The following is a 56,824-nucleotide window of genomic DNA, read 5'->3' as shown; positions in this document are numbered from 1 at the left end:
TCCATATCATTGCGGGTATATTGTAGCTCCGCTAAGCGGCGCAAAAAGGCGCGCTGATCAATCAGCTCACCGCGGGTGAAATGGAGGCGCATTTTAAGGTACTGGTCAGGGTCACCGAGGCCATAAATCGCCGAGACTGACACCACAATCAGCGCGTCGCGGCGTTCTAGCAGTGCCTTGGTGGCCGAAAGCCGCATCTGCTCGATATGGTCGTTTATCGAGGCATCTTTCTCGATAAAGGTATCCGAGGAAGGCACATAGGCTTCCGGCTGGTAGTAGTCGTAGTAGGAGACGAAATACTCTACGGCGTTATCCGGGAAGAATGCCTTGAATTCGCCGTAAAGCTGGGCCGCAAGCGTCTTGTTCGGCGCCATCACAATGGTAGGACGCTGCTGCTGTTCCACCACATTGGCCATGGTGAAGGTTTTACCCGACCCGGTCACGCCAAGCAGCGTTTGGTGAGCAAGCCCAGATTCCAGGCCACTAATCAGCCCTTTAATAGCAGCAGGCTGGTCGCCAGCGGGCTGAAATTTTGACTGCAATCGAAAGGCTTTGCTCATCGGTGCTCCTATAAAAGATATAATTTAAACTAACCGGGTGGCGATCTCGACCGTAGACTGGGTCATCAGGCGTTGAATGGGGCAGCGGTGGCTAATATCTTCCAGCCGGGCGCGCTGCTCCGGGTCTTCAATACCGTGCAGCGTTAATGCCACGTCTAGCTTGTAGATGCCCTTTTTTTCCTGGCTATCGTCACGCTGCACCGTGACAGTAATACCCTCGAGCGGCCACTCTTTACGCTTGGCGTACATCTGCACAGTAATCGCCTTGCAGGTACCCAGAGCAATATCGAAATAGTCGTGGGGATCAGGGGCACTGCCCTCGCCACCTACTATCGGTGGCACATCAGCGTATAGATCTTCCAAGCCATTGACTTCAACTCGCTGCCTAAAGACATGGTTGCGTTCACTGATCACGGTAATCGGTGGGTGCATTAGGATACCTTTACGCCTAGCTTGAGTTTTTCAATGGCATTAATCAGCGTTTCGCGCCTTGCCCGGCCGTCTACATCGGCGCCATGGCGCCCCACTTCGGCACTATCAACGCCATCAAGCATCATCAGCGCCGTGGTGATTTTGTTGACCTGATCGACCGATTTAACACCTTGGAATGTTAACGACTGCTGCGCCATAGCGTTTCCCTGCCTGTTGACCTGTGCAAAACTGATACAAGAGAAAGAGTCTAGCACGCTAATGGTGCCTTGCAATCAGCGCTGACCGCCCACACCTAATAGTACTAACGTTACTTTTGACTCTTACGTACTGAATACATCACTACCGAACGCTTTCCCACTTTTTCAGGAGTTTTTATGGCGACCGTTACCGCTAGCACCCCCGCCCTTGGCAGCGTCCGCCTTAATCATTTAGCCGCGCTGGATGTGAAGGGGGCGGATGCCGAAAAGTTCCTTCAGGGCCAGACCAGCGCTCAGGTCAGCTTGGCCGATGGACACTTCGCGCCGCTCACCTGTTTTTGTACGCCTAAGGGGCGGATGTTAGCCAACGCTCAACTGATGCGCTTGGGGGATGAGCATTTTCGTTTGCTACTGAGCGTTACCCTACTTGACAGTTTAGCCAGCCATCTTAAAAAATTCGCCGCCTTCTATAAGACTGAGTTGGTCTCGCTGCCCGATCTTATCGTCGTGGGTTCAAGCGATGATGCCCAATCGATTGCGGATCAATTTGCTTTATCACTACCTGATCAAGTGGGTACCCACAGTAACAACGATCAAGCCTGCGTACTCCGCTACCCCGGTGAGACACCGCGCTGGCTGTTGTGTTTCGATCACGATACCCCGGCATCGGTTAAGGATGATGCAGTGAGCCGCAACGCTTGGCAGCTTGAGGATATTCGTAGCGGCCTGGCGTGGCTTACCGATGCCCAGCAGGATCATTTCCTGCCCCAGATGCTTAACTGGGAAGCGCTGGGTGGCATTAGCTTTAAAAAAGGCTGCTATACCGGTCAGGAAGTTGTTGCCCGGGCACACTTTCGTGGCCAAGTGAAAAAGCGCCTGATGCACATCAGTGTAGAAACCACATCGCTGCCCGAGGTGGGCGCCAGCATCGTTAATTGTGACGATAAATCAGTGGGTGAAGTGGTAGCCAGCGCGACGACCCCGCAAGGCGACATCGAGCTGCTAGCGGTCATGAGCACCAAAGTGGCCGAAGCAATGACGCCGCTGTTTTTAGCTGGGACGCCAGCCACCCTGCTTCTATTACCTTATGCGATTGAGCGCGTTGATCCCGAGCAGCTGGCGGTTAGCCTCAACGGCTAAGGCTTACGTTTTAGGATAAGCCAAACAACGTTGCAGCGGTTTCACTGCTCTGGGCCGCAACATGTTCCACTGTTTGTCCACGCAGAGTGGCCACAATGTCACACACCTCGGCCACTCGGCACGGCTCGTTCCGCCCCCCCTGATAGCCGCTAAGCGGCATGTCGGGGCTGTCGGTTTCCAGCACAAAGGCCTCGTCAGGCAGCGCCGCAGCGGTTCGCCGTAGCCGCTTGGCTCGCTCATAGGTGACGGCGCCACCCAACCCCAGTTTGAATCCCAAGTCGAGAAACTTCGTTGCTTGCTCAATGGAGCCTGAGAAGGCATGAATCAGCCCCGCCTTGGGCAGCGCCAACTGGCGAAGGCGCTTAGCGACCTTGTCGTTGGCGTGGACGCAGTGCACCACCACCGGCAGCGCATGCTGTTTGGCTAGCTTCAATTGGGCATCAAAGTAGTGCCACTGGGCTTCAAGGGTGTCGGTAAAGCGACCATCGATACCGCACTCGCCCACGGCCACCACCTTAGGGTGCTCACTGAGCAGGTTGTCCAGCGCGGCAATATCCGCCTCTTGATGCTGATCCATAAAGTAAGGGTGTAAGCCCAGGCATACCGAGGTGTCCGCTCGTGCGCCAAGCGCCAGCACCTGCTGCCAGCGGGAACGGGTGGTGCCCGGCACCACAAAGTGCGCCACACCCACTGCCTTGGCGCTCTCAAATACCTCAGTTCGATCCTTATCAAACTGGGCAAAGTCGAGATGGCAGTGGGCATCAACCAGCATGGGGCCTACCTATAAACGTTAGTGCTCGCGGGTTGGCTGGAAGCGAATGTCCGGCCAGCGCTCCTGGGTCATCTGTAAGTTAACCCGGGTAGGCGCGATATAGGTGAGGTAACCACCGCCATCAATTGCCAGGTTAGTACTGGCTTTACGCTTAAACTCTTCGAGTTTTTTAGCATCTTCACAGTAGACCCAGCGGGCGGTCTGAACGTTGACCCCTTCGTACAAGCAGTCGACCTTGTACTCCTCTTTCAAGCGGTGGGCGACCACATCGAACTGCAGGGTACCCACTGCGCCGAGAATCAGGTCGTTGTTGTCCATGGGCATAAAGACCTGGGTAGCGCCCTCTTCGGAAAGCTGCTGCAAGCCCTTTTGTAGCGCCTTCATTTTCAGCGGGTCTTTCAGCCGCACGCGCTTAAAGAGTTCAGGCGCAAAGTGGGGGATGCCGGTAAAGCGCATATCCTCACCCACGGTAAAAGTATCGCCGATCTGGATCGTACCGTGATTGTGCAGGCCGATAATATCGCCGGGCCAGGCCTCTTCTACCTGGGAACGGTCGGAGGCCATAAAGGTCAACGCATCGGCAATCTTAACGTCCTTGCCGATACGTACATGGCGCATCTTCATGTTCTTTTCGTACTTGCCTGAACAGACCCGCAAAAAAGCGATGCGGTCGCGGTGATTGGGATCCATGTTGGCCTGGATTTTAAACACGAAACCGGTGAAGCGCTCATCGTCAGACGTAACTACCCGCGTATCGGTTTCGTGGGCCTGGGGTGGCGGCGCGTACTCGACAAAACCGTCGAGCATTTCACGCACGCCAAAGTTGCCCATGGCGGTTCCGAAATAGACCGGTGAAAGCTCACCACGACGATAGGCGTCTAGATCAAACTCATGGGAGGCACCGCGCACCAGCTCGACTTCCATACGCAGCTCTTCGGCCTGATCTTCTCCCAGCACGGCATCCACTTCAGGGCTATCCAAGCCCTCAATGCGCCTATCATCAGGGATTCGGCTGCCCTGGCCCTGGGTATAAAGATGAATCACGTCGTTATAGAGGTGATAAACGCCCTTGAAGTGACGCCCCATGCCAATCGGCCAGGTCATCGGCGCACATTGAATGTTTAGGACGGTCTCGACTTCATCCATCACCTCAATGGGGTCGCGGATATCGCGGTCCATTTTGTTGATAAAGGTGAGGATCGGCGTGGTACGCAGACGACACACTTCCATCAACTTAATGGTCCGATCCTCAACGCCTTTGGCGCCGTCGATGACCATCAAGGCTGAGTCAACTGCCGTAAGCGTACGGTAGGTATCTTCAGAGAAGTCTTCGTGACCGGGCGTGTCCAGCAGGTTAACGATGCGCCCCCCGTAGGGGAACTGCATCACCGAGGTCGTTACCGAGATCCCCCGCTCCTGCTCCATCTTCATCCAGTCCGAGGTAGCGTGGCGATCGTTACGCTTGCTCTTTACCGAACCGGCTAACTGAATGGCATTACCAAACAGCAGCATCTTTTCGGTGATCGTGGTTTTACCAGCATCAGGGTGCGAAATAATAGCGAATGTCCTGCGAAGCTCGGCTTCACGGGCTAATTGAGTCTCTTTCATTGTGCCTCTTCAAATATAGGTACTCAGCGCAGCACTCAATTAGTAGTTCTCGACCAACTAGCCGCCGCGCGTTGAGCAATGTCCATTGCGGCAATTGTAACGCCTGGGAGCGGCTTTTGTCGCGGGTGGCGTCAAACGCGGACCCTGAAAGAAAGACCAAAAAAAACGCTGACCAGGTCAGCGTTTTTTATTTAAGGCACCCATAGCTTATTCAGCATAGGATTTATTAAGCGTAGGTATTTACCTGCGTGCCTACATTGCCCTCTTTCGCCAAGTCTGGCTGAGCGCCAGTGTCAGCGGAGGCCATTATTTCCGTTACTTGATCAGCTTGCGTATCCAAAGCTTCTTTGAACACCTGCATTTGAGCCTGTTCAGCGGTTTGCGCCTGGTTCATATACAGCGATGCGCTTACTGAACTACTGATACCAACATCCATATTTCCACCTCATGGCGTGCGAATGTACCTACAAATTAGCAAAGCATTAGGTCACACGCAAAAAAATCATCATTACTACGTGTGCTTACACCTGACGCTCTCTAATACTATCGGCTTAATCATCCTGATCATTAATGAATATAGCGCTAGTTAGAACCTATCAGCGCGAAAGGGCGCCATATCAATGGCGGTAGGTTGCCCTTCCATCATATCCGCCAGCAGATGGCCTGTAGCAGGCCCTAAGGTAAATCCTTGGTGGCCATGGCCAAAGGCCAGCCATAGCCCTGGGTGCCGCGGCGCAGGCCCAATTACCGGCTTCATATCGGGCAAACAGGGCCGTGCGCCCTTCCAAGCGGCGTCATCGCAGCGCTCGCCTAGCGGGAATACGCTGCGCGCGACTTTCTCAGCTGCTGCTAATTGATTAACATCCGCAGGCGCATCCAAGCGGTCCAATTCGGCACCTGTGGTCAAACGAACGCCAGCGTTCATCGGCGCCAGCAGATAGCCGACCTCGGCATCCATAACCCAAAAATTGAGCTTTGCCGACGCCTGAGGTACGTAGTGCATGTGATAGCCACGCTTAACAAAGGTAGGAAAGTGATAGCCAAGCTCTTTTAGCCAGCTTCCCGCCCATGGACCTAGCGCCACCACGACCTCATCTACTTCTAATGTTTCGGAGGCGGTATTAACCTGCCAGCGCTCCCCCACCTGCTTAACTGACTTAATATCCGCCTGCAAAATGCGTCCGTCGTCGTTGCTAAACGCCTCCGCGTAAGCCGCAACCAGCGCACCGGGATCAGCAACGGTCCAGGGATCCAGCCAGTGAATCGCACCGATAATGGTATCGCTCAGGGAAGGCTCTTTATCCACAAGAGCCGCCCTATCCAACTGCGCGAACTCCACGCCATAAAGACGCCGCGCTTCTTCAGCCTCTTTTATCCGCGCCGCCAGCTTTTCAGGAGTGCGATAAAGCTCAAGCCACCCCTGCCTGCGCACCAGGTGCTCGGCGCCTGCGGCATCAATCATCGGGCCGTGGGTTTTTAGCGAAAGCTGAATAAGTGAGGCGTATTCCGGGACAATTTTCTGGTAAGCCTTCGGCGCCGAGTTCATCCAGTAGCGCAATAACGGGGAGGCAGCGTTAACCATCCCCGCCGTGCGATAACGAATATCTACCCGGCGATTAGGTAAGACGCTAAGTAGCGTTTTGACGTCGCGGGGAAAAGGGTACGGCCTAACCGCTTCACGCTGAATGATACCCGCATTGCCAAACGAGGTTTCACGGCCAGGCTGAAGGCGGTCCACCAGGGTGACCTCATGCCCCCGCTGGCGCAGATGCCAGGCAATGCTGACACCCACCATGCCTGCTCCCAAAACTACCGTTTGACGCGCCATTTTGATGCACTCCCTTTCACGGATTTAGAACCACATTTGAAGATCGATAACCATTTGAAAAATATCACCAATTCATCCGCATTTATATAGTCGTAAACGCTATTTTTACATCAATAAACAGCAATTAACACTGCTATAAGCGTCAAAAACGATGACTTCACTATTAGCGGCATAACAATTGCTTAGTTTCTATTAGGAAACCTAAATGGCATTCAGCTAGCGCCGCCGTAACGGTTTCTTCTCCTACCGCGCAAATCCAATAAAGCACCAAAAAGAAGCGCATGTGCACCAAAAGTTGCTAAGGAAAACATCATGCCTGCCACGCTAGATTTGCATAGCTCGCTGCTCGACACACTCTGGGTGCTATGGGCCGCTGCTCTGGTATTTGTGATGCAAGCTGGCTTTCTCTGCCTAGAGGCGGGTACTACGCGCACCAAGAACGCTATCAACGTCGCTATGAAAAACGTAGCGGACTTTGCCATTGCCGTCAGTGTTTTTTGGTTAGTCGGCTTTGGCATCATGTTTGGCGACGCCCACCACGGCTTAATCGGTACGACGCTGTTTGGTTGGCAGCTAGAAGCTTCCAGTAGCTGGGTGATTACCGTTTTTATTTTCCAGGCAATGTTTTGTGCTACCGCCGCGACCATTGTGTCGGGCTCGGTGGCAGAACGCATGCCCTTTTTAGCCTACACATGGACGGCTCTCTGGATCGCCCTACTGATCTACCCGGTATTTGGCCATTGGGCATGGGGCGGGCTTTTGGGCGGCGCAAAGGGCTGGCTAGGGTCGCTTGGGTTTGTCGATTTTGCGGGCTCGACGGTGGTGCATAGCGTGGGCGGCTGGGTAGCGCTGGCAGCCGTACTCTGTATTGGCCCACGCACTGGGCGCTTCACCCATGGCAAACCACCTACCGCCTTTCCCTCTGGCAACCTCCCCCTCGCCATGCTCGGCGCGCTGTTTATGATTTTAGGCTGGTTTGGTTTTAACGGCGGCAGCACCCTGGCGGTTACCGCGCAAATACCCGGCATAATAGCCAATACTGTTTTGGGCGCCGTTGGCGGCATTCTTTCGGGCATGTTAATGGGCCTAAGAACGCGGCGCTACGCGGACGTGATGTATGCGATTAATGGCGCCATTGCGGGCTTGGTTGCCGTCACCGCCAGCGCTCACGTGATCTCTTTATCGGCGGCATTTGGGCTGGGTGCAGTTAGCGGCGTCCTGATGGTGCTGACCAGTGAATGGCTGCTAAGCAAGCATATTGATGATGCCGTCAGCGCCATACCCTCACACCTCGTAGCGGGCATATGGGGGACGCTAGCCCTGCCTTGGGTGGCTGACTTAACGCTGCTGGATAGCGGCCTGTCTCGAGCAGCTCAGTTTGGCGCCCAGCTGCTGGGCGTTGTGGTATGCGGTGTCTGGAGCTTTGGCAGCGCCTGGCTGCTGTTTCGTATTACCCGGCGCTTCTTACCCATTCGCGTCTCACCTGAAGCAGAAAAGATGGGCCTTAACCTCGCCGAACATGGCGCTAAGAATGAGTTGAACCAACTGCTTGAGCATATGCGTCAGCATGAACAGCAGGGCGATATGCGCCAGCGAATTGACGCCGACCCGTTCACCGAAGTGGGCGAAATAGCGGCGAGCTATAATCGCGTCACCGCCGCCCTTGAACGCGCCGTTGGGCATACCCGCGTCATGCTGCGCAATCTGCGCGACGGTGTGATTACCTGGCAGGCAGACGGCACCCTGACAAGCCTCAACCCCGGCGCTGAGCAACTCTTTGAGGTAGAGGCCTTACAACTTATTGGCCAACCTGTTACGCAGCTATTGCCGGGGCGCTCCCTTATTCCTGGGGAGCGCCATGAAATCAAACGACGCTCTACAGATATGCAGGTGCGCTATCTGGAAATACAGGTGAGCGAGGGTGCCAGCGGCTCCGCATCAGAACGCTCGGGCATGGTGCGCGATATCACCGAGCGTAAACAGTTACAAGAGCAGCTAAACCGCGAGCGGGATCTAGCCCGCACCACGCTGGCCTCTATCGGGGATGGCGTGATTACCTGCGACGCCAGTGGCAACGTGACGTTTATCAATACCGAGGCTACGCGTTTAACTGGATGGACACCCGAAGAGGCCATGGATAAGCCCATCTATCTGGTGTACCAATTACGCGAAGAAGCCAGCGGTGAGCCGCTAAGCAATCCAGCCAGGCAAGTGCTCACCCAACTAACCTCGGTACACTCCACCGAACACTGCCTGCTGGTTAATCGTGAGCACGCGCGCACTCCCATCCAACACAGCGCCTCACCGATACGTTCACGCAGCGGCATTACCCTCGGCGCAGTGGTCGTTTTTCAGGATGTCAGCCTCACTCGCCAACTGACCGAACAGCTCAGCTATCAGGTCAGCCACGATAACCTAACCGACCTGCTCAATCGCCGCGCCTTCGAATCAGCGCTCACCGCGCTACTCAACCGCGACGATGGTCAACATGTGCTGTGCTACCTGGATCTTGATCAATTCAAAATCGTCAATGACAGCTGCGGCCATCTCGCGGGAGACGAACTGCTGCGCCAGGTCGCGTTAAAATTAAAAGGCCACGTGCGCAGCAGCGATATCGCCGCACGCCTGGGTGGCGATGAATTTGCTTTGTTGCTACCTGATTGCACTTTAGAGCGCGCTTTGACAATTGCAGAAGCGCTGCGCTGCGATATCGAACAGTACCGTTTTGCCTGGCAGGGACACACCTTTGGTATCGGTGTGAGCATTGGCTTGGTTGAATTAAACCCTGCTCAGCCCATGCAGTTGAGCCAGGCACTCCACGCTTCTGATGCAGCGTGCTACGTCGCAAAAGAGACCGGCCGTAATCGCATCCACTGCTATCAGCCTGACGATCATTCGTTACTGGAAAAGCACGGCGAACTTCAGTGGGCACAACGCCTGCAAAATGGCTTGGATAACGACGCTTTCCGCCTTTTCGCCCAACCCATTACAGCCGTTTGTGCCGACAGCCCTGGCTACCGCGAAATTCTGCTCCGCCTCGAAGAGCAGGGAGAGGTCATCGCGCCGGGTAGCTTTCTCCCCGCCGCTGAGCGATATCACTTTATGGTGCGTATTGACCGCTGGGTTATCCGTAACACCCTGGCCTGGCTAGGGGATCAAAACCGCCACGCAGCACTGCCGTCACATAGCCTGTGGGGTATCAATCTTTCGGGCGATTCGCTTTCTGATGCTGATTTTTGCCAGGACCTTATTAGCCAAGTTGCCAAGGCAGAGCTACCCCACGGCACGCTGTGTTTTGAAATTACCGAAAGCACCGCTATTGCCCAACTCTCCAATGTCAGTGAATTAATTGTCACCCTGAAAGAGTATGGCTGCCGCTTTGCACTGGATGACTTTGGCACCGGCGTCTCCTCTTTTAGCTACCTAAAGCAGTTGCCCGTCGATTATCTAAAAATTGACGGTAGCTTTATCCGCAATGTGCATCAGGACCCCATTGACCGGGCAATGGTTGAGGCGATTCATGCCGTTGGCAAGGCGTTGGCGATTCAGACAATTGCTGAATTTGTGGAGACCCAAGCAACGCTGGACACGCTGCACCAAATGGGCATCGACTACGCACAGGGGAATTTACTCGGCAGACCTGAACCACTCACCCATATGGCGAACCACCGCATTAAGGTGATGCCACGCTAGCGGCAGGGAAATCTAAATGCCAGAAACGCAAAAAAACCCAAGATGGGCATCGTCTCTAAGAGAAGGAAGGCAGTCACTAAAATAGGCTAGGATAAATACTGGAGGATATACCGGCTAATGGGGTGGATGATGGGACTTGAACCCACGACCACCGGAGTCACAATCCGGGGCTCTACCACTGAGCTACACCCACCACAACCTAAAACTGGAAACGCAAATATTGTCACTGGGGTGGATGATGGGATTTGAACCCACGACCACCGGAGTCACAATCCGGGGCTCTACCCCTGAGCTACACCCACCATAGACAAACTTGCGAAACATGCTTGAAGAGATGATTCTGACAGGTTGTTACCACTGAATTAGGTGGCACGCCCAGCAGGAATCGAACCCGCAACCTACGGCTTAGAAGGCCGTTGCTCTATCCGGTTGAGCTATGGGCGCACATAAAGAATTCGGAAGAAACGAATACTGATGAGCACTAGACCACAACCAAAGCTTGGAAAAGCAAACTGCTACCTTTCGCGCTAGTTAAGTGTGGTCGGGATGGAGGGATTCGAACCCCCGACATCCTGCTCCCAAAGCAGGCGCGCTACCAGACTGCGCTACATCCCGATTTCTCACTCTAGACGCTACCGCATGGCCCGTCTCAAGCGAGGCATATATTACTATTTTTAATTTTAAAGTCAACCATTAAAGTGATTGTTAGTGAAGGCGCTTTGCCTGGATGCCCCAGCGTGCGAAAATTAGCATCTCTACGCGCTGCTGTATGAGCGCTTGGTACCAGTTTTTGTCTGAAGTGTTAGCGAACGCCGCTAGCTTTCAGACATGGCTCTTAAGACCTAGCCTTAGCTCTTTTAACATCCACAGGGATTCCATTACATGACCGCCCAACTAATCGATGGCAAAGCCATCGCTGCTACTGTCCGCCAACAGGTTGCCGAAAAGATCGCTGCACGCCGTCAAGCCGGCGGGCGGGCACCGGGACTAGCCGTGGTTGTGGTCGGGGACGATCCCGCCTCTCAAGTGTATGTCAGTAACAAGCACCGCGCCTGCGAACAGGCAGGTATTCTTTCCTTTCAGCATGCCCTGCCCGCCACGACCTCACAGCATGAGCTGGAAGCCCTGGTTGACCAGCTCAACAGCGATCCTGCCGTGGATGGCATCTTGGTTCAATTGCCGCTGCCCAAGCACCTGGATGCAGAGCCTATTTTAGAGCGTATTCTTCCTGGCAAAGACGTCGATGGCTTTCACCCTTACAACATTGGCCGTCTAGCGCAGCGTATGCCCGCCCTACGCCCTTGCACGCCGAAAGGCATCATGACCCTGCTGGCACAGAGCGATATTGCGCTACGTGGCTTAGACGCTACCGTCGTAGGCGCCTCTAACATCGTAGGCCGCCCCATGGCGCTGGAACTGATGCTGGCAGGCTGTACCACTACCGTCTGTCACCGCTTTACCCAAAATCTTGAAGCCCACGTAGGCCGCGCCGATATTTTGATTGTGGCTGTCGGTAAGCCCGGCATCGTCAAAAGTGAGTGGATTAAGCCGGGCGCTATCGTGATCGACGTGGGTATCAATCGCCAAGAAGATGGCACGCTAAAAGGCGACCTCGACTTTGCTGCTGCTGCCGAACGCGCCAGCTTTATCACCCCGGTACCGGGTGGTGTGGGGCCGATGACGGTGGCAACGCTGCTGGAAAATACCCTGGAAGCCGCTGAGCAGCACGATTTAGCCCAACAGGCATAGCCAATTCCGGCATTATCAAATCATTTATCTAGGAGCATGGCGCAGTGAAGCGTATTGGTATTATTGGCGCAATGGCGCAGGAAGTGAGCACCCTGGTGGGTCAGTTGGACGCCCCCCAACGCTATGAGCACGCCGGTTTTGTCTTTCATACCGGCATGCGTTACGGCCTCGAAGTCATTGTGCTGCAGTCAGGGATTGGCAAAGTCAATGCCGCGGTGGGCACGGCTATTCTATTAGAGCGCCACCAGCCCGACGCTATTATCAACACCGGTTCAGCCGGAGGCTTTGCCACCGATTTAAACATTGGCGATGTAATTATTTCAGATGAAGTGCGTCACCATGACGTTGACGCCGTGGTGTTTGGGTATGAAATAGGCCAAGTGCCAGGGATGCCCGCCGCCTATTTAGCCGACACAGCGCTGCGAGAAGTCGCGCGTAACGCCATCGCCTCGTTAGGCGAAGTCCAAGTGCGCGAAGGCTTGATTGCCACTGGCGACGCCTTTATGTCCGACCCTGCCCGGGTAGACGCGACCCGCGCCCTGTTCCCCAGCATGCTGGCGGTAGAGATGGAGGGCGCCGCCATTGCCCAAACGTGCCACCTCTACCAGTGCCCTTTCGTGGTTATCCGCGCGCTCTCTGACATTCCCGGCAGTGGCGACAACCACCTCTCCTTCGATGAGTTTCTGGAGGTGGCTGCTGACCACTCGTCACGCATGGTGGATCAAATGCTAAAGCAGCTCGGTAACGTCTAACAGGGCGCTAAACGCTTGATGCCGTCGACGGTTAAAGCGTCGACGGCAGCCATCTCCCTAAGACTTAATCGCCCAGCCCAGCGACTCCCCCGCCAGTAGGGGAATAATTGTTTCCCCCTGGGCGTAAGCGTAGCTTTCCGGCAACGTCCACGCGCGGCGCTCCAGCGTAATGGTGTCGGGATTAGGCGATAGCCCATAAAAGCGCGGCCCATTAAGACTGGCAAAGGCTTCCAGCTTATCCAAAGCATCCATTTCATCGAAAGCGGCGGTGTAAAGCTCAATGGCCGCGGGAGCGGTATAGGCACCGGCACAACCGCAGCTTGACTCTTTAGCACCCTGGGAGTGGGGCGCGCTATCGGTGCCCAAAAAGAATTTGTGGCTGCCGCTGGTGGCTGCTTTTAGCAGCGCCTGGCGATGCTGCTCACGCTTTAGAATCGGCAGACAGTAGTAGTGAGGACGAATACCCCCTACCAGCATCTTGTTACGGTTAAACAGCAAGTGATGGGCGGTAATGGTGGCGGCCACGTTATCCGGTGCCTGGGCAACAAACTCAGCGGCCTGCTGGGTGGTAATATGCTCACACACTACTTTCAGCGTCGGGTGACGCTCCAACAACGGTTTCATCACGGTTTCAATAAACACCGCTTCGCGATCAAAAATATCGATCTCGGCATGGGTGACCTCACCGTGCACCAAGAGAGGCATACCGACCTTAGCCATCATCTTGATAGTGGCGTCACAATGCGCCAAATCGGTTACCCCAGAGTCAGAATTAGTGGTTGCCCCAGCAGGATAAAGCTTCACCGCTTTAACAATGCCACTTTGCGCCGCACGCTCAATCTCTTCGGGTGGTGTTGTATCGGTCAGATAGAGCACCATTAAGGGTTCGAAGGCACTGCCCGCGGGCAAGGCTGCGAGAATCCGCTGTCGGTATTCAAGCGCCTGGGCCGTCGTGGTAATCGGCGGAGTGAGATTGGGCATAATGATCGCCCGCCCCATCTGCGCAGCGGTATGGCCGACGACTGCTTTTAGCGCCTCACCATCGCGCAAGTGAAGGTGCCAATCGTCGGGGCGGGTCAGTGTCACAGTGTCCACGGCAAGTCCTGTAGTGGTGTTAAATCGGGTAAAATGCAGTGCGCACAGTATACGCAATTGTGCGAGGGGATAAATCCGCTACTCATGCGTCCACACCTATGCCCAAGTGTCGTATCATTACGGCGCTGTTCTAAGACCCAGGTCACACCACTAGTTTTTGACGCTAAGGATTCGGTTGTTTATGCAGAACGTGCGGCGCTATGCGGACATTATTGCCAGCCTGGAAGGATTGATGTGGCTAAGCCTCGCTTGGTCGATTTCGCTCTCCGTTCATATCGGCAGTACCGAACCCACTCTCGCCAGTTTACTGGTGATTGGTGCTTTGGTGGTTTTCTGCTGGGCTCATCGGCCCTTGCGTTATTTGCTGCGCCGCTACCATATCCGCAAACGTCGCACCGATATGTGGATCCACACCCTGGCTTTGCCGCTGCTGCTGGCGATGTTCTTCCACATAATGATTGACGCTTTACTGGGTGGTGCTTGGTTACCACCTAAAATGTTGCTGTTCAATATTTTGGCGTCTGCAGGCTGGACAACCTACGTCATGACCCTCTTAATTAAATTTGTCATTCATGGCTTTAAAGCCAAGAAGAAGCAAGCCTAACATGCCGACCGCCCTCCCCCTTCCGCTGTCTACGCCTAACCGCAACTTGGTGCGGCTAACGATTGTGCGCGGCATCACCTGGACTGGTTTTTTACTGGCCATTGTGGTCGGCGTTGAACTACTTGCTTTCGACTTGCCAGTGACGGCCGTGGTGAGTGTGGTCATTTCCATGGGCGTACTCAATATCGCCACCTGGTGGCGCCTGGGCCGCCCCCGCGCGGTGACGCATCTTGAGTACTTGTTACACTTACTAGCCGACATTACCGGCTTGACGCTGCTGTTCTACTTCTCGGGTGGCTCTACCAACCCCTTTATTACCTACTATCTGGTGCCGGTTACCATCGCTGCCGCCACACTGCCCTGGCGCCATGCCTGGATCATTGCCGCCTGCTCCATGGCGGGTTACACCTTTTTAATGTTTTCCTATCACCCCATCCCTCAGCTGGGCCATATCAACAGTGACAGCCCCCTAAGCCTGCATATATTAGGCATGTGGCTTAACTTTGGTCTCTCTGCGGGCCTGGTGACGTTCTTTATTTATAAAATGGCGCACGCGCTGCGTAGCCGTGATCAAGCGCTCTCCCGCACGAGGGAAGCCGCCCTACGTAATGAGCAAGTGCTAGCGGTGGCTACACAAGCCGCAGGCACCGCCCATGAACTGGGCACCCCATTGTCTACTATGGCTGTCCTTCTCAAAGAAATGCAGGCTGACGCCCCCGCCGATTCGGTGCTTGATCAGGACATTAACTTATTGCGCCAGCAGGTAGACGTATGCAAATCACGCCTGCAAAATTTGGTTTCTAACGCTGATCGGCGACGCATGGCCGAACCCGAGGTACTCGACGCGGAAGTGTGGCTAGCAGGCGTTGCGCAGCGCTGGCTGGTGCTTCGCCCGGATGTGAGCCATCAATTCGATGTGGCGGAGAAGCGCGGCAGGCCCTGGCTTGCTGTCGACGCCACCCTCGACCAAGCGTTGACCAATTTGCTCAACAACGCCGCTGACGCCAACCCAGAGCACATTGCTATTCGCTTAGACTGGCAGGGGGAGAGCGTGGTGATCGATATTAGAGATCACGGCCCAGGCGTTGCCATGTCAATTGCCGATCAGTTGGGTGAGACGTTTATTTCGACTAAAAGCAAGGGCATGGGTATCGGCTTGTTTTTAACCCATGCCACCATCAATCGCTTTGGTGGCGGTGTTAGCCTGTATAATCACCCGGAAGGGGGTACGCTAACAGAAGTTACGCTGCCTCGCTGCGCGGCACCCAATTAGACGCGCCCGCCCCAAGCACCGCCAGTAAGGATTGAGGACAACATGCAAACGCGAGAGCAACGCCTGCTGATCATTGATGACGATGAAATGTTTTGCCATGTGCTGAATCGTGCCCTAACGCGCCGTGGTTACGACGTCATCGTTGCCCACGATGCAGAGCAGGCTCTGACCCTGGCAGCGCAGTATTCACCTGCCATGGCGACCCTTGATTTAAAGCTGGAAAACAGCTCAGGCTTAAAGCTGCTTCCCGAGCTGCTTGCCACCGTACCCCAGTGTCGCATTGTGGTGCTAACGGGCTACTCAAGCATTGCCACAGCCGTTGAGGCAATGAAACTTGGCGCGGTTAATTACTTGTGTAAACCGGTGGATGCCGATGATGTTTTAATCGCTTTTGAGCGCCAAACTGGCGACCCGGATATTGAGCTCGCTGACAACCCGCCCTCGATTAACCGCATCACCTGGGAGCATATTCAGAAAGTGCTGCAGGAGCATGATGGCAATATATCTGCCACCGCACGGGCGCTGGGCATGCACCGCCGCACCCTTCAGCGCAAATTACAAAAACGCCCCGTACGTCGTTAAAGCCTGAAAAAAGCCATCTCGCCAACCACACAAGGTCATTGGCGAGGCCAGGCTGATGACTTAATGTGCCGTCCAGCCTAAATCGATATTAAAGCTCGATCCGGTCACGGCGCCGGCAGCGTCAGATGCCAGGTAAGCGACTAACTGCGCCACTTCTTCAGGCTCGATCAAGCGCTTGATCGCCGCCTGTTTGAGCATGACCTTTTCGATCACTTCCTGCTCATCCATACCGTGCAATTTAGCTTGGTCGGCGATTTGGTTGTCCACCAGCGGGGTTTTAACATAGGCAGGACACACGGCATTAGCAGTAATGCCTTGCTCACCGCCCTCCAGCGCCGCCGTTTTGGTCAAACCGATCATACCGTGCTTGGCACTGATATACGCCGCTTTACCCGGCGAAGCCACTTGGGCATGTATCGAGGCCACGTTAACAACTCGCCCCCAGCCTTTTTCACGCATATGCGGCCATGCCGCCTGGGTCAGCAAGAAAGGCGCCGTCAGCATCAGATCGATGATTTGACGCCACTTCTCTTCAGGGAAGGTCTCGATTGAAGCAACATGCTGAATCCCAGCATTATTGACCAAGATATCTACGCCGCCAAAACGCTTAACCGCATCGGCCACCGCCGCACGGCAGGCATCAGGGTCGGTTAGGTCAGCTTCAAAAAAAGCCGCTCCGGCTTTTTCTGCGATCGCCTTACCCGCCGGATTAAAGTCGACGGCGAGCACTTGATGGCCCAGTTCGCAAAAGTGCTTAACCACGGCGGCACCGATGCCACTGCTGGTACCGGTGACTAGCGCAACTCGCGGCGTTGTAACGGCTTGGGAAGTCATAGGCCATTCCTTTTTCACTACGTAGATGGAAGGTACTGTCTGTAGAAACCCTGTCAGTATAGCTGCCTACACTTAGGCGTTGAGCTCTTTGGCAGGTTGCATTAAACGCGCCATCATTTGCTGTGCCAGCCTTGCAGCCTCCTGCATGCTCTCAAGTTCGCCCAAATCATGCAAAATGGCGCGCTTATAGAGCTTATAACCGCCTGGCAAACGCTCTAGGGATACTTTATAGGCACCTGACGGTAGCGAGAGCGTTAGCGTATCCGCCAAAGGCTCAGTAAGCAGCGATTGATCAGGTAACAAGACTAACCACAGCTCACAAGGCGTAATCAACGCCCCCACCCTATGCTCAGCGCCATGATGCTGAAAGCATAGCGCATCAACCCCTAAACGCGGGTTCCAGCCACTCCTTTGTTTAATGGCGGGTAAGTGGACATCGCGGTACGCCTTCGCCAGTGCAGTAAGGAAAGTGTATTCGTCAGTGGTAAGCATTTGCATAGACTTGTTCGTTTTTCCAGATGATAACGGGCATTAATGGTTCATGTAGCGAGCTGCTATTGGCGAAACGTGCTCTGCTCAGCCACAATGGGCGCAAATTTATCGCTTAGCCAACGGCTATTTTCCACTCAGTTACTGCCCACTTGGTAACTTAATCTGCTTATCGTAAAGGAGCGCCAGCTATGTTTGTGGTTATTTTTGGTCGAATGTCATGCCCCTTCTGTGTGCGTGCAAAACAACTTGCCGAGCACTTGGAAAAAGTCGGCAAAATTGAGGGTTATCGCTATGTCGATATGCCTTCAGAAGGCGTAACTAAGGAAGATATCGCCAAAACGGCAGGCAAACCCATTCACACAGTGCCGCAGGTGTTTGTCGATCAAGCCCATGTGGGCGGCTTTACTGAATTTGATCAGTTTGTGCGCGACCAGCAGTTGCTTGCCGTTTAACCGCTCGTTAATACCCGTTGAACCCTTGCTTATCTCGCTTGCCTATACTTAGCAGTTATTAAATGGCTCACGCTAGGTGTGCCACCTTGGGCAAGGAGTTCACCATGCAGCGTCAGGAGTTTGTTCAGCAGCTGTGGCTTGACTATGTACATACCCATCCCGATGTCGGCGCTCTTCGGCTGTGGCCACTAGCAACCGCAGCCGAATATCTAACCTTAGTCACGCTTAATTACGGCCCCTTTGCCGCCACCGCAGTCAGCGGCAACTTAGCCCATATGGGTTACCGCGCTATCGGCCACTACGCCATGGCTGACAAGGGTTTGCTGGTGCATTTACTCGCGCCGAGTGACGGCGGTAGCTGGCTGGTGCTGGCAGAACTGCAAATTGGCACATTATCCAAGGCGCCACGGGAAGCCATCGAAGGACTCGTACGGCAATCGCATCCCCAGGATTGCAAGGGCCATAACTTACTCTGCCGGGGTCGCCCTTGGCCAATGCCTAGCTGGGCGCTTTATCAACAGCTGCAGCAAGCGCACCCCTTGGCTGCCTGGATAGCCGTCATGGGTCCCCGCCTGCATCACGCCGGCTTTGATTGTGGCCAGCTTGGCGAACCCTTGGCAGTCTTGGATCAACGCCTCAACGAGGTAGGCATGCCCAGCCTACAGGGGCAGCAGAACGGCGTTTTTACAGTATCTTCACTGCTTGATCACCGCTTCTACCCCACTACGCCGCAAAAAATGGTGTTCGCCGATGGTGATGAACACCGTCTCTGCCTGGGCGGCCTGGCATTAGTCCAAAAACACGTTGAAGATAACCACGAGCGTATTGCCGATGTCTTGCTACCCCACCACACGCGCTGCGAGATGGCATAAGACGCTAGCGACAAAAACGCTAGCGTCTCACAGAGCTGCCTATTCAAGCGCTACGCCAATAGAGGAGGGGCTTATTCGGCATCAAACGTCATTTCAGGAACATTGTCAGGCACAATTAACTTGCCCGCCGTTTTCTCGACGATCTCCTCAACGCTTACGCCCGGGGCGCGCTCCTTGAGAATAAAGGCACCGTCTTTGATTTCAAGATAGGCGAGATCCGTCAAGACGCGGTTAATGCAGCCTGCGCCGGTTAGCGGCAGTTCGCATTTTTCCAACAGTTTGGACTCGCCATGCTTGGAGGCGTGCGTCATGGTACAAATAATGTTTTCAGCACCGGCAACCAAGTCCATGGCGCCGCCCATGCCTTTGATCAATTTACCGGGAATCATCCATGAGGCGATATTGCCCTGCTGATCCACCTCAAAAGCACCCAGCACAGTGAGATCGACATGACCGCCGCGAATCATGGCAAACGATTCTGCTGAAGAAAAAATCGCTGCTCCGGGACGGGCTGTGACGGTCTCTTTACCCGCATTAATCATATCTGAATCGAGTTCTTCTTCGCTGGGATAACGACCCATCCCCAGCAGCCCGTTTTCGGATTGCAGCATGACATCAATGCCATCCGGGATGTAGTTGGCAACCAGGGTAGGAATGCCAATGCCCAAGTTAACGTAAAAACCATCTTGAAGTTCGCGGGCGACACGCTGAGCCATCTGTTCTCGTGTTAAAGCCATGGTGATTTCCTCTTACTAAATCGTTAAATGAGAAGCGAATGAGACGTTTGAAGCCGTGGTGCGTTAACTGCGCACCGTGCGTTTTTCAATCCGCTTTTCAAACGTGCCTTGAATAATCCGATCCACATAAATGCCTGGGGTATGGATCTGGCTAGGCTCAAGCTCACCCGGCTCAACGATTTCTTCAACTTCCACCACGGTGATTTTTCCCGCGGTGGCGGCCATGGGGTTAAAATTTTGGGCCGTATGGCGATACATCACATTGCCATAGCGATCCGCCTTCCAGCCTTTTACTATGGCGAAGTCACCGACAATGGCTTCCTCTAAAATACAGTGACGCCCGTTAAACTCGCGAACCTCTTTGCCGTCACCAATCGGCGTGCCGTAGCCAGTGGCGGTGTAAAAAGCGGGAATGCCCGCGCCGCCCGCGCGCATTTTTTCAGCTAGCGTACCTTGCGGCGTTAGCACCACCTCAATTTCATCGTTGAGCATCTGCTTCTCAAATAAGGCATTTTCACCTACATAAGAGGCCAGAATCTTACTGATTTGACGATCTTCAAGCAGTATCCCCAAGCCAAAGCCATCGACACCGCAGTTATTGGACACCACGGTGAGATCATTGACACCGCGGCGTTTGATTTCGGCAATCAGGTTTTCGGGAATACCGCAAAGACCGAAGCCACCAGCGATTACGGTCATACCGCTCTCGATGCCTTCCATTGCCTCTTCGTAGGAAGCTACACGCTTATCGAATCCTGCCATTGTGGTACCTCACATTGTTGTAGGTAATACGTGTTGTAGGTGATACGTGAACTGAATCTTACGATAGTGCCAGTGTTGTGCGAGATGATATATTTGTTAAGTTTGTTTTTCTTATCAATTTATTTTTAAAACTTATAAAAGGCACTTTATGACCGTCAAACAGCTACGCGCCTTTCTGGCGGTCGCCCAAACCCTCAGTTTTACCCAAGCCTGCGAGCGGCTGCACCTCTCTCAACCGGCACTCAGCCTGGCGATTAAGGGCCTGGAGGAGTCCCTGGGTGGCAAACTGCTGATTCGTAGCACCCGTAGCGTCAGATTAACCCCAGAAGGCGAGTCACTGCTACCGCTAGCCAAACATCTGCTGGCCCAGTGGGACAATACCGAGGAGCGTCTGCGCCAACGCTTCACCCTTCAATTAGGGCGACTCAGCGTCGCGGCGATGCCCGCGTTTGCCTGCAACCTGCTCCCTGCAGCGCTGGTTAAATTTCGCCAGCAGTATCCCAAGATCAACATTACCGTTCACGATGTGATCAATGAGGAGGTCACCGCCATGGTGCGCTCCCGTCAGGTCGAAATGGGGATCGCTTTTTCACCCGAAGGTACTGGCAGCCTGCTGTTTACGCCGCTATTTGAGGATCATTTTGTGGCCGTTGTGCCGCCTGGATCTGGGTTAATCCAGGCCACCCAGCTCGACTGGACGACCCTGCTCAACCACGATTTCATTACCCTGCAGCGCCCCTCTATGGTGCGGCGTTTACTGGAGCAGGAGCTGGGTAAGCAGCAGATGGAGCTAACGGTGGCCTTTGAGAGCCACCAGCTCTCCACCGTGGGTAGGATGGTGGCCGACGGCCTGGGCGTCAGCGCGGTACCTTCCATGTGTATTCGCCAAATGCACGAACTGGGCGCCCGCTGCATACCACTAACGGCGCCCGCCATTTCCTGCCGAGTCGGCATTTTGACCCACCAAGAACTTTCCGTCGCCGCACATGCACTACGCACCGTACTGCTTGATACCGTTCAAGCGCCCTCGCTCTCGACTAGTTTCATACTAAGTTGATGAGATACACAGGGTTTCTGCTGGGCAGCGTGGCTAGGATCATTTAGCATTCAGTATTACGCTATGGGTCTGACGGTAAGGAAACACGGTATGCCTATTTTAAAGGGGCTAGTTAGCGCACTGCTGCTAACGCTCAACACGCTGTTCTGGGGCGTACCTCTCATTCTCCTGACGCTACTTAAAGTCATTGCCCCAGGGCAACGGCTGAAACAGTTCGTGCTGCAGGGGCTGAATGGCGTCGCGCTGAACTGGATAGGGGTAAACCTATGGTGGATGCGCCACTGGCTGAAGCCAGTGCTCCACGCCAGCGTACCCGACCACTTGAGCCCGCAGCAGTGGTGGCTGGTAATCTCCAACCATCGCAGCTGGACCGATATTTTTATGCTACTAATGGCGCTGCATCGGCGCATCCCTATGCCACGCTTTTTCCTAAAGCGTCAATTAATCTGGATTCCCATTGTGGGGCTGGCTTTTTGGGCACTAGAGTTTCCCTTTATGCGCCGCTTTAGCCGCGAGCAAATCGCTAAAAATCCTAAACTGGCCAGCATTGATCGTGCCGCTACTGAACGGATGTGTCAGCAGGCGCGCCTTTCGCCCATTGCGATTTTTAATTTTGTCGAGGGCACCCGCTTCTCAGTTGCCAAGCGCGACGCCCAGCAAAGCCCCTACCGCCACTTACTTCGCCCCAAGGCGGGCGGCGTTGCCCAGGTACTTAGTCTGCTAGGGAACCAATTGGATGGTATCCTGGATGTGACGATCAGCTACGCCAACCCCTCGCCGACATTTTGGGGTTTTTTGTGCGGCAAGGAAGCGCCCGTTACGTTGCAGGCACGGCAACTCAGCATTCCTGAGTGGATGTACGCACCAGATAACCACGAAGAAAAGCAGCATAAGGAACGCTTCCACACATGGATCAATTCACTCTGGTTGGAAAAAGATGGCATGCTGGACAGCCGCACCGATCACGACTAACCGGCTGGCTAACGGCCTGGTTGTTAGCGGGATTACTGACCGGCTGCGCCAGTGCTCCTCCATCGTCATCCCAACGAGCGGCATCCCCAAGCGCCAGCCAGATTAGTGGCGATTGGGTACAGGTACAGCGTGGTGACACGCTGGGTAAGCTGGCGGCTCGGGCTAACGTGCCACTGGAACGCTTGGAGCGCTTTAACCCAGGTGCCGATACGCGGCGCCTGGAAATTGGGCAACGTCTATTAATTCCTACCCAGCAGGAGCGGGCACCTTCAGGTGGCCCCTACCGCTATCAAATCCGTCCTGGTGATACGTTCTCGAGCATCGCCCGACATTTTGGCACTACCAGTGGCCGCATTCAGAGCGCCAATCCTAGCGCCTCGCCCACTAGCTTGAGAATCGGTCAAGTGGTCAGCCTGCCTCTTGGCGGTTCTGCGCCGCGCAGCTCATCGCAACGGCAGGCGGCGAGTAGCAGTGGTTCATCAAGCGCTAACAAGCCCGCCGCCGCGCCCACCAGTAGTGCGCCCAGCCAGGCACTGCCCTCTTCCGCCAGGCGCTGGCCCTGGCCGCTGGATGATTATCGCGTGGTTCGCCGCTTTGGACCGGACAGCCGGGGCACTCTGCAACCCATGCTGCTGGCTACTCAAGCCGGTGCTCAGGCTAAATCCGTCGCCCCCGGCGAGGTACGCTTTGCCGATGGCATGCGCCAGTTAGGTGAAGTGGTGATTGTGCATCATGCCGATAACTTACAGACCGTATACGCCCTTTGCGAGCGCATTTTGGTCGAGGTAGGCAAGCAGGTGAGCGCAGGAGATCCGCTGTGCGAGGTAGGTCAAAGCAGTTCCACACAACGCTATGATCTACTCTTTGACCTACGCCAAGGCGGTAAACCCATCGATCCCAAACAGGTACTGCGCTAAAACACTCGGTTGATAACGCTGTCCTTCGTAATGCTGTACTTTATATAACAGCGGCCCTAGCTATGCGGGGGCCGCAGGTATAGGGACACGCTTCTAGCCGCGATAGTAGCCAGGTTTTACAAATGGCATGGGGGTTACCACCATGGGTAACTGCTTACCGCGCACTACCGCGGACACAGCACTTTGCGGCGTTTCCAGTTCACGACTGACATAGCCCATCGCCACTGGTTTGCCGACACTGGGGCCAAAACTGCCGGAGGTCACAATCCCAATCTCATTGCCTGCTTCATCTACCAGGGGTGCACCCTCGCGGACCGGCGCTCGGCCTTCAGCTAATAGCCCAACACGCTTGCGGGTGTGATCTTTGGCATCGACCTGATGAAGAATCACGTCAGCGCCTGGAAAACCTCCTGGCCGATCACCGTCGCGGCGACGCGGCTTGCCTATCGCCCAGATCAACCCCGCTTCGACTGGCGTGGTTTGCTCATCCATATCGTGGCCGTAGAGGCATAAACCGGCCTCTAGCCGCAACGAGTCCCGCGCGCCCAGGCCAATGGCCTCTACTTCGGGCTCGGCTAGCAGCTGCTCGGCGAAGGCTTCACAGCCATCGGCGGCGACTGAAATCTCAAAACCATCTTCACCGGTATAGCCACTGCGGCTCACCCACACTTCCTGCCCAGCAATGGTAAAGCGGCCATGCTGCATAAACACCAGCTCGCAGGCTGCAGGGCAAAGCCGTTGCATCACCTCACGCGCCTGAGGCCCCTGCAGCGCCAGCAAGCCGCGATCTAGCGGCTCAATCGTGTGGCTTGATGCCAAATTAAGACGCAGGTGCGCCAAATCCTGATCTTTGCAGGCGGCGTTCACCACCAAATAGAAGTGATCGCCTGCGTTGACCACCATCAGGTCGTCAATGATGCCACCTTCGGAATTGGTGAAAAGCCCGTAACGCTGGGCGCCCTTTTCAAGCCCCACTAAATCAGCGGGTATCAGGGTTTCTAGGGCTTCGGCCGTGTTGTCACCGGAAACGCTAATCTGCCCCATATGGGAGACATCAAACAGGCCGCACTTTTGACGGGTGTGCTCGTGCTCTTTTTTGACCCCCAGCGGATACTGAACCGGCATATCGTAGCCTGCAAAAGGGACCATTTTGGCGCCCAGCTTAAGGTGCAGCGCGTGCAGCGGCGTTTGCTTTAATTCGGACATGGGGGGCTTTCCTCACTTAAAATTGCTGACTTAAAAACTGTTCGTTCAAAAATAAGACGGGAAGCCACCTGATTAGTGCCTTCCCGACTCTACTGTTATTCACGTCCACCTATAGCGCCGATTAACGCGCTGCGGTATTTATTGATCGTGATCCAGCTCTTCACCCGGCAATACGTCTTTGCCGTCGAAATAGTCCTTGGTTAGCTTAAAGACTACCGGCGAAAGCAGTGCCAAGGCAATCAGGTTAGGGATCGCCATCATGGCATTGAAGGTATCCGCCATCAGCCAGATAAAGCCCAGTTGCGCGATAGCGCCCAATGGGATAGCCAGCACGAACAGCACCCGATAGATCATAATTGAGCGGGTGCCAAACAGGAACTGGCAGCACTTCTCACCGTAAAATGACCAGCCCAGGATGGTGGTAAAGGCAAAAATGGCTAACGCAACCGCCACGATCTGATTACCAAAACCTGGCAGCGCTGCATCGAACGAGAGCGCGGTGAGCGACGCCCCGGCTTCGCCTTCGATCCATACCGTGGAGGTCAAAATCACCAGTGCGGTAATCGTGCACACAACGATGGTATCGATAAAGGTACCCAGCATCGCGATCAAGCCCTGACGCACCGGGTTTTTGGTTTTGGCCGCCGCGTGAGCGATAGGCGCGCTACCCAAACCCGCCTCATTAGAGAAGATACCGCGTGCTACACCAAAACGAATCGCCGCCATAACCGCTGCCCCGGCAAAACCACCGGCTGCCGCCATGGGGTTAAAGGCGTAGTAGAAGATTAAGCCAAAGGCCTCACCGATCTGCCCGGCATTGATGATCAAGACCAGCAGGCCAGCCACTACATAGGCAATGCCCATAATAGGCACCAGCTTACCCGCCACTTTAGCGATGCGCTTGATGCCGCCCAGAATCACCGCGCCCGCCAACACCATAATGATCACGCCCGTTAGCCAGTGCGGCACACCGAAGGTGGCGTCCATGGCATCAGCAACGGAATTGGACTGGACGGTATTACCAATGCCGAACGCTGCCACGGCACCAAAGAAAGCGAATAATCCGCCCAACCATAGCCATTTTTTACCCAGGCCATTTTTGATGTAGAACATCGGCCCGCCCACGTGGAAACCGGTGCTATCAGTTTCACGGTAACGTACCGCCAGCACCGCTTCGGCAAATTTTGTTGCCATCCCCACCAGCGCGGTAATCCACATCCAAAACACAGCGCCAGGGCCACCTAACGCAATGGCCGTGGCGACACCGGCAATATTACCGGTGCCGATGGTCGCCGAGAGTGCGGTCATCAAAGCATCAAAGGGGGATATTTCCCCTTCGTCACCCTCTTTAGCCGGCGCCGCTTTACCCACACCCGGCTTAGCATCACGTCCCGCCCACATTAGCTTGAAACCCATGCCGAGCTTTCTAATCGGCATCAGTTTCAAGCCAAGCTGCAGGTAAATCCCCACACCGAGCAGCAGAACCAACATGACGGGCCCCCAGACCACGCCGTTGATCGCCCCCAAGAGGCTAGTTAATGCTTCCATGTCCATCTCCTCACTTTGTTGGTATGCAATATTGGTGTGTATTATTGGCTTGTTGCGATTACGGGCTAGCCCTAACGTCGCTATTGTTGGTTAGCGCACGATTTGAATGTTTTACACCATAAACTTAGCAAGCATCTAGGGTGATGTCGCTTGTGCATAGAGGATACCGCTTTTTTCATAACCCATTTGCTGCGCAAAAGCACCTCAACAGATTACGCTGTGGTGCAAGCCATGGCGTCCCAAAAGAAGCAACGGAGAAATTTGTTTCCGATTGGAAACACGTTAACATGCTTGCTTATTCGCTTGGCCAGCACCAGTGACTAGTCGCCAAGGCGATCGACAACCGCTAGTATGCTCGAGTCCAGAAAACTGTTTCATATAGGAAAACATCATGAGCAATCTTCCTGCCAATCTTCGTTACGCTGAAAGCCACGAGTGGGTGCTTGATAATCAAGACGGCACCGTTACCGTGGGCATTACTGATCACGCCCAGCAGGCGCTAGGTGATGTTGTGTTTGTAGAGCTGCCCGAAGTGGGTACCGCGCTGAGCAAAGGTCAAGAGTTTGGCGTTATCGAATCGGTCAAAGCCGCCTCTGATCTCTACTCGCCAGTGGTGGGCGAAGTCGTCGAAGTCAATGAAGCCCTTGAAGACGCCCCTGAAACAGTCAATGAAGCGCCTTACGAAGGTGGTTGGATCATGAAAGTGCGCTTAGAAGGCGACGCCCTTGATGGCCTGCTAGACGCAGACGCCTATCAAGCAACGCTAAGCGCCGACGAGTAAGTTTTGCATTCTTGAGCCTGCCCTTAACGGCAGGCTTTGCGCTGTTTGCTCCTGCACGGTTCTCTCTTAACGTCCGGAATCTTCTTCATGTCTTTTGAAACACGCCGTCTGGCCGAGCTGGCCGATCACGATGCTTTTATCAAACGTCATAATGGTCCAAGTCAAGATGACGTGGCCACCATGTTAAAAGCGCTCAACATGCAGCACATGGAAGATCTGATAGAACAGACCGTGCCGAGCGATATCCGCCTTAACCGCGAGCTAGCGCTCGATGAGCCACGTAGCGAAGCCGAGGCACTTGATTACTTGGCGCAGCTAGCGCGGCAAAACCGGGTAGCCAAAAGTTATATTGGTCAGGGCTACTATGGCACCCATATGCCCGCGGTGATTCAGCGTAACGTGCTGGAAAATCCAGGCTGGTATACGGCTTATACGCCTTACCAACCGGAGATTTCGCAAGGCCGCTTAGAAGGCCTGCTGAACTTTCAGCAGGTAGTGATGGATCTAACCGGCATGGAGCTGGCAAACGCTTCACTGCTCGACGAAGCCACCGCTGCCGCCGAAGCCATGGCCCTGTGCAAGCGTGGCAATAAAAAAAGTAAATCCAACGCTTTCTTCGTCGCCGACGACGTTTTCCCGCAAACCCTAGACGTGGTTAAAACCCGCGCCGAGTTTTTTGGTTTTGAGCTAATCACCGGCCCGGCTGAAGAGTTGGCGAAGCACGATGTATTTGGGGCACTTGTCCAGTACCCCTCTGCCAGTGGTGAAGTGCGCGAGCTGGCACCGCTATTAAGCGCCGCGGCTGAACGCAATATCATGACCTGTGTGGCCAGCGATCTTTTAAGCCTGGTGCTGCTTAAAGAACCCGGCAAACTGGGCGCTGACATTGTCGTCGGCAACTCCCAACGCTTTGGTGTACCCATGGGCTTTGGCGGCCCCCATGCGGCGTTCTTTGCGACTTCCGACAAGCTCAAGCGTTCGATTCCTGGGCGTATCATCGGCGTATCAAAAGATAGCCGCGGCAATACCGCCCTGCGCATGGCAATGCAGACTCGCGAGCAGCATATCCGCCGCGAAAAAGCGACCTCCAACATCTGTACTGCCCAGGCGCTGCTGGCCAATATCGCAGGCTTCTACGCTACTTATCACGGCGCTGAAGGGCTGCGCAAAATTGCCGGTCGCGTTCACCGCCTAGCCACGCTGCTTGCCGAGGGCCTTAAGCAGGCAGGCGTAACGCTCGCCCATGACAGCTGGTTTGATACGCTGCGCTTGACCGGCGTTGACGCAGGCAAGATTCATGGCCGCGCCATGACCCACGATATTAACCTGCACTACTTCGCCAATGGCGATGTGGGCATCAGCCTGGATGAAACCACCACCGCCCACGATGTGGCAGCGCTGTTTGACGTTCTACTGGGCGATGAGCACGGCCTTTCCATCGCAGTGCTGGACGAGCAGGTAGTGGCTGACGGCGCTTTAGGCATTCCCGCTGCCTGCCAGCGCGAAAGCGACTTTTTGAGCCACCCTACCTTTAACCGCTACCGCAGCGAAACCGAAATGCTGCGCTACTTAAAGCGTCTGGAAAATAAGGATCTGTCGCTTGCCCATGCGATGATCCCGCTTGGCTCCTGCACCATGAAGCTTAACGCCACCAGCGAAATGATCCCGGTCTCCTGGCCTTCGTTTGCGCATCTGCACCCCTTCGCGCCCCGCGACCAGGTTGCTGGCTATCAGCAAATGATCGACGAGCTCTCGGCCTTCCTGGTCGAAGTCACCGGCTATGATCATCTCTCGATGCAGCCCAACTCCGGCGCTCAGGGGGAATACGCTGGCCTAGTAGCGATTCGTCGCTACCAGGCGGCCCAGGGTGAAGGCCATCGCGATGTCTGTTTGATTCCCAGTTCCGCCCACGGCACCAATCCAGCCTCGGCGGCGATGGTTCAGATGAAGGTGGTGGTGGTCGAGTGCGACCAAAACGGCAATATCGATATGGCAGATCTGCGCGCTAAAGCCGAGCAACATCGCGATCAGCTCTCAGCCATCATGCTGACCTACCCGTCCACACACGGCGTGTTTGAAACCAGTGTGCGCGAAGCATGCAAGGTCGTTCACGACAACGGTGGCCAGGTGTATATCGATGGCGCCAACATGAACGCTCAGGTCGGCTTGACCCGCCCCGGCGATTTTGGCGGCGATGTATCTCACCTTAACCTGCATAAAACGTTCTGTATTCCCCACGGTGGCGGTGGCCCAGGCATGGGGCCTATCGGCGTTAAAGCGCACCTCGCGCCTTATGTGTCTAATCATGTGGTGACACCGATCAACGGCGTTAACGCTGATAGCGGCGCAGTGTCCGCGGCAGCGTTTGGCAGTGCCTCAATCCTACCCATCTCCTGGGCCTACATTAAGATGATGGGCGCGCGGGGGCTGCGTGAAGCCACCGAACTTGCCATCCTGAATGCCAACTACATTGCCAAGCGACTGGAAGCATCATTCCCGATTCTTTACCGCGGCCAGAACGGCACCGTCGCCCACGAATGCATTATCGATATTCGTCCGCTCAAAGCGGCCTCTGGGATTAGTGAGGAGGATATTGCCAAACGCCTGATGGATTACGGCTTCCACGCGCCGACCATGTCGTTCCCGGTGCCGGGCACGCTAATGATCGAACCAACCGAGTCGGAGTCGCTGTATGAAATTGATCGCTTCTGCGATGCGATGATTGCTATCCGGGCAGAGATCGCCCGAGTGGAGAGCGGTGAATGGCCGCTGGACAATAACCCGCTGGTCAATGCGCCGCACACCCAGGCGGATCTAATGGATAACGACTGGCCGCGGCCTTATGACCGTCAGTTAGCCGCTTTCCCGACCGCAGCTGTCCAGGCCGCTAAGTACTGGCCAGCCGTTAACCGTGTCGATAACGTCTTTGGCGACCGCCAACTGATCTGCTCTTGCCCGAGCATCGATGAATATCGCGACTGATCAGCAGGCCGTAAAGCAGTAACGTCTGAGAAAATATAAACGCCTCTGGAACCTAACTATTCGATGGTACTGGGGGCGTTTTTTCTTGCAGGCGCTGAGCGTAAAAACCATCTAGCAACTTCTCGTAGCGCTTAGGCAGCACCGAGTCGCGGCGGCGCAACAAATAAAGCACTTCATTGACCGCGTTAGGCAGGTTCAGCGCTTTGACCTGACGCTGCCAGGGCGAGGTCTCCAATACCAGCCGCGAGACCACGGTAAACCCCAACCCCCTTGCCACCGCATCCAGCACCATACTGACTTCATTGGTAAAGCCTTGATGTCGGAAATGCGTCATTGAGCGAAACTCGTCGGGGTAATTCGCGCGCAGCAGCGCATTGGCGTGGTTAATCCCGTCGTAATAATTGAGAAAACCAATACCCATTAAATCGGACAGCGTGTTACCCGCAAAATCAGCTGGCACCACGAGGCAGAGAGGCTCTTGGTGCCAGATTGTGCAATCAAGCTCGGGGTGGCGCATTGCCTCGGTGACTATACCGATGTCATAGCGCCCTTCGAGCAGGTCATTGACGATTTCGTGATTAAACGCAAAGCTATAGTTAACCGTTAGATTAGGGTGCATTTGCTGCTGCCCCAATATATACGGATAAAACATCAGGCCAACGCTGCCTGGTGAGGCAATACGGCAGTCACCGCTATCCAAAGAGTCATCGTCTAGTCCGTGACGGAACTGCTCATGTTCAGCAAATAGTTTTAAGGCGTAATCGTAAGCACGCCGCCCCGATTCGGTTAACGTAAAGCTACGCCCCTTACGCTCTAGCAACTCTTTATTTAAATACCCTTCCAACTTACGAACATGCTGGCTGACGCCCGGCTGGGTCATTTCTAACCGCTGAGCTGTGCGGGTAAAACTGCCTGTTTCAACAAGCGTAATAAAGGTACGAAAATAGTGGGCATTAAACATAATGAAGCGCCATGGTCTTGGGTAACGGTCTTTAACGGTTAACTCTCTACTGCCGCCGCCCTTGAAAATATGCCTCATAATAGCACAGCCGAGGAGGCCAGCCGCTGCGCTGTACCCGCCGCGTGGTCATGGTAGTATGCAAGAAGACATCACACGATTAGGGACAGCCCCGCTAATGACCGAAAACGTTCAACCTCGCGCCACCCTCTCCAGCATCATTTCTCCCGAAGGAAGCCTCGAAGTACTCTCTCAGCATGAAGTTAATCGGCTGCACAAAACTTCTCAAAGCGGCCTACACGATCTGCTTCGGCGCTGCGCGTTGGCAGTACTTAATTGCGGTAATCCCAGCGATGATAGCCTGGCGATTTTAGAAGCCTATAAAGATTTTGATATTGAAGTGCTACAGCAAGACCGGGGTATTCGCTTAAAACTAACCAACGCGCCCGCCGAAGCCTTTGTTGATGGCCGTATGATTCGCGGTATTCGTGAGCATCTGTCCTCGATCATTCGCGATATTGTTTACGTCTACAATGAGATTCAACACCACAATCGTTTTGACCTTAGCACGGGCGAAGGTACCACCAATGCGGTTTTCCACATTCTGCGCAAAGCGGGCACGCTAAAACCTGGCCGCGATCCTAGCCTGGTGGTGTGTTGGGGCGGTCACTCTATTTCCCGGGAAGAGTACGAATATACCAAAGATGTGGGTTACCACTTAGGCCTACGCGATTTGGACATTTGTACCGGCTGTGGACCTGGCGCAATGAAAGGCCCCATGAAAGGCGCTAACGTTGCCCATGCTAAGCAGCGGCGCAAGGAAGGCCGCTATTTAGGTATTTCAGAGCCCGGCATTATCGCTGCCGAAGCGCCCAATCCCATCGTCAATGAACTGGTGGTGATGCCAGATATTGAAAAGCGGCTAGAAGCCTTTGTGCGCCTAGGCCATGGGATTATCGTGTTCCCCGGTGGAGTCGGCACTGCGGAAGAGATTCTCTATTTACTGGGCATTCTGCTCCACCCCAGCAACAAGGATATTCCCTTCCCGTTAATCTTCACCGGCCCCGCCAATTCTGCGGCCTACTTTCAGAAAATTGATGAGTTCCTGGTCTATACCCTGGGTGAAGACATTCGCCGCTACTACACCATTATTACTGGCGACCCGGTCGCGGTAGCGCGCGCCATGCGTCACGGTATCGATGAAATCGCTGAATTCCGGCGCACCCATCAGGATGCCTTCTACTACAACTGGCGATTGACCATTGCGCGTGACTTTCAGGCCACCTTTGAGCCGACGCACGAAGCTATGCGCGCCTTGGCCCTGCACCGCCAGCAGCCCACCCACGAGCTCGCCGCCAATCTGCGCCGCGCTTTCTCGGGAATTGTAGCGGGCAACGTCAAAGAGCCCGGTATTCGTGCCATCGAAGCTCATGGTCCCTTTCTACTGACCGCCGAACCCGAATTGATGCAACGCCTGGATGAGCTACTGACCTCTTTCGTGGCCCAAGGCCGGATGAAGCTTGATGGTCAGCACTATACGCCTTGCTACGTACTCAACTAACGGCGCTAAATCCTGAATAAACAATACGCACAGCTGCCATTAGAATGGCGGCTGTGCGCTAAAGGTGGGCCGAGTAGTCTTTTATGCTATCGATTGCATTTATAGCCCTGCTAGTTGCAGGCATCGTCAAAGGGGCCATCGGCTCAGGCGTGCCAGTGATTGTCGTGCCCGTTCTCACCATGCTGTACGACGTTCAACTCGCAATCGCCCTACTAGTCGCGCCTAACCTATTTAGCAATGCCTTACAGGTATGGCAATATCGACGCCACTTATTGCCCCTGCGTTTTTTAGCGGCTTTCTCTATTGCAGGCGGGCTAGGCATTGTTCTGGGCACCTGGGGATTAATCGTTTTATCTCCCGATATACTATCACTGGGTGTCGCGGGTGTGATCGTGCTTTACCTGATCATCAAAGTCATGAAACGTCGCATCGCCCTGCCTTTTAATATCGCTGCGCGCCTAGTGATTCCCATTGGGCTACTCGCTGGCGTACTTCAAGGTGCGGCAGGCATGTCAGCGCCCGCTTCGGTTACGTTTCTCAATGCGATGCAGTTAAAACGTAACGTATTTATTGGTTCAATCTCGGTTTTCTTCGTCGCCATTACCATCGTTCAAATACCGGCGCTTTTAAACGCAGGTATTTTAACCCTAGAACGCTTCCTTTTTAGTATCCTGGCCCTGGTAATCATACTTGCCGCCATGCCACTCGGCGCTCGCCTGGGCAATCGGCTGCCCCACTACTGGTTCGATAATTTGGTTATGCTGCTGCTAGCGAGTATCGCCGGTAAGATTTTTATCGATGCGCTGATAGCCGCCTAACCCCACGGAAAGCCTTCTCTACCTTTTTCTCACGACAGCTAAACAGTGCAGGGAACCAAGTCAGGTAAAAGTGGCCAGAATAGCTACACTTATCAGGCAACACCTCACTATTGACCTTGAAAGGAACTCAATATGTCGATGATTAACCAGTTAAAAGATGTAAAAACCAAAGATTTCGCCAAGCACTGCTATGAAAGCAGCAGCGTCGATAAACTGCGCGAGGCGTCGGAAGGCAGCGCCGATCAGGCAGAAATGGAGCACTGGGGGCTAACCGAAGGGCAGTGGGAAGAGGCAGTTGTTGCCGCTCTCGCCGACCATGAAGCCAAAGAGTAGGTAACACCGCGGCTTTGTAACAAAGCTAATTAACAAAACTATTTAAAGACCACCTTAACAATATCTATGCATGCGCCCTATCGGACAACCGATGGGGCGCTTTGTTTGGCATCGTTTACTTCGCACGATGCTTACTCCACACCCGACAGCGCAACGCCGCCATACTCCTCCCGCAATCGTTCAAGCTTGGCCATTTCACGCTCTGTTAGCTCAGGGGAGCTCCATAGAAGCTGCTCATCACCCCCCTTCAGCCCTTCCAGGGTTACTGTCAGTTCTGCATCAGTGGGTATTTGGGCATTTCCCCAGGGGCCAAATCGGTTGGGTGCCAAGCTCCACTCCAGCGTTTCCCCCGGCTCAATGCCACTAGGAACAACGTAGTAGAAAGACTCATCAACCCAAGGCACCGAGCGGTCAGAGCTAGTCACAACGCCCCTCAACAGCAGCTCAGCAATAGCCTGATCCGTGCCATTGGTCACTTCAAGATCAATCACTGGCTCTGGGGCGCCATAGGGGCTTGCGCCGATGTAATAGCGAGCACTATCAATGGTGAACCGCGCTAGCTGCTGCTGATCACTGGCGGCTTGTGCTTGCTTCTCTTCCAGACGCCTTAAAGTACGAATCGCCTGCTCGCGCTCGCGCGCACGGCGTTCGCGCAGGATCTGATCGGCACGCTGGATCACCTGATCCCCCGTTAACCCGTGCATTTGCGCATTGGCTGTTTCGGCAATCTCAGCAGCATTCATGCGGTGAGGGTTGAGAATATCGATACCACTAAACGACGTTGACGTGGCGATGATGATCAATCCTTGATCAAACTCATCGCGCTTGTAGGAAGGCAACGAGTTACGCACTTCTTCAACAGAGACAACCGACGCAGGCATGGAGCTAGTATCAATTTTGGGATCTGAGCAACCAGCTATCATGAGTACTGATAGTGATATAGCAGACAGCCTTAGCAGGCTCCTCATACAATCACCTCAAAGCAGGCAAATAAAAATTGCTGAGGAGCTTAACGGAAAGCGCTATTAACCACTACCCCCTTCGACCCCAACCGTTTGTTGAGCATTTTCGATTACTCTCTCAAGCCCGTTATATTTGGTCAGCCAAACCACACTGGGATGATGCTAATTGCCCCCCTTATGCGAACGAATACATTCACAGCGAACTGCGCTGCTTGGATATCACACGTTGCCTTGCTGCGTCGCTGTCAGTTTGGGCCGACGATCCGGCGCGAACTCTTAGCGCCACAGCGAAAGTTGATATCCGGTATCACTACAGCGCTATGGATACTCTGCCTTGGGGCCACCTTGGTAACAATTATTTGGATGTGATGTACAGAGAGATATGCTCCATTGCTGACTGAAAACCTAGTACCGAGTAGTCGTCTTTAAGCCAATTAGCTAATTGCTTATGCACACGGTGCAGCCCTTGCACCCCTATAGACAGGCGGTTTGAGGTGCACCTTGAGCCGCTTGCATAAAAGCATTACAAACATTCATTTGCATTAATACGGTGCATTTTGCAATCATTCGCGCTCAATTGGTGCATTTGAGCGTAATATGAAGACCTATTTAAATAAGATGCGCGGTGAGCGTGTTCAGCGTTCATTTGTCGGTTGGAAGGATGCTTTCTGGTCGTGGCTCGGTGCCTTTAGTGGGATGGTGTTAATTTGCTGGTTGAGTGTAGGCTGGCTATCAAAAGAATTGTTAATTGTGGGCTCTTTTGGCGCCACTTCTGTTTTGATCTATGCGGCTCCTGAAAGCCCTTTTGCGCAGCCGAGTCATGTACTCTTTGGCAGCATGCTGTCTGCGCTAGTAGGTGTGGCTTGCTACCAATGGCTTGGAGCCTCCCCCATTGCCATGGCACTCGCTGTGTCATTATCAATTCTGGTTATGCAAATCACCCATACGGTTCACCCACCAGGTGCCGCGGCTGCATTGACTGCCATAGCGGGTGGGGAAAATGTGCACCAATTAGGCTGGTTATTTCCCATTTTCCCCATTGGGGTTGGTTGCATCATTATGCTTGCAGTGGCCATTACGATTAACAACCTTGCCCGCCACCGACGCTATCCTCGCTATTGGTAAAATAGGCAGGTAAGAGGCTGAAGTTACAACAAAAATGCCCCAATATGGGGCATTTTTATATTTAAAACGTCAACTACACCCGCTCCTCTACAACCCAACTCACCACCTCTTCATTGCCAAATTTCGCTTTCCATTCCTGGATCACCTTGTGGTTCCCTCCACGGGTTTCGACCACTTCGCCCGAATGCGGATTTTTATAGACCTTCAAGGGACGCTTCTTACGTCCATCCGTACTGCTTGTCTTGGTGCTCTTGTTTGAAGCTTTACGGTAGGAAGGATCAAGCATGGCGCACACATCTTGCGCTAATTTTCCATACTCCGTCATGAGCGCTTGTAATTTTTCTTTAAATTCAATCTCTTTTTTCAACTCACTGTTATCTTCAAGCGCTTTTAACTCTGCTTGTAACTGCTTCAACATCTGTTCTTTTTTGATGTAATCACTCAGCACTGACGACATGCGTAATATCCTTTATTTTGAATAATCAACGATTGTATTCCAAGCACATATTACACCATACGTTCAATGTTTATACATAATTGAAGTAAGCTGGCATGCGACTGCTAGGCTTCGCTACAACCCGCTTAAATGCGTACTGACTGGCTATTACGCACCTTTATGTTGATACATAGCAGCATCAAATCGAGGCCAACATTGCCATCAACTGCTCTATAGGATTCACGACCCTTTTCATTATTTCCGCAATTGTGGCTGAATCCATGCCTTAAGCCGAGTCCCAGACACTGCACCAGCGAGGCGCGAAACTTCCGCCCCTTATCAATCAGGATCAGCGTAGGAATACAGAGAGCTAAGTTCAGTACCCTTAGGCCTATTCGTTTTGCCAACATTTCACCAACCAACAAAAAACCGCCGCTTGGTTTTACCCAAATCGGCGGTTTTTAATAATCTTTGGTCGGAGCGACAGGATTCGAACCTGCGACCTTTGCAACCTCATTCCATTTACCCCACATTCAAGCAGAAACAAACAGAAACAAAATTAAAACATTGAAAAATATTAAATTAATCATGAGTCATAGTTTTTCCGTTGTCTCCCAGTGTACTCTTCTTCTGCTACCTATTTGCTATCTAGAAAATAAGAGACCACACATGGCAACCACGGGAAAAATGAAGCTAACCGGCAAAATGGGTTAGCCGCCTGTTGCATTCATAAATCGCACTATCTGAACTTCACCATCAGTCGTGAAGTGATGACGCTCTGGCTTCTTCTCCATGGCAGCCACAATGTTCGTTTTAAGCCGCTGAGTATCCCCTGGATAACGTCGCATGACGGCGCGTAAATCTACCGAGTGCTCATTGCCCAGACAAAGCAGTAGCCGCCCTTCAGCCGTCACTCGAACACGATTACAGGCAGCACAGAAATTGTGGCTATGGGGAGAGATAAAGCCAATCCGCGACTGGCTGTCTGCCATACGGTAATAGTGGGATGGATCTAGTGTGGTCTCGGTGGTGGGTAAGAGTTGATAGTGGTTTTCTATGGTCTCGCGTACCGCATCAGTGGAAAGAAAGGTTTCACCACGGTTATGCTCGCTGATAGCGCCCAGCGGCATCTCCTCGATAAAGCTGATATCGACTTGTTCATCCCGGGCAAAGTTTACCAAGTCGATAATTTCGTCGTCATTGCGCCCCTTGAGCAATACGGCGTTGAGCTTAATCGACTGAAAGCCAGCGCGACGCGCTGCACGGATACCCGCGACCACCTGATCAAGATCCCCCGTCCGGGTTAATGCTTTAAAGCGTTCGGGCTTTAGCGAGTCGAGGCTAATATTGAGTCGATGTAGCCCGCCTTGCCGCAAAGCATCGGCATGCTTGACCAACCCTGAGCCGTTGGTGGTCATCGCCAGCTCGCGCAGGCCTTCCAATGCACCGAGTTTTTGCACTAACGTGAGTACGCCCTGGCGTACCAGCGGCTCACCGCCAGTTAGACGGATTTTCTCCACGCCCAGCTCGACAAATGCCTGTGAAAGCGCGGCTATCTCCTCAAGGGTAAGCAGTTGGGCGCGTGGCAGAAAGGTCATTTCCTCAGCCATGCAGTACACACAGCGAAAATCACAACGATCAGTTACCGATATACGCAGGTAACGCACCGTACGGCCATACCCATCGACTAGCGCACTCATTCCATGGGTTCCTCTTGGGTATTGGCATTAACGGGCAGCCGTGCAATGAGTTCTTTTACTTCTGCAGTGACGTCGATGATTGTTTGCTCATCATAAAACTGGCCCCGCCGCTTGCGCAGGCCGTTTCCATATAGCTTTACGTGCTCTGTGGGTATCACATCCGCTTTGGCGAGACAGTGGCTGGCGCAGTGCATCTGGCACCCGTCAATGGCTACAATAGGGCGCCCGGAGCGGGCAATGCGCACCAGACCGGGCACACCACCGCCCACACCGGCAATGCAGGACATTTCCGCCTCTCCTGCATGGTCAAGTCGCAGGGCAACGCTATTGGCAAGTTGCGCCACATCAGAGCAGCCGGAGCAGGCATAAATCAGTGTGCGGGGTTTGTATTGTGAAGACATACCCTCTCCTATGAAAAACAAACGAGGTCAGTGGCCACGATAGGAAAAGCTGTTCAAGCGGCGAACTGATTGATGGGGTAATAGTGATAGGTGGCCCCTTCAGTTACCTGCGTGGCGGGGTTAATCATTAAATAACCATGGGCCTGGCTAGCCGCGCTGAGCATATGTGAGCCCTGCCCGCCCGCTAGCTGCGCCACGGGAGCCCCCTGTGACCAATCCATCACCACCCGTAGTAGCTCGCAGCGCCCCTGGGGGCCACGCTGAGAAAAGCCCGCTTTTACCGGGTAACGCTGTAGAGCCGCTACGGCTCTACCTTGCATGGCATGGATAAACGGCAGCGCCAGCAGTTGCCAGCCCACCAGGGAGGCCACAGGATTACCCGGCAGCGCCATTAACGGTGTGGAAGAGGCAGGCTCCGCGCCCAGATAACCGAACGCAAAGGGCTTCCCTGGCTTCATGGCGACACCATGAAAATGTAAGCCACCGCGCTGCTCGATCACTGGGCGTACATGATCCTCCTCGCCTACCGAAACGCCTCCGGTGCACATCACCACATCCGCAACGGTTTGTGCGTGCTCAAAGGCCTGATGCAATGACTGCGGTGAATCAGCGATGACGCCCAAATCCAGCACGTCGCACTGAGCTTGCGCTAGCAGTACGTTAAGCATGGCGCGGTTGCTGTCGTATACCTGCCCCGGTGATCGCACTGTACCTGGGGCAATCAGCTCATCGCCGGTGGAAAGCAGCGCCACCCTCAGACGCCGTTTGACAGTCACGGCATTGATTCCATGGCTTGCCAGCAGCGCAATCGACGCGGCATCAAGAAGCTTACCCACAGCGAGCAGCGGGGTGCCTATGCGAGTCTCCTCGCCTTGGCGACGAATGTTAGCGCCTAGCACCAAGCTACCCTCGAGGTGTATATGCCCGCGCGGATCAAGAGCCACCCGCTCTTGAGGCACCACAATATCTGCCCCCATGGGCATCGGCGCGCCGGTAAAAATACGCGCGCAGCCTCCTTCCGGTAGCGGCATGACGCCTGCGCCAGCTGGTACGCGTTGGAGAATGGGTAAGCCTGCGCCGCGAGGTGCCGCTTGGTAATCAGCCAGACACAGCGCGTAACCATCCATAGCGCTATTGTCCACGCCCGGCATATCGAGAGGTGCGACCAGCGTTTCTGCCAGCACTCGCCCTGTCGATTGTTCTAGGGTGATGGTTTCTACTGCATTAATGGACGTGGCTGCGTCGATAAGCCGTTGGCGCGCATCAAACAGATCTAACAAGCCGGGCGTGACTATTTCTACGCAGTGACAGTTCATAAGCGCTCCACCTCATTGGAAGAAGTCGCTGTGTGACGTCCACTGCACGGGGTCGCTGAAGGCAGCACCATGGCGGCGAAGTTGCAGGGCCGAGTGCGGGAGTCCAGCTGCAAAGCAATAATCCTGTCCCACGCCAAGGCACACGCTTTGGGCGAACCGGGCATCGCAAATATCATCGTTCGGTTGGCCACCCCCGCTACGGCGCGAGACTGGATCGTCGCTGTGCCGATTGTTTTCAGAGAGTAGTGGCGGAACAGCTCGCCATACCCCTCAATCGCTTTGTCGAACAGCGGTATCAACGCCTCGGGAGTGGTATCCCGGGCGGTAAAGCCAGTGCCGCCATTAACCAGAATCGCGTGGACATCCGTTCGCGCAATCCACTCCGAGACCACAGCACGAACCTGGTAGATATCATCAGAAACGATGCGCCTCTCGACCAAGATATGGCCGCTTTCGCTCAGATGTTCAACCAGCAGGTCACCGCTACCATCCTCGTCGAAACCACGGGTATCGGAAACCGTTAGCACCGCGATGCCGAGCGGAGTGAAAAGAGCATCTACAGGAACATGGGACATCAAGCCTCTCCTATTAGCTTTGCTATTGCTTCAAGCTATTGCATCAAGCTGCCGCCAGCATCGTCATCCAGAACAATTCCTTCGACGCCTATTTCACTCTCTAACGCCAGCAAATAGTGACGCAGCGCGCGTCGAGTTGCCTGCTCCCGTAGGCTATGGCGCACCCGGTCAATAACTTGATCGAAAGGTAACGCCCTACCTTCTCTGCGCTCGTCAATACTCACCACATGCCAGCCATAGCGAGACGCCAAGGGCCGCTCGTGCAGACCTTCGGGCAAGTGCTGCAAAGCGCGATCCAACTCTGGAACGGTCTGCCCTGGAACCAACCAGCCCAAATCACCATCCAGCTCTTTTGAAGGGCAAGCGGAGTGGTGTTGAGCAAATTCGGCAAACCGTTCGGGTATCTGATTAAGCTGTTCGACCAGCTTTTCGCCAAGCTGGTACTCTTCATCGCGACCCAAGGAGTCATCGGGTGCGGCCGCAAGCAGGATATGCCGAACGCGTAACTGGGTCGGTTCGCTGAAGCGTTCACGGTGGGTGTCAAAAAAGCGCTGGCAATCGGTTTCCCCCGGTTCGGGCACCTCTAGCTCCTGTTCGAGCAGTGCAGCAATTGCCGCATCTTCCTGTGCTTCGCTGGCTGCCTGCAGCGACAGCAGGCCGAGCATGTTCGCCCGCTGGCGCAGCAGTTCCCTAACCACCAGCGCGCGAGCCGCCTGAAGCTGGGCCTCCCCCGCCGTTTCAGCGGGGTGATACTGCATCTCTAACGCAATCGTTTCTTCATCGATACTAGCGCCGCCGACGCGTACCGGAGGCGGAGCGATGCCTCCAGGTAGTTGCACGATATCAATCATCTGCATCTTATTTCTCCTCTGGTCCTGGACGTGCACAAGCCGGTTTTTAACTGCGCCGACGGACAATCTGATAGCGACGAGTCACATAGCCGAAAGGCACGCTCCACACATGCACCAAGCGCGAAAACGGGAACAGCAAAATGATAGTTAGGCCAATAAAGATATGCAGTTTGTAGATCCACGACACTTCCTGCATGTAATCCGCCGCACCGCCGCTGAAGAAGACAATCGACTGCGCCCAGCTGGAGAGCGTCAGCATCATTTCACCGTCCATATGGCCTAGCGAGAAGATGATGGTCACCATGCCAAGGCATGCCTGTAAGACGATCAAACCCAGGATCAAGGTATCCATCAAGCTCGACGATGCCTTTACGCGAGGATTGAACAATCGCCGATAGAGCAACATGGCGCCGCCCACCACGCACATGGCACCGGCGATACCCCCCACCACGATGGCAATCAGCTGCTTGGTACCGGCATGCAGGAAAGGTGCGTAGACCCAGTGCGGCGTGAGCATGCCCACCAAATGACCGAAGAAAATCACGATAATGCCGATATGGAACAGGTTGCTGGCCAGACGCATGTTTTTCGAGGACAGCATTTGGCTGGAGCCGGTCTTCCAGGTGAACTGGCCTTGGTCGTAACGCACGAGACTGCCGACCAAGAACACCGTACCGGCCAGATAGGGATAATAGCCGTAGATAAGATGTTGCAGATATTCTATGAACATGGCGATTCTCCTTTTAGCGATCGGCCACGGTTGAGGAAGGCGAAGCGCTCCAGGCGGACGGCATGATTTTGACGGGGTCGCTGTGCACTGCTTTTTTGCGCTCGGCAAGCCGCCGTCCTTCCGCCGACTGCAGCGCGCAGTCTTCGTCAGAAGTGGCCGAAAAGCGTACTGCTTCTTCTTCCCACACGGCGTCCAATGCTTCGGGCGTGTTGTCAGGCGCTTCTTTTTTGACCTGGGGCCGATGCTCTTCGACATCGTCCTCGGCCCCGATTAACGCCAATAGTGACAACGGTACCAGCGCGTGATCCGCTCCCCGCTCCTCCAGCCGCGCAGTCAGCAGCGCCAGAATATGGCGTATTTCGCCCAGCCAGCGGCCGATCTCGGCTTCATCGCACATTGAAAGGTATTCAAGAAATACCGGTAGATGATCGGGCAGTTCACGGGCATCCAGCTCGAACCCGGCCGCGCTGTACTCGGCCATAAGATCTACCATGGCCTGACCACGGTCACGGGACTCGCCGTGAACGTGCTCAAATAGCAGCAGCGACGTAGCCCGTCCCTTATCGAACATAGCGACATACTCGGCCTGCAGCTCAAGCAGGTCGCCCTCTTGGAGACGCTGACACCACTCCATTAGCGACGATTTGAGAGCCGCCCCCAGGCGGCGCTCGGCATTGATAATTTCGATGAGCTCGCCGCTGGCATCCTGCAGTTCCTGTGTCGGGTAATCGAGCAGGCGGGCCAGTACGCGTAGGCTACGCATACCCTGTAGCGGCTCGAACGACGGCTCTACCGGGATCGGCGATTGGGTAGTGGCTTCAGTCATGACGAGACTCCTCAAGTTGTGGCTGCGGGTCGAAGACCTCTACCGGTTTCACCAACACGCTGGTCTGCTTACGGCCATTGAACAGGTTGGGCTGGCTCTCACCGTGGCAACCATCACCAAAGGTAAAGCCGCATCCTCCCCGTTCAGGGAAGGCTTCGGTGGCCATTTCCCGATGGCTGGTGGGGATCACAAACCGATCCTCGTAGTTGGCAATGGCCAGGTAGCGGTACATCTCCTCTACTTGGGCCACGCTCAGCCCCACGGCATCAAGCACTTCGGCGTTGGGGGCACCCTCCACGTGCTTGCCGCGCATGTAGACACGCATCGCCATCAAGCGCTTGAGTGCCAATACCACGGGCTCCTCTTCACCGGCTGTCAACAGGTTAGCCAGGTACTTCACCGGGATACGCAGTGATTCGATCTTGGGCAGGATGCCATCGAACTCTACATGCCCCGCCTCAGCGGCGGACTGAATCGGCGACAGCGGCGGCACGTACCACACCATCGGCAGCGTGCGGTATTCCGGGTGCAGCGGCAGCGCCAATCCCCAGTCGATAGCCATCTTGTAAACCGGTGAGGCCTGGGCGGCTTTGATGACGTTATCCTGGATGCCATCCCGCTTGGCCTGGGCAATTACTTCCGGATCGTTGGGATCTAGGAAAATCTCGCACTGGCGGTGGTAGAGATCACGCTCGTCAGGGGAGCTTGCCACTTCCTCTATACGGTCAGCGTCATACAGCAGCACGCCGAGATAGCGAATGCGGCCCACACAGGTCTCGGAGCAGATGGTCGGCTGACCGGCCTCGATACGCGGGTAGCAGAAGATACACTTCTCGGACTTACCGCTTTTCCAGTTGTAGTAGATCTTCTTGTAGGGGCAGCCGGAGATACACATACGCCAGCCACGGCACTTGTCCTGGTCGATTAGAACGATGCCGTCCTCTTCCCGCTTGTAGATCGCACCACTGGGGCAAGCCGCTACACAGGTTGGGTTCAAGCAGTGCTCGCACAGACGCGGCAGATACATCATGAAGGTGTTTTCGAACTGGCCGTAAATATCTGCCTGCACCTTGTCGAAGTTGGCGTCTTTGCGCCGCTTGGCGAACTCGGTGCCAAGAATCTCTTCCCAGTTCGGGCCCCATTCGATCTTTTTCATACGCTGACCGGAAATCAGCGAGCGCGGACGCGCCACCGGCTGGTGCTCACCGATCTTGGCGGTATGCAAGTGTTGGTAGTCGAAAGTGAACGGCTCATAATAGTCATCCATCTCGGGCAGGTCGGGGTTGGCGAAAATGTTCGCCAGCACCCGCCATTTGCCACCAATACGCGGTTCAATCCGACCGTCGTTACGGCGCATCCAGCCGCCCTTCCACTTGGCCTGGTTCTCCCACTCTTTGGGATAGCCGATACCGGGCTTGGTCTCGACATTGTTGAACCAGGCGTACTCCATACCTTCGCGACTGGTCCAGACATTTTTGCAGGTCACTGAACAGGTGTGGCAACCAATACACTTATCAAGGTTGAGAACCATGCCTACCTGGGAACGAATTTTCATTTCACGGCCTCCTGAGCACTGTTCTTCTGAACACTGTCATTGCCTTCACCATCCAGCCAGTCAACGTGTTTCATCTTGCGCACTAACACGAACTCATCGCGATTTGAGCCGACAGTGCCGTAATAATTAAAACTGTAAGAGAGCTGCGCGTAGCCGCCGATCATATGGGTTGGCTTGGGGCAGACACGGGTGACCGAGTTGTGAATACCGCCCCGCGTGCCGGTGACCTCAGAGCCAGGGACGTTCACGTTGCGCTCCTGGGCGTGGTACATCATCACCATGCCCGCTTTGACCCGCTGGCTGACCACTGCCCGCGCGGCAATCGAGCCGTTGGCGTTGTAGACCTCGATCCAGTCGTTGTCCTCGATATCGATCTCAGCCGCGTCCGCCTCGGAGAGCCACACCACCGGGCCGCCTCGGTTAAGCGTCAACATCAGCAGGTTGTCCGAGTAAGTAGAGTGGATGCCCCACTTCTGGTGCGGCGTGAGAAAGTTCAGCGCCTTCGTTTTAAAACCGTTGTCGGCAGGCAGCGTGAAGCCTTTGGCTGCCTTGGTATCGATGGGCGGGCGATAGACCAGCAGGCTTTCGCCGAAAGCGCGCATCCAGGCATGATCCTGATAGAACTGCTGACGACCACTCACGGTGCGCCAGGGGATCAGCTCGTGAACGTTGGTGTAACCGGCGTTATAGGAGACATGCTCATCTTCGAGGCCGGACCAAGTCGGGCTGGAGATAATCTTGCGTGGCTGGGCGACGACATCGAGAAAGCGGATTTTTTCGTCATGTTTGGGCCTTGCCAGGTGGGTATGGTCACGCCCGGTAATTTTGGAGAGCGCTTCCCACGCTTTCACAGCCACGGCGCCGTTGGTTTCCGGTGCCAGGGTCAAAATCATTTCGGCAGCATCGATGGCGCTGTCGATCAACGGGCGCCCTTTATGCGGGCCATCCAGCTTGCAATGGTTGAGTTTGCCCAGCAGCTCGACTTCCGCATCGGTATTCCAAGCGATGCCCTTGCCGCCGTTACCGATGCTTTCCAGCAGCGGCCCTACGGAGGTGAAGCGCTCATAGGTTTCAGGATAGTTGCGCTTAACCTCAATCAGCGATGGCATGGTCTTACCGGGAATCGGCGCGCATTCGCCCTTCTTCCAATCCATCACCGCCGGCTGGGCCAACTCTCCTGGCGAGTCGTGCTGCATCGGCAGCGTGACCAGGTCGGTCTCTTCGCCCAGGTGGCCTACACACACCTTGGAAAACGCCTTGGCAATACCCTTGTAAATATCCCAGTCGCTGCGCGATTCCCAGGCCGGATCGGTGGCGGCAGTCAAGGGGTGAATAAAGGGGTGCATGTCAGAAGTGTTAAGGTCGTCCTTCTCATACCAGGTTGCCGTAGGCAGCACGATATCCGAGTAGAGGCAGGTGGTGGACATGCGGAAATCCAGCGTCACCAGCAGGTCGAGCTTGCCTTCCGGCGCCTCGTCACGCCATACGACTTCTTCGGGCTTCTGGCCGCCGAAGTCGCCCAGATCTTTACCCTGAATACCGTGGCGAGTACCCAGCAGGTACTTGAGCATGTACTCATGGCCCTTACCGGAACTACCCAGCAGGTTGGAGCGCCAGATGAACATATTGCGCGGGAAGTTCTCTGGCGCATCCGGGTCTTCCGCGGCAAAGCGCAGTTCACCGTTCTTGAGCTGCTGAACGGCATAGTCAGCTGTCGTCATACCCGCGGCTTCGGCTTTTTTCGCTAGGCGTAGCGGGTTAGTGTCCAGTTGTGGTGCTGACGGCAGCCAGCCCATGCGCTCAGCACGCACGTTAAAGTCAATCAGGCTACCGGGGTAATCCTCGGCCTTGGCCAACGGCGAAAGAATTTCTTTAATCTCGAGCTTCTCGTAGCGCCACTGGGAGGAGTGACTATAGAAGAAGGAAGTAGAGTTCATATGGCGCGGCGGGCGCTGCCAGTCGAGGCCAAAGGCCAAAGGCGTCCAGCCAGTCTGCGGACGCAGTTTTTCCTGACCAACGTAGTGGGCCCAGCCGCCACCGCTCTGACCGATACAACCACACATGACCAGCATGTTAATCAGGCCGCGGTAGTTCATGTCCATGTGGTACCAGTGGTTCATACCGGCACCAACGATGATCATGCTACGGCCGTTGGTTTTATTGGCATTATCGGCAAATTCACGGGCAATGCGGGTGCACTGCTCTGCAGGGACGCCGGTGATTTTCTCCTGCCACGCGGGGGTATAGGGACGAATCTGATCAAACGAGGTCGCGCCATCATCTTCGCCGTCGCCGACAAAGCCACGGTCGATACCGTAGTTGGCACACATCAGATCAAAAACGGTGACCGCCAGCATTTCGCTGCCATCGGCTCTCTTCAAGCGTTTGGCGGGCAAATTGTGGAACAGTAGGTCATCGGCGGCACCTACACCGGCTCCTTTTACGTGCTCAAAGTGTTCGTGTTCGATACCACCAAAGTAAGGAAACGCAACGCGCGCGACGCTATCGTGGTGATTGACCAAACTTAGCAACGGCTTGATCTCGGTGCCTGCGGCGTCCAGCGATTCCAGGTTCCACTTGCCCACTTCGTCGCCGGTTTCGCCCCAGCGGAAACCGATGGAACCGCGTGGCACCACCAGCTGGTCACGGGTTTCGTCCCAGGCAACGGTTTTCCACTCGGGATTGTTTTCCTGACCCAGGGCAGCATCAAAATCACTGGCACGCAGTTGGCGACCCGGTGCGAAGCTGCCATCTTCACGCACTTCCAGTTCCACCAGGAACGGCATGTCGGTATAGCGGCGCACATAGTCAGTAAAGTAAGCACTGGGGTTCTCAAGGTGGAATTCCTTGAGGATGACATGGCCCATGGCCATCGCCAGGGCGGCATCGGTGCCCTGTTTGGCGGACAGCCACTCGTCGGTAAGTTTGGAGACTTCGGCATAATCCGGGGTGATCGAGACCGTCTTGGTACCCTTGTAACGTACTTCGGTAAAGAAGTGGGCATCCGGGGTACGCGTCTGGGGCACGTTGGAGCCCCAGGCGATGATGTAGCCGGAGTTGTACCAGTCTGCGGACTCGGGAACGTCGGTCTGCTCGCCCCAGGTCATTGGCGAGGCCGGCGGCAAGTCACAGTACCAGTCGTAGAAGCTCATGCAGACGCCGCCAATCAGCGACAGGTAGCGGCTACCCGCGGCGTAGCTGACCATCGACATGGCAGGAATCGGCGAGAAGCCGAGAATACGGTCGGGGCCGTACTGCTTGGCGGTGTAAACGTTAGAGGCAGCGACCAGCTCGTTGAGCTCGTCCCAGTTACCGCGAACGAAGCCGCCCATGCCGCGAGCACGCTTGTACTGTTTGGTCTTGGCGGGGTCTTCGACAATAGACGCCCAGGCGTCGACCGGGTCTGGGTTAGCCTTGAGCGCTTCGCGCCATAGCGCCAGCAGCGGCTTGCGGATCAACGGGTACTTGAGGCGGTTAGCGCTGTACAGATACCAGGAGTAGCTGGCGCCGCGAGGGCAGCCACGCGGCTCATGGTTAGGCAGGTCGGGACGGGTACGGGGGTAGTCAGTCTGCTGGGTTTCCCAGGTAACTAAACCGTTTTTGACGTAGATCTTCCAGCTACAGGAGCCGGTGCAGTTCACCCCGTGGGTGCTACGCACTACCTTGTCGTGTTGCCAGCGGGCACGATAACTATCTTCCCACTGGCGGGATTCGCTGCGTAGCTCACCGTGTTCGTTGGCAAAAGGCTCGCGGGACTTGCGGAAGAAATTCAGCCGATCTATGAAGTGACTCATGGTCGATCTCCAGGCTCCTCGGAAATTTGCATACCCGACAGTGCGGGTTCCATGGAGTGGATTCTGCGTGATCGACAAGCGAATTACTGCGTGATTACCTCCATATACACCCTGTCTACCCCCAAGGTGATAGAACGGCCAACGTAAAGGAATAGACGGTTGGCGCTGTTGAAATTACACCGTGCGCGAGTGCTGGTTTTTGAAAAAAGGGATATGCACGCAGACAGAAAAGGAGCTTTCAAAGGAGACTCACTATTGAGTGATCATCAACGTTTGATCCCGTTATCATTGCAACCTACTGAACATTCATACAACATGCTTCTTATAGCTGGATTACTCTCGGAGCAAAACGCACTCCATGCATCTCACCCGATTCACAGATTATTCGATACGCGTATTGATCTTTCTTGCGGCCAAGGGGGAGGAGCGTTCGACGATTAATGAAATTGCCGAGACGTTTAATATCTCACGCAATCATTTGATGAAAATTGTTCAGGAGCTAAGTCAAAAGAACTACGTTACCGCTATTCGTGGCAAGAATGGCGGCTTACTGCTGACACGTGCCCCTGCAACCATTGGGTTAGGCGAGCTGGTACGCGAGATGGAGCATGACATGGCGTTAGTGGAGTGCTTTCATAGCGACAATGCCTGCATCATTACGTCGGCATGTCGCCTTCAACCGATACTTAATGATGCACTGTCAGCATTTCTAGGTGTACTCGACCACTACACATTGGCCGACCTGCTGGGCAGTCAACAATCTCAATTGGCGCAACTTATGCGCATTCCTACCGTTAGCGCTTAGCACTTTCTAGCCATCCTGCCCGTCAACGCGCGCCTGCATCAACGGCCAAGTGTAGTGCGCGAGGAATATTGCGTAGGCTACGCACCAGAAGATGATGCTGAGCGTGTAAGTCCAGTGGGTGATCTGGGGAAATAACCCCAAAACGGGTGAGCGCACTAAGGCGGCTATTAGCATTAAGCCTAGCGCCACACCCATACCTGGCAAAGTGCGTATGGGTCGGCCCGTATGACCTAGCGAAACCCTGGCCATCATGGCCAGCATCATGGTACCCATGCCACCAATCGTCAGGGCGTGCACGGCTAGCTCTGTACGCATCAGTCCCATAAATGCCAAGACCCACATAATAAACCCTAGCGGAATGCAGGCGTAGCTACCGTGGAGCCCCCAAAGTAAAGGTTCGCGCCAACTGTGCAGCCCACCCCAGCGCGCCATGCGAACAGTATTGGCCAGCGCTGCTAAGAGCATTACCCCACCCATGAATGCAGCAGGCATGGCAACACCCAGCATGACGACCAGCTGCAGCACGACTACGCCAGCCGTGCTAACCAACGTCACTCCTTCGAGTAAAGGAATAGGGTCAGGTTTGGTTCGTCCCAAACGGTTGGCGGTAAACATGGCAATCACGCGCCCGCCAACGACTGTCATCATTAGTGTGATTAACAGCACGGCTAAGTAGGCAGCTTGGCGAATTAACTCGGCGTTACCCTGCATCACTCCTAAGTGCATCGCCAGGTTAGCAATGGCAAACAGCAACAGCACGGGTATAAAGACCAAGTTGCGCCAACGCTTTGCGGTGATAACTAGACGCGCCATAACAATGGCGACCATTGGCAGAAACGCAAGGTCAACCGCCAGCAATATCCACTCCGGCATCTCCATGGGGAAAGCCATCAGCACCCTACCTAATAGCCATAGCACCACCAGACCCAGTAACGGCCCGCTGTTTAAACTCGGCAATCCTGTCCAGTTACGCACAGCGGTAAGCAAAAATCCCGCGACCACCGCCGCGGCAAAGCCAAACAACATTTCATGCTGATGCCAGAACACCAAGCCGCCATAAGGTCGCAGCAAAATATTGCCGTGCCAGAAGCCCAACCACACCAATAGAGACGCCACGCTAAACAGCGCGGCCAGCAGAAAGAAAGGCCTAAAAGCCAGGCGCATTAATGGCAGATGCTCAAGCTTAGAAGCAGGCTGGGATGAGTTGGTCGTTGGCATGGCGTAATCCTGACTAAATTACTTGGAAATATGATTTTGCGCCTAGCCATCAACAAAAACCATGACATGCATCAAAAATACATCTTATGGCTAGCACCCAAAGACTCACAGCATTAAGATGCACTATAAATGCATCTTAATGTATCGAGGAAATAACAGTGCTAACTCATCAGCAAGAAACACTAATCAACGCAACCGCTCCCGTCGTGGCCGAACACCTCAATGCGATTACCCAGCGCTTCTATCCGCTGATGTTTACTCGCTACCCAGAGGTCAAGCCCCTCTTTAATGAGGTTCATCAGCAAAGCGGTGGTCAGCCCCGTGCCCTGGCCAACGCTGTTTTGGCCTATGTCCAACTGCGCAGCAACCCAGGTCAGGCGCGTGCTACTCTGGATGTTGTGGTCAGTAAACATATCTCGCTAGGCATTCTTCCCGAGCAGTACCCTATTGTCGGTGAGTGCTTGCTGGCAGCAATTGGTGAAGTGCTGGGTGAAGCTGTCACCCCGGAAATCGCCGATGCCTGGGGCGCTCTATATAACGAGCTTGCCGCACTGTTAATCGACCTCGAAGACCAGCGCTATCGTGAGTTTGAGCAGCGCCCGGGCGGATGGCGCGGCACACGCCGTTTCAAAATTGCCAGTACCCAGCAGGAAAGTGCTTTAATTCGCTCTTTTATCCTTGAGCCCGAGGATGAAGGTCGTGTGGCTGACCATGAGCCAGGTCAGTATATCGGTATACGTCTAACCATTAATGGCGAGCTGGTTTATCGACATTACAGCCTCTCAGACACCCCAAATGGCCAAAGCTATCGAATCTCGATCAAACGCGAAGAACAGGGCCAAGTCAGCCGCCACTTCCACGATGTCTTACAACCCGGCGACACCTTGGAGCTGTTACCGCCAGCAGGAGACCTCACGTTGGTTGAGGGTGATGAGCCTCTTCTGCTTGCCAGCGGCGGCGTTGGTCAAACGCCCCTGCTCCCCATGGCGCGCCATGCCTTATCTCTTGGACGGCAAGTTATCTATCTACACGCCGCCCTGGATGCCGACCATCAGGCCTTTAAAGACGAATTAGAGGCGCTGAAGAGCGAGTATCCTCAACGCCTTCAGGCTGCCCGAATTCATGAACGCGGTAACGAAGCCGAACATATTGGTCGTATCGACCGCAGTTTATTAGCTCACTACCTGCCTGATCTCAAGACACGCTGCTATTTCGTCGGCCCCCAAGGGTTTATGACAGCGATTAACAGCGCTTTGTCTGAACTGGGTGTCGACGAGGATCGTCGACACTTTGAGCACTTTGGCCCCTCACGCCCGCTCGACGCAGCTTGATAATGGCCGGTTAGGGTAACGACTTTTAGGCTACCTATTAAAGGCAGGGGATCCCATGACCCCCTGCTCAACTTTACTAGCCTTAAAGAGAAACCAAGGTAATACGGAGGTGGCTATGAAAATCGAATTAAAACGTGCCTACGACTCACCTCACAGCAAGGATGGTTATCGTGTCCTAGTCGACGGGATCTGGCCGCGCGGTGTGTCCAAGGAAGAAGCCAAAATCGATGAGTGGCGCAAGGAGATCGCACCGAGCAGCGAACTTCGCAAAGCATTTCATAATGGCTCACTCAACTGGAATGACTTCCGCCGACGCTATCTCAAAGAGTTAACGCCCTATCGCGAGTCCCTGCGTGACCTTGCACAGCGTGCCAGGAAAGAGCAACTCACGCTGGTGTTCGCCTCTAAGGAAGAGCGCCATAACAATGCCGAGGTGCTGCGCCAATACTTGAACATGTTGAAATAATCGGCCCGACCCATGCCTAGAGAAGTCATAGCGCTCACTAAAGAAAGGAGTAAACGCCCAAAATAACCGCGTCTCAGGCCAACCAGGAGAGAGGACTGTGGCGAACAGCGGCCCCCACCATATAGGCAAAGATAGCCACCGCCACTACCGCGGCTAGGGCTCGCACCGTTGGCTTCGCCCCGCGCTTAATCGCAATGGTGCCAATACCGATATAGGCCAGCAGCGCCAGTAACTTGGCGCCAAGCCAGGGAAGCTGCCAGGGCCATACAGAAAGCAATACCATTAAAGTCACCCCCAACCCCAGCAAAGCCGTATCGATGAGGTGAGGCAATACCTTGACCCAACGGGCGTTGAGCCGCGGGCTTTCCTGCACCGACCACCAGGCGCGCACTACGAAGAGCGTGATGCTCAGCGCAGCGGCCGTCATGTGCAGGTGCTTGATGAGGAAATAGTGCTCCATGGTAACCGTCCCTAGCCGACGTTAACCGCATTGCCGTGATGGTCGAAGGCAAGATAGGCGGTGATATTACCCATTTGCAGCGACTCCATCATACGCTGGAGCTGCCGTTCAACCTCAGCGTCATCTTTTGGGTCGTCCATGGCAGCTGTGAAAACTAGATCCCATTCGATCTCGGTACGGCGTGATTCTTCGACCAACGCCGCCATGCTGGTCAATTCCTCCGTCGACTTATCTACGCATACCACAGGCACCAACACACCCCCTTCACCCTGTTCGAAGCGAAGACGCTGGTCAGCATCAGGGAAATCAGGCAGCTCTGCGCGAACGAACACAAACAGCAGTCGCTGGGACTTAGGTTGTTTACGTGCTTCCTGCAGTAAATCGGCAAACGTCGCTATGGTCATAAAATGGGCCTTATCGCTAGTGGTTTAGAATCAGAAGGTGAGAGAGAGTAGGTAAGAATGAACAGGTGAGACTAATAGGCGACGTTACTCGGGTGACTCTACGAAAAGCCACAGCAGCAGCATTACCATGAATAGAGGGATCAGCAGGCTAAGTGGCGCTGCACGCCAACCATAGGCTTGAACTACCAGGGGGGCCATCCGAAGGGAAAGCCCTACCCCCGCCGCTAAAGCCAGAAAAAGGGCGACAAAAAGAAGCGCCCATCGACCAGGCATCCAGCCTTTGGCGTGGGCAATGCCAGTGGTAATCACCGCACCTCCCAACCCAAGACCAGACCCCACCAATAAAAACTCCCAGGGCTGGCTAGCCATCCCAAACCCACCCAGCGCCAGCGCTAGCCCCAGCAATAGCCACTGCATCAAGCGACAGGTGTCGCCTCGCCTGGCAATACACCAAGACGGCCATGCGAGCAGTGCACCGCTACTCAACGGCACCAGCACATAGAGGGGTTGTTTTGCGAGCAAGGCATAAAGTGTCCAGCTAGCCACTGCTAAAGCGCTTGCCAAAGGCATTAGCAGCATAGCCACCAGCAACTGATAACCATTGACTGGCTGTGTTGATGTCTCCAACGCTGGAGGCGGCACAGATGACGGCATGGCGTTTCCCAGCGAAGGTATAAAGACATCGGAAGACATGCCAGAATTGTCGGTAAATACCGGGTGTAGGTCAAAAAGCATCGGAGGTAGGTCGGCTAACCACAAAGGAATAGCCCTCGTATCAAGATGCAGACAGTGCCACACTCTCCTACCTCTAACGCGCTATCGGAACAAGCATGAAATTACTTCAACGTTCCCTGGTTGCTCGCATCATTGCGTCCCTGCTTGCCATTAGCGGTATGGCCCTCATCAGCATCACTCTAACCATGGCAATGTCTAACAGCAGCCGTGGCGATGCGGCCGCGATCAATGTCGCTGGCTCATTACGCATGAATGCTTATCAGATCATGGGGGCCTTGCAGCGCCTGGAGTATTCCCCTGCAGAGGCAAGTGAAGAACAGCTCGAAGGTCTGATAACGCGCTTCGATCAGCGTTTGCATGGCACAACGTTACAACAAACGATCCCCGCCGATGATCGACATGAGCGTCGCCGTCAATTGGAAAAGCTTCAAACCTACTGGCAACACACGCTTCGCCCGGCACTACAGGTTCCTTCCACAGCCGCAGAGCTTGATCTGGATACGCTAGAAGTGATGATCGTGGCGATGGTCAATGACATTGAAGTGCTAGTAACGTATTTGGAACAGAGCACCGAGGCCAAGGTGCGGCTGCTGGGCATGATGCAGTTGCTCTTTTTGGTACTGATCGCAATTGTGGTCTCGATCGCCCTCTACGATGTTCGCCATAATCTGGTAGTGCCGCTGCGCCAGCTGATGGTACTTGCCCGCGAGGCGGCGCAGCGTAACTTCAAGCCACGTTCACAGCTCCGCGGCAGCGACGAGTTGGCATCGTTAGGCCACACCTTTAACAAGATGTCTACCGAGCTGGCAACAAGCTACGCCGCATTGGAAGACAAGGTATCGCGCAAGAAGCAGGAGCTTGAGCGCAGCAATCAGGCGCTGCAGGTAATGCACGATGCCAGCCGCTCGCTGTATGGGGGCGGTAACGACCTCTGTTCCAGCGCAGCGCCCATGTTGCGCGAATTGGAAAAGCTGCTGGATATCGGGCCGATACGGCTTTCCCTAAACGACCCTTTCGATCAACGGGAAATGCCGGTATTAGAAACCCACTCGCGTACCCGACCAGAGTATTGCCGTGACCAGGAGTGTCACGCCTGCCTGATCGATCCTCGCCCCTTGGAGATGGTGTCCAACAACCAGTCACAGTGCTTACTGCTACCGATTAGCGTAGGCGATACGCTGCTAGGTACCCTGGAAGTGTGGTATCCCCAGGAGCGCCTCAACGATAGCACTCGGCGGTTGCTCACCATGTTAGCCGACCAGCTTGCCACGGCGGTGTACCTACAGCGGCGTATCGAGGAGCAGCAACACGTAACGCTGATCAATGAGCGAACCATTATTGCGCGCGAACTGCACGACTCCTTGGCTCAGTCACTCTCTTATCTCAAGATGCAGGTCGCCCGACTCGAACGCATGCAGCAAAAAGAGGCAACCCGCGAGGCGCAGTCCGCGGTATTCGATGAACTGCGTACCGGGTTGAACAGCGCCTATCGTCAACTGCGTGAGCTACTCACCACTTTCCGACTCAAACTTGAGGGGCCGGGGCTGCAATTTGCCTTGCGCCAGACCGTCGAGGAGTTCAGTCAGCGCATGGGGGTAACGGTCGAGCTTGACTACGATGTGCCGCCTTACCTACTTAACCCCAATGAAGAGATACACGTGCTGCAGATCATTCGCGAGGCGCTGGCCAATACCCACAAGCACGCCCAGGCCCACTGGGCCGGGGTCACTGTGCGCTTCGCCGATGCTCGCCTGCTGGTGCGTATTGAGGATGACGGCATCGGCCTGGAAGACGACAGTTCGCCGCCGATGCACTACGGTTTGGTGATCATTCGTGACCGAACCACCACTCTGAATGGGGAGCTGAGCATCGCCAATCGCCCCACGGGGGGAACCGGTGTTGAGATTGTGTTTACGCCATTGACCGCCCGCTTAATTCAGCAGCAGCCTGCTCCGGCCGCTTCCAACTCTCACTTAGGCATAGAGACCTCTAAATGACGCTGACCACCGCCAACGATACACCCGCCAGTCTGATGATTATCGATGACCACCCGCTACTACGGCGTGGCGTGATACAGCTGCTTGAGCTAGAAGACGACCTTGAATTAGTTGGCGAGACGGGCGACCCGGAAGAAGGCATTGCACTGGCTCTCAAACTTGAGCCTGACTTGGTTCTACTGGATTTAAACATGCCGGGCGTCAATGGATTAGAAGCGTTACGCCGCCTTCGGGAAGCTAACTATAGCGGACGTGTGGTGATGTTCACTGTTTCTGACCATGAGGATGATGTGGTCGCGGCACTGCGCAACGGTGCCGACGGTTACCTGCTTAAGGATATGGAGCCTGAAGACATGGTTCGCCAGCTGCGTCAGGCTGCTTTGGGGCGCATGGTCATCAGCGAAAGCCTGACCGCCCTACTCGCTGAAGCCCTGCGTAATCAGCGCAATGCGCCCACCACTCCCGACATTCATAGCCTAACGCAGCGTGAACGTGAAATTCTGCAACAGCTTGCTGGCGGACTCTCCAACAAGCTCATCGCGCGCAAGCTGGATATTACCGAAGGCACGGTCAAGGTTCACGTCAAGCACCTACTCAAAAAGCTCAACCTACGCTCACGTGTCGAAGCCGCCGTCTGGGCAGTCCAGGAAGGTATCGAGCGCTAGTCGGTTCTGTGTGGTTACCTCCAAAGACTCACAGAGTACTTCTGCCCTGACCCGCCTTTACCCCCGCCCGATTTTTTCTCTTTAAAATCAACGAATCCAGGCTTTTCAGCGACTACCTCTCAAGAGGTATGTCGCTGATTTTACTGCCATTTACACCTATTCCCCAACTTCTTCCTCAAGCGTATCTTGCTTTCTAACTGCTAGATGCAGATAGGTTTGATGCCAAGGGGAAATCGCCATGAGTAAGAGAAATACCGACATTGAAAAGTGGGATGTCGAAGACGCCCAATTCTGGGAACAGGAAGGCAAGCACATTGCCAACCGCAATCTATGGATATCCATTCCCAGTCTGCTGATGGGATTCGCTGTCTGGATGATGTGGGGAATGATTACCACCCAGATGCAGAACCTGGGTTTTTCGTTCACGGTTAACCAGCTATTTTCCCTGACGGCGCTTGCCGGTCTAGCAGGTGCCACACTGCGCATCCCAGCATCGTTCATGATCCGCATCGCTGGCGGGCGTAACACCATCTTCCTGACCACCGCGCTATTGATGATCCCCGCTGCCGGTACTGGTATCGCCTTGATGAACCCAGACACGCCGTTCTGGGCATTCCAGGCTTTAGCGCTACTTTCCGGTATCGGCGGTGGTAACTTCGCTTGCTCGATGAGCAACATTTCCACCTTTTATCCCAGCAAACAGCAAGGTTACGCCCTGGGCATGAATGCTGGCCTCGGTAATTTCGGCGTCACTACCATGCAAATTGTCATCCCGCTGGTAATGACCGTCGGCATTTTCGGCGCTATAGCCGGTTCGCCGATGGAATTGCAAAGCGCTAGCGGTACGTTGATCGGCCGGATCGAAGCAGGTACCGATACCTGGATCCAGAATGCTGGCTTTATCT

At 54.7% G+C, this 56,824-nt stretch carries 54 protein-coding genes and 4 tRNA genes (2 of these 58 only partly in view); 24 read left to right on the top strand and 34 right to left on the bottom strand.

All coding sequences use genetic code 11. The annotated features are described in order from the left end of the window. The 3 genes in view from uvrB to U738_RS08395 are tightly spaced (at most 24 nt apart) and all read right to left on the bottom strand, a layout consistent with a single transcriptional unit that may run on beyond the window. Positions 1-560, bottom strand: partial view of an excinuclease ABC subunit UvrB gene (uvrB, locus tag U738_RS08405; RefSeq protein WP_035579219.1) — the beginning only. 1,468 nt of this gene lie to the left of the window's left edge; only the first 560 of its 2,028 coding nucleotides appear in the window; the start codon lies at positions 558-560; its stop codon lies beyond the left edge, outside the window. 24 nt (positions 561-584) lie between these two features. After that, on the bottom strand, positions 585-992 hold the full coding sequence (locus U738_RS08400; RefSeq protein WP_035579217.1) for an OsmC family protein: 408 nt from the start codon (positions 990-992) through the stop codon (positions 585-587). After that, the gene (locus tag U738_RS08395) at positions 992-1,189 is read right to left on the bottom strand and encodes a hypothetical protein (RefSeq protein ID WP_035579215.1); all 198 of its coding nucleotides are present in this window, start codon (positions 1,187-1,189) and stop codon (positions 992-994) included. The genes U738_RS08400 and U738_RS08395 overlap by 1 nt, the downstream gene beginning before the upstream one ends. Before the next feature lie 177 nt (positions 1,190-1,366). Between U738_RS08395 and ygfZ the strand changes: the two genes are divergently transcribed. Then, complete coding sequence (gene ygfZ / locus U738_RS08390; protein ID WP_035579211.1) at positions 1,367-2,329, top strand: CAF17-like 4Fe-4S cluster assembly/insertion protein YgfZ; 963 nt, start codon at positions 1,367-1,369, stop codon at positions 2,327-2,329. 10 nt (positions 2,330-2,339) lie between these two features. On the opposite strand, the gene U738_RS08385 is transcribed toward ygfZ, so the two are convergent. From U738_RS08385 to U738_RS08370, 4 genes are all read right to left on the bottom strand, one after another. After that, entirely contained in the window at positions 2,340-3,101 is a 762-nt protein-coding gene (locus U738_RS08385) for a TatD family hydrolase (protein WP_035579209.1), read from the bottom strand. 18 nt (positions 3,102-3,119) lie between these two features. Continuing rightward, complete coding sequence (gene prfC, locus U738_RS08380; protein ID WP_035579207.1) at positions 3,120-4,709, bottom strand: peptide chain release factor 3; 1,590 nt, start codon at positions 4,707-4,709, stop codon at positions 3,120-3,122. Between the two features lie 226 nt (positions 4,710-4,935). After that, entirely contained in the window at positions 4,936-5,145 is a 210-nt protein-coding gene (locus U738_RS08375) for a putative motility protein (RefSeq protein ID WP_035579205.1), read from the bottom strand. Positions 5,146-5,295: 150 nt separating this feature from the next. Beyond that, complete coding sequence (locus U738_RS08370; protein ID WP_035579203.1) at positions 5,296-6,537, bottom strand: NAD(P)/FAD-dependent oxidoreductase; 1,242 nt, start codon at positions 6,535-6,537, stop codon at positions 5,296-5,298. 312 nt (positions 6,538-6,849) lie between these two features. Here U738_RS08370 and amt point away from each other — a divergent pair, with 312 nt between their 5' ends. Then, the gene (amt, locus tag U738_RS08365; RefSeq protein ID WP_035579199.1) at positions 6,850-10,230 is read left to right on the top strand and encodes an ammonium transporter; all 3,381 of its coding nucleotides are present in this window, start codon (positions 6,850-6,852) and stop codon (positions 10,228-10,230) included. 118 nt (positions 10,231-10,348) lie between these two features. On the opposite strand, the gene U738_RS08360 is transcribed toward amt, so the two are convergent. From U738_RS08360 to U738_RS08345, 4 genes are all read right to left on the bottom strand, one after another. Beyond that, positions 10,349-10,423: transfer RNA gene (locus tag U738_RS08360), tRNA-His, on the bottom strand. Positions 10,424-10,457: 34 nt separating this feature from the next. Beyond that, positions 10,458-10,532: transfer RNA gene (locus U738_RS08355), tRNA-His, on the bottom strand. 65 nt (positions 10,533-10,597) lie between these two features. Beyond that, positions 10,598-10,674 (bottom strand) — tRNA-Arg (locus U738_RS08350). 94 nt (positions 10,675-10,768) lie between these two features. Beyond that, positions 10,769-10,845, bottom strand: a tRNA-Pro gene (locus tag U738_RS08345). A 267-nt stretch (positions 10,846-11,112) separates the two neighbouring features. Between U738_RS08345 and folD the strand changes: the two genes are divergently transcribed. Together folD and mtnN are read left to right on the top strand one after the other, a co-directional pair. Further along, positions 11,113-11,979, top strand: a complete 867-nt coding sequence (gene folD / locus U738_RS08340; RefSeq protein ID WP_035579197.1) for a bifunctional methylenetetrahydrofolate dehydrogenase/methenyltetrahydrofolate cyclohydrolase FolD — start codon at positions 11,113-11,115, stop codon at positions 11,977-11,979. A gap of 44 nt (positions 11,980-12,023) precedes the next feature. Beyond that, positions 12,024-12,731, top strand: a complete 708-nt coding sequence (mtnN, locus tag U738_RS08335; protein ID WP_035579194.1) for a 5'-methylthioadenosine/S-adenosylhomocysteine nucleosidase — start codon at positions 12,024-12,026, stop codon at positions 12,729-12,731. A gap of 57 nt (positions 12,732-12,788) precedes the next feature. On the opposite strand, the gene pyrC is transcribed toward mtnN, so the two are convergent. After that, on the bottom strand, positions 12,789-13,826 hold the full coding sequence (gene pyrC, locus U738_RS08330; RefSeq protein ID WP_035579190.1) for a dihydroorotase: 1,038 nt from the start codon (positions 13,824-13,826) through the stop codon (positions 12,789-12,791). Positions 13,827-14,007: 181 nt separating this feature from the next. Between pyrC and U738_RS08325 the strand changes: the two genes are divergently transcribed. From U738_RS08325 to U738_RS08315, 3 genes are read left to right on the top strand one after another with little or no spacing between them, the layout of a single operon-like run. Next, complete coding sequence (locus U738_RS08325; protein ID WP_035579188.1) at positions 14,008-14,430, top strand: hypothetical protein; 423 nt, start codon at positions 14,008-14,010, stop codon at positions 14,428-14,430. A 1-nt stretch (position 14,431) separates the two neighbouring features. Then, positions 14,432-15,703, top strand: a complete 1,272-nt coding sequence (locus U738_RS08320) for an ATP-binding protein (RefSeq protein ID WP_035579187.1) — start codon at positions 14,432-14,434, stop codon at positions 15,701-15,703. 42 nt (positions 15,704-15,745) lie between these two features. Continuing rightward, entirely contained in the window at positions 15,746-16,285 is a 540-nt protein-coding gene (locus U738_RS08315; RefSeq protein WP_035579185.1) for a response regulator transcription factor, read from the top strand. Positions 16,286-16,345: 60 nt separating this feature from the next. Here the strand turns inward: U738_RS08315 and U738_RS08310 are convergent, their stop codons facing one another. Both U738_RS08310 and hybE read right to left on the bottom strand, forming a co-directional pair. Next, entirely contained in the window at positions 16,346-17,119 is a 774-nt protein-coding gene (locus U738_RS08310) for a 3-hydroxybutyrate dehydrogenase (RefSeq protein WP_035579183.1), read from the bottom strand. 72 nt (positions 17,120-17,191) lie between these two features. Beyond that, on the bottom strand, positions 17,192-17,617 hold the full coding sequence (gene hybE / locus U738_RS08305) for a [NiFe]-hydrogenase assembly chaperone HybE (protein WP_035579181.1): 426 nt from the start codon (positions 17,615-17,617) through the stop codon (positions 17,192-17,194). A 182-nt stretch (positions 17,618-17,799) separates the two neighbouring features. Between hybE and U738_RS08300 the strand changes: the two genes are divergently transcribed. Both U738_RS08300 and U738_RS08295 read left to right on the top strand, forming a co-directional pair. Beyond that, a complete protein-coding gene (locus U738_RS08300; RefSeq protein WP_035579179.1) occupies positions 17,800-18,063 on the top strand; it encodes a GrxA family glutaredoxin in 264 nt (87 codons plus the stop codon). Between the two features lie 104 nt (positions 18,064-18,167). Then, complete coding sequence (locus U738_RS08295) at positions 18,168-18,935, top strand: DUF1338 family protein (protein WP_035579178.1); 768 nt, start codon at positions 18,168-18,170, stop codon at positions 18,933-18,935. A 71-nt stretch (positions 18,936-19,006) separates the two neighbouring features. Here the strand turns inward: U738_RS08295 and U738_RS08290 are convergent, their stop codons facing one another. Next, positions 19,007-19,672, bottom strand: a complete 666-nt coding sequence (locus U738_RS08290) for a CoA transferase subunit B (protein ID WP_035579176.1) — start codon at positions 19,670-19,672, stop codon at positions 19,007-19,009. 63 nt (positions 19,673-19,735) lie between these two features. Continuing rightward, complete coding sequence (locus U738_RS08285) at positions 19,736-20,434, bottom strand: CoA transferase subunit A (RefSeq protein ID WP_035579173.1); 699 nt, start codon at positions 20,432-20,434, stop codon at positions 19,736-19,738. A 148-nt stretch (positions 20,435-20,582) separates the two neighbouring features. Between U738_RS08285 and U738_RS08280 the strand changes: the two genes are divergently transcribed. The 3 genes from U738_RS08280 to U738_RS08270 all read left to right on the top strand — a co-directional run bounded on the left by U738_RS08280 (position 20,583) and on the right by U738_RS08270 (position 23,380). Further along, positions 20,583-21,491: a LysR family transcriptional regulator gene (locus U738_RS08280; RefSeq protein WP_035579171.1), complete on the top strand. Its 909-nt coding sequence runs from the start codon at positions 20,583-20,585 to the stop codon at positions 21,489-21,491. Positions 21,492-21,581: 90 nt separating this feature from the next. Further along, the gene (locus U738_RS08275) at positions 21,582-22,463 is read left to right on the top strand and encodes an acyltransferase (protein ID WP_035579169.1); all 882 of its coding nucleotides are present in this window, start codon (positions 21,582-21,584) and stop codon (positions 22,461-22,463) included. After that, positions 22,400-23,380, top strand: coding sequence for a LysM peptidoglycan-binding domain-containing protein (locus U738_RS08270; RefSeq protein WP_235208638.1), 981 nt, complete (start codon positions 22,400-22,402; stop codon positions 23,378-23,380). Before U738_RS08275 ends, U738_RS08270 begins: the two co-directional genes overlap by 64 nt. Positions 23,381-23,473: 93 nt before the next feature. Here U738_RS08270 and gcvT read toward each other — a convergent pair whose 3' ends face one another. Further along, positions 23,474-24,586: a glycine cleavage system aminomethyltransferase GcvT gene (gene gcvT, locus U738_RS08265; RefSeq protein ID WP_035579167.1), complete on the bottom strand. Its 1,113-nt coding sequence runs from the start codon at positions 24,584-24,586 to the stop codon at positions 23,474-23,476. Positions 24,587-24,724: 138 nt separating this feature from the next. Beyond that, positions 24,725-26,134, bottom strand: coding sequence for an alanine/glycine:cation symporter family protein (locus U738_RS08260; protein WP_035579164.1), 1,410 nt, complete (start codon positions 26,132-26,134; stop codon positions 24,725-24,727). A gap of 391 nt (positions 26,135-26,525) precedes the next feature. On the opposite strand from U738_RS08260, the gene gcvH reads away from it, so the two are divergent. Both gcvH and gcvP read left to right on the top strand, forming a co-directional pair. Further along, the gene (gcvH, locus tag U738_RS08255) at positions 26,526-26,915 is read left to right on the top strand and encodes a glycine cleavage system protein GcvH (RefSeq protein ID WP_035579161.1); all 390 of its coding nucleotides are present in this window, start codon (positions 26,526-26,528) and stop codon (positions 26,913-26,915) included. An 87-nt stretch (positions 26,916-27,002) separates the two neighbouring features. Next, positions 27,003-29,897, top strand: coding sequence for an aminomethyl-transferring glycine dehydrogenase (gene gcvP / locus U738_RS08250; RefSeq protein WP_035579158.1), 2,895 nt, complete (start codon positions 27,003-27,005; stop codon positions 29,895-29,897). A gap of 52 nt (positions 29,898-29,949) precedes the next feature. Here the strand turns inward: gcvP and U738_RS08245 are convergent, their stop codons facing one another. Continuing rightward, entirely contained in the window at positions 29,950-30,858 is a 909-nt protein-coding gene (locus tag U738_RS08245; RefSeq protein WP_035579155.1) for a LysR family transcriptional regulator, read from the bottom strand. Positions 30,859-31,033: 175 nt separating this feature from the next. On the opposite strand from U738_RS08245, the gene ppnN reads away from it, so the two are divergent. From ppnN to U738_RS08230, 3 genes are all read left to right on the top strand, one after another. After that, complete coding sequence (ppnN, locus tag U738_RS08240; protein ID WP_035579152.1) at positions 31,034-32,416, top strand: nucleotide 5'-monophosphate nucleosidase PpnN; 1,383 nt, start codon at positions 31,034-31,036, stop codon at positions 32,414-32,416. A gap of 83 nt (positions 32,417-32,499) precedes the next feature. After that, positions 32,500-33,234, top strand: a complete 735-nt coding sequence (locus U738_RS08235) for a sulfite exporter TauE/SafE family protein (RefSeq protein WP_035579149.1) — start codon at positions 32,500-32,502, stop codon at positions 33,232-33,234. Between the two features lie 132 nt (positions 33,235-33,366). Further along, positions 33,367-33,567, top strand: a complete 201-nt coding sequence (locus U738_RS08230) for a hypothetical protein (RefSeq protein WP_035579145.1) — start codon at positions 33,367-33,369, stop codon at positions 33,565-33,567. 131 nt (positions 33,568-33,698) lie between these two features. Here U738_RS08230 and U738_RS08225 read toward each other — a convergent pair whose 3' ends face one another. Further along, a complete protein-coding gene (locus U738_RS08225; RefSeq protein WP_440870498.1) occupies positions 33,699-34,490 on the bottom strand; it encodes a DUF6694 family lipoprotein in 792 nt (263 codons plus the stop codon). A gap of 636 nt (positions 34,491-35,126) precedes the next feature. On the opposite strand from U738_RS08225, the gene U738_RS08220 reads away from it, so the two are divergent. Next, positions 35,127-35,654 (top strand): HPP family protein, encoded by a 528-nt coding sequence (locus U738_RS08220; protein ID WP_035579142.1) that lies wholly within the window; start codon positions 35,127-35,129, stop codon positions 35,652-35,654. A 73-nt stretch (positions 35,655-35,727) separates the two neighbouring features. On the opposite strand, the gene U738_RS08215 is transcribed toward U738_RS08220, so the two are convergent. The 10 genes from U738_RS08215 to U738_RS08170 all read right to left on the bottom strand — a co-directional run bounded on the left by U738_RS08215 (position 35,728) and on the right by U738_RS08170 (position 47,838). Further along, positions 35,728-36,111 carry a histone-like nucleoid-structuring protein, MvaT/MvaU family gene (locus tag U738_RS08215; RefSeq protein WP_035579139.1) on the bottom strand — a complete coding sequence of 128 codons (384 nt, stop codon included), beginning with the start codon at positions 36,109-36,111 and terminating at the stop codon, positions 35,728-35,730. Between the two features lie 689 nt (positions 36,112-36,800). Beyond that, positions 36,801-37,790 (bottom strand): GTP 3',8-cyclase MoaA, encoded by a 990-nt coding sequence (gene moaA / locus U738_RS08210; protein ID WP_035579136.1) that lies wholly within the window; start codon positions 37,788-37,790, stop codon positions 36,801-36,803. Then, positions 37,787-38,191, bottom strand: a complete 405-nt coding sequence (locus tag U738_RS08205) for a putative zinc-binding protein (RefSeq protein WP_035579133.1) — start codon at positions 38,189-38,191, stop codon at positions 37,787-37,789. The genes moaA and U738_RS08205 overlap by 4 nt, the downstream gene beginning before the upstream one ends. A gap of 53 nt (positions 38,192-38,244) precedes the next feature. After that, a complete protein-coding gene (locus U738_RS08200) occupies positions 38,245-39,507 on the bottom strand; it encodes a molybdopterin molybdotransferase MoeA (RefSeq protein ID WP_035579132.1) in 1,263 nt (420 codons plus the stop codon). Then, positions 39,504-40,082 (bottom strand): molybdenum cofactor biosynthesis protein B, encoded by a 579-nt coding sequence (gene moaB, locus U738_RS08195; protein ID WP_035579129.1) that lies wholly within the window; start codon positions 40,080-40,082, stop codon positions 39,504-39,506. The genes U738_RS08200 and moaB overlap by 4 nt, the downstream gene beginning before the upstream one ends. Positions 40,083-40,117: 35 nt before the next feature. Continuing rightward, positions 40,118-40,939, bottom strand: a complete 822-nt coding sequence (locus U738_RS08190) for a peptidylprolyl isomerase (protein ID WP_035579126.1) — start codon at positions 40,937-40,939, stop codon at positions 40,118-40,120. Positions 40,940-40,979: 40 nt separating this feature from the next. After that, positions 40,980-41,663, bottom strand: a complete 684-nt coding sequence (narI, locus tag U738_RS08185; protein ID WP_035579123.1) for a respiratory nitrate reductase subunit gamma — start codon at positions 41,661-41,663, stop codon at positions 40,980-40,982. 13 nt (positions 41,664-41,676) lie between these two features. Then, positions 41,677-42,489 carry a nitrate reductase molybdenum cofactor assembly chaperone gene (gene narJ, locus U738_RS08180; protein WP_035579121.1) on the bottom strand — a complete coding sequence of 271 codons (813 nt, stop codon included), beginning with the start codon at positions 42,487-42,489 and terminating at the stop codon, positions 41,677-41,679. Then, the gene (gene narH, locus U738_RS08175) at positions 42,482-44,044 is read right to left on the bottom strand and encodes a nitrate reductase subunit beta (RefSeq protein WP_035579119.1); all 1,563 of its coding nucleotides are present in this window, start codon (positions 44,042-44,044) and stop codon (positions 42,482-42,484) included. Before narH ends, narJ begins: the two co-directional genes overlap by 8 nt. Further along, complete coding sequence (locus U738_RS08170) at positions 44,041-47,838, bottom strand: nitrate reductase subunit alpha (RefSeq protein ID WP_035579116.1); 3,798 nt, start codon at positions 47,836-47,838, stop codon at positions 44,041-44,043. The genes narH and U738_RS08170 overlap by 4 nt, the downstream gene beginning before the upstream one ends. A 358-nt stretch (positions 47,839-48,196) precedes the next feature. On the opposite strand from U738_RS08170, the gene U738_RS08165 reads away from it, so the two are divergent. Next, entirely contained in the window at positions 48,197-48,643 is a 447-nt protein-coding gene (locus U738_RS08165; protein WP_035579114.1) for an Rrf2 family transcriptional regulator, read from the top strand. Between the two features lie 6 nt (positions 48,644-48,649). On the opposite strand, the gene U738_RS08160 is transcribed toward U738_RS08165, so the two are convergent. Further along, complete coding sequence (locus U738_RS08160) at positions 48,650-49,861, bottom strand: NnrS family protein (protein WP_035579111.1); 1,212 nt, start codon at positions 49,859-49,861, stop codon at positions 48,650-48,652. 158 nt (positions 49,862-50,019) lie between these two features. Between U738_RS08160 and hmpA the strand changes: the two genes are divergently transcribed. Both hmpA and U738_RS08150 read left to right on the top strand, forming a co-directional pair. Next, positions 50,020-51,192, top strand: a complete 1,173-nt coding sequence (gene hmpA, locus U738_RS08155; protein WP_035579109.1) for an NO-inducible flavohemoprotein — start codon at positions 50,020-50,022, stop codon at positions 51,190-51,192. A gap of 115 nt (positions 51,193-51,307) precedes the next feature. Then, the gene (locus tag U738_RS08150; RefSeq protein WP_035579106.1) at positions 51,308-51,658 is read left to right on the top strand and encodes a DUF488 domain-containing protein; all 351 of its coding nucleotides are present in this window, start codon (positions 51,308-51,310) and stop codon (positions 51,656-51,658) included. 73 nt (positions 51,659-51,731) lie between these two features. Here U738_RS08150 and U738_RS08145 read toward each other — a convergent pair whose 3' ends face one another. The 3 genes from U738_RS08145 to U738_RS08135 all read right to left on the bottom strand — a co-directional run bounded on the left by U738_RS08145 (position 51,732) and on the right by U738_RS08135 (position 53,176). Continuing rightward, entirely contained in the window at positions 51,732-52,118 is a 387-nt protein-coding gene (locus U738_RS08145) for a SirB2 family protein (RefSeq protein WP_035579104.1), read from the bottom strand. 11 nt (positions 52,119-52,129) lie between these two features. Next, positions 52,130-52,522 carry a hypothetical protein gene (locus U738_RS08140; RefSeq protein WP_035579102.1) on the bottom strand — a complete coding sequence of 131 codons (393 nt, stop codon included), beginning with the start codon at positions 52,520-52,522 and terminating at the stop codon, positions 52,130-52,132. 84 nt (positions 52,523-52,606) lie between these two features. After that, positions 52,607-53,176, bottom strand: a complete 570-nt coding sequence (locus tag U738_RS08135) for a hypothetical protein (RefSeq protein ID WP_231896711.1) — start codon at positions 53,174-53,176, stop codon at positions 52,607-52,609. 176 nt (positions 53,177-53,352) lie between these two features. Between U738_RS08135 and U738_RS08130 the strand changes: the two genes are divergently transcribed. The 3 genes from U738_RS08130 to U738_RS08120 form a co-directional block, all read left to right on the top strand. Continuing rightward, the gene (locus tag U738_RS08130) at positions 53,353-55,254 is read left to right on the top strand and encodes a type IV pili methyl-accepting chemotaxis transducer N-terminal domain-containing protein (protein WP_035579097.1); all 1,902 of its coding nucleotides are present in this window, start codon (positions 53,353-53,355) and stop codon (positions 55,252-55,254) included. After that, a complete protein-coding gene (gene narL / locus U738_RS08125; RefSeq protein ID WP_035579095.1) occupies positions 55,251-55,919 on the top strand; it encodes a two-component system response regulator NarL in 669 nt (222 codons plus the stop codon). The genes U738_RS08130 and narL overlap by 4 nt, the downstream gene beginning before the upstream one ends. A 238-nt stretch (positions 55,920-56,157) precedes the next feature. Further along, positions 56,158-56,824 carry the start of an antiporter gene (locus U738_RS08120; RefSeq protein WP_035579093.1) on the top strand. The gene runs 926 nt beyond the window's last position, so only the first 667 of its 1,593 coding nucleotides appear in the window; its start codon is at positions 56,158-56,160; the stop codon falls past the right edge of the window.

It is taken from the genome of Halomonas sp. TG39a, assembly GCF_000744395.1.
GTDB lineage: Bacteria > Pseudomonadota > Gammaproteobacteria > Pseudomonadales > Halomonadaceae > Vreelandella > Vreelandella ventosae_B.
This window is presented reverse-complemented; position numbering and strand designations above follow the sequence as displayed.

What these genes read in the sequence shown, in the direction of transcription:
- U738_RS08400 (WP_035579217.1), bottom strand. Translation starts at nt 992, where the DNA reads ATGCACCCACCGATTACCGTGATCAGTGAACGCAACCATGTCTTTAGG.
- U738_RS08395 (WP_035579215.1), bottom strand. Translation starts at nt 1,189, where the DNA reads ATGGCGCAGCAGTCGTTAACATTCCAAGGTGTTAAATCGGTCGATCAG.
- ygfZ (WP_035579211.1), top strand. Translation starts at nt 1,367, where the DNA reads ATGGCGACCGTTACCGCTAGCACCCCCGCCCTTGGCAGCGTCCGCCTT.
- U738_RS08385 (WP_035579209.1), bottom strand. Translation starts at nt 3,101, where the DNA reads ATGCTGGTTGATGCCCACTGCCATCTCGACTTTGCCCAGTTTGATAAG.
- prfC (WP_035579207.1), bottom strand. Translation starts at nt 4,709, where the DNA reads ATGAAAGAGACTCAATTAGCCCGTGAAGCCGAGCTTCGCAGGACATTC.
- U738_RS08375 (WP_035579205.1), bottom strand. Translation starts at nt 5,145, where the DNA reads ATGGATGTTGGTATCAGTAGTTCAGTAAGCGCATCGCTGTATATGAAC.
- U738_RS08370 (WP_035579203.1), bottom strand. Translation starts at nt 6,537, where the DNA reads ATGGCGCGTCAAACGGTAGTTTTGGGAGCAGGCATGGTGGGTGTCAGC.
- amt (WP_035579199.1), top strand. Translation starts at nt 6,850, where the DNA reads ATGCCTGCCACGCTAGATTTGCATAGCTCGCTGCTCGACACACTCTGG.
- folD (WP_035579197.1), top strand. Translation starts at nt 11,113, where the DNA reads ATGACCGCCCAACTAATCGATGGCAAAGCCATCGCTGCTACTGTCCGC.
- U738_RS08325 (WP_035579188.1), top strand. Translation starts at nt 14,008, where the DNA reads ATGCAGAACGTGCGGCGCTATGCGGACATTATTGCCAGCCTGGAAGGA.
- U738_RS08320 (WP_035579187.1), top strand. Translation starts at nt 14,432, where the DNA reads ATGCCGACCGCCCTCCCCCTTCCGCTGTCTACGCCTAACCGCAACTTG.
- U738_RS08315 (WP_035579185.1), top strand. Translation starts at nt 15,746, where the DNA reads ATGCAAACGCGAGAGCAACGCCTGCTGATCATTGATGACGATGAAATG.
- U738_RS08310 (WP_035579183.1), bottom strand. Translation starts at nt 17,119, where the DNA reads ATGACTTCCCAAGCCGTTACAACGCCGCGAGTTGCGCTAGTCACCGGT.
- hybE (WP_035579181.1), bottom strand. Translation starts at nt 17,617, where the DNA reads ATGCAAATGCTTACCACTGACGAATACACTTTCCTTACTGCACTGGCG.
- U738_RS08300 (WP_035579179.1), top strand. Translation starts at nt 17,800, where the DNA reads ATGTTTGTGGTTATTTTTGGTCGAATGTCATGCCCCTTCTGTGTGCGT.
- U738_RS08295 (WP_035579178.1), top strand. Translation starts at nt 18,168, where the DNA reads ATGCAGCGTCAGGAGTTTGTTCAGCAGCTGTGGCTTGACTATGTACAT.
- U738_RS08290 (WP_035579176.1), bottom strand. Translation starts at nt 19,672, where the DNA reads ATGGCTTTAACACGAGAACAGATGGCTCAGCGTGTCGCCCGCGAACTT.
- U738_RS08285 (WP_035579173.1), bottom strand. Translation starts at nt 20,434, where the DNA reads ATGGCAGGATTCGATAAGCGTGTAGCTTCCTACGAAGAGGCAATGGAA.
- U738_RS08280 (WP_035579171.1), top strand. Translation starts at nt 20,583, where the DNA reads ATGACCGTCAAACAGCTACGCGCCTTTCTGGCGGTCGCCCAAACCCTC.
- U738_RS08275 (WP_035579169.1), top strand. Translation starts at nt 21,582, where the DNA reads ATGCCTATTTTAAAGGGGCTAGTTAGCGCACTGCTGCTAACGCTCAAC.
- U738_RS08270 (WP_235208638.1), top strand. Translation starts at nt 22,400, where the DNA reads ATGGATCAATTCACTCTGGTTGGAAAAAGATGGCATGCTGGACAGCCG.
- gcvT (WP_035579167.1), bottom strand. Translation starts at nt 24,586, where the DNA reads ATGTCCGAATTAAAGCAAACGCCGCTGCACGCGCTGCACCTTAAGCTG.
- U738_RS08260 (WP_035579164.1), bottom strand. Translation starts at nt 26,134, where the DNA reads ATGGAAGCATTAACTAGCCTCTTGGGGGCGATCAACGGCGTGGTCTGG.
- gcvH (WP_035579161.1), top strand. Translation starts at nt 26,526, where the DNA reads ATGAGCAATCTTCCTGCCAATCTTCGTTACGCTGAAAGCCACGAGTGG.
- gcvP (WP_035579158.1), top strand. Translation starts at nt 27,003, where the DNA reads ATGTCTTTTGAAACACGCCGTCTGGCCGAGCTGGCCGATCACGATGCT.
- U738_RS08245 (WP_035579155.1), bottom strand. Translation starts at nt 30,858, where the DNA reads ATGTTTAATGCCCACTATTTTCGTACCTTTATTACGCTTGTTGAAACA.
- ppnN (WP_035579152.1), top strand. Translation starts at nt 31,034, where the DNA reads ATGACCGAAAACGTTCAACCTCGCGCCACCCTCTCCAGCATCATTTCT.
- U738_RS08235 (WP_035579149.1), top strand. Translation starts at nt 32,500, where the DNA reads ATGCTATCGATTGCATTTATAGCCCTGCTAGTTGCAGGCATCGTCAAA.
- U738_RS08230 (WP_035579145.1), top strand. Translation starts at nt 33,367, where the DNA reads ATGTCGATGATTAACCAGTTAAAAGATGTAAAAACCAAAGATTTCGCC.
- U738_RS08225 (WP_440870498.1), bottom strand. Translation starts at nt 34,490, where the DNA reads ATGATAGCTGGTTGCTCAGATCCCAAAATTGATACTAGCTCCATGCCT.
- U738_RS08220 (WP_035579142.1), top strand. Translation starts at nt 35,127, where the DNA reads ATGAAGACCTATTTAAATAAGATGCGCGGTGAGCGTGTTCAGCGTTCA.
- U738_RS08215 (WP_035579139.1), bottom strand. Translation starts at nt 36,111, where the DNA reads ATGTCGTCAGTGCTGAGTGATTACATCAAAAAAGAACAGATGTTGAAG.
- moaA (WP_035579136.1), bottom strand. Translation starts at nt 37,790, where the DNA reads ATGAGTGCGCTAGTCGATGGGTATGGCCGTACGGTGCGTTACCTGCGT.
- U738_RS08205 (WP_035579133.1), bottom strand. Translation starts at nt 38,191, where the DNA reads ATGTCTTCACAATACAAACCCCGCACACTGATTTATGCCTGCTCCGGC.
- U738_RS08200 (WP_035579132.1), bottom strand. Translation starts at nt 39,507, where the DNA reads ATGAACTGTCACTGCGTAGAAATAGTCACGCCCGGCTTGTTAGATCTG.
- moaB (WP_035579129.1), bottom strand. Translation starts at nt 40,082, where the DNA reads ATGTCCCATGTTCCTGTAGATGCTCTTTTCACTCCGCTCGGCATCGCG.
- U738_RS08190 (WP_035579126.1), bottom strand. Translation starts at nt 40,939, where the DNA reads ATGCAGATGATTGATATCGTGCAACTACCTGGAGGCATCGCTCCGCCT.
- narI (WP_035579123.1), bottom strand. Translation starts at nt 41,663, where the DNA reads ATGTTCATAGAATATCTGCAACATCTTATCTACGGCTATTATCCCTAT.
- narJ (WP_035579121.1), bottom strand. Translation starts at nt 42,489, where the DNA reads ATGACTGAAGCCACTACCCAATCGCCGATCCCGGTAGAGCCGTCGTTC.
- narH (WP_035579119.1), bottom strand. Translation starts at nt 44,044, where the DNA reads ATGAAAATTCGTTCCCAGGTAGGCATGGTTCTCAACCTTGATAAGTGT.
- U738_RS08170 (WP_035579116.1), bottom strand. Translation starts at nt 47,838, where the DNA reads ATGAGTCACTTCATAGATCGGCTGAATTTCTTCCGCAAGTCCCGCGAG.
- U738_RS08165 (WP_035579114.1), top strand. Translation starts at nt 48,197, where the DNA reads ATGCATCTCACCCGATTCACAGATTATTCGATACGCGTATTGATCTTT.
- U738_RS08160 (WP_035579111.1), bottom strand. Translation starts at nt 49,861, where the DNA reads ATGCCAACGACCAACTCATCCCAGCCTGCTTCTAAGCTTGAGCATCTG.
- U738_RS08150 (WP_035579106.1), top strand. Translation starts at nt 51,308, where the DNA reads ATGAAAATCGAATTAAAACGTGCCTACGACTCACCTCACAGCAAGGAT.
- U738_RS08145 (WP_035579104.1), bottom strand. Translation starts at nt 52,118, where the DNA reads ATGGAGCACTATTTCCTCATCAAGCACCTGCACATGACGGCCGCTGCG.
- U738_RS08140 (WP_035579102.1), bottom strand. Translation starts at nt 52,522, where the DNA reads ATGACCATAGCGACGTTTGCCGATTTACTGCAGGAAGCACGTAAACAA.
- U738_RS08135 (WP_231896711.1), bottom strand. Translation starts at nt 53,176, where the DNA reads ATGCCGTCATCTGTGCCGCCTCCAGCGTTGGAGACATCAACACAGCCA.
- U738_RS08130 (WP_035579097.1), top strand. Translation starts at nt 53,353, where the DNA reads ATGAAATTACTTCAACGTTCCCTGGTTGCTCGCATCATTGCGTCCCTG.
- narL (WP_035579095.1), top strand. Translation starts at nt 55,251, where the DNA reads ATGACGCTGACCACCGCCAACGATACACCCGCCAGTCTGATGATTATC.